The 57,671-nt window shown below is 69.3% G+C and carries 40 protein-coding genes, 1 tRNA gene and 12 pseudogenes (2 of these 53 running past the window's edge); 29 read left to right on the forward strand and 24 right to left on the reverse strand.

Features of this window, described 5'->3' with window-relative positions; translation table 11 throughout:
• A pseudogene (gene purL / locus HK415_RS07710) lies at positions 1 to 3,958 on the reverse strand (phosphoribosylformylglycinamidine synthase) (it extends 9 nt beyond the left edge of the window).
• A 144-nt stretch (positions 3,959 to 4,102) separates the two neighbouring features.
• On the opposite strand from purL, the gene map reads away from it, so the two are divergent.
• From map to HK415_RS07725, 3 genes are all read left to right on the forward strand, one after another.
• The gene (gene map, locus HK415_RS07715) at positions 4,103 to 4,864 is read left to right on the forward strand and encodes a type I methionyl aminopeptidase (protein ID WP_171557874.1); all 762 of its coding nucleotides are present in this window, start codon (positions 4,103 to 4,105) and stop codon (positions 4,862 to 4,864) included.
• 65 nt (positions 4,865 to 4,929) lie between these two features.
• Positions 4,930 to 7,539 carry a [protein-PII] uridylyltransferase gene (locus tag HK415_RS07720; RefSeq protein ID WP_253261806.1) on the forward strand — a complete coding sequence of 870 codons (2,610 nt, stop codon included), beginning with the start codon at positions 4,930 to 4,932 and terminating at the stop codon, positions 7,537 to 7,539.
• Positions 7,540 to 7,571: 32 nt separating this feature from the next.
• Positions 7,572 to 8,573: a Bug family tripartite tricarboxylate transporter substrate binding protein gene (locus tag HK415_RS07725; RefSeq protein WP_171557878.1), complete on the forward strand. Its 1,002-nt coding sequence runs from the start codon at positions 7,572 to 7,574 to the stop codon at positions 8,571 to 8,573.
• Positions 8,574 to 8,594: 21 nt separating this feature from the next.
• Here the strand turns inward: HK415_RS07725 and HK415_RS07730 are convergent, their stop codons facing one another.
• Together HK415_RS07730 and def are read right to left on the reverse strand one after the other, a co-directional pair.
• Positions 8,595 to 8,861 (reverse strand): GlsB/YeaQ/YmgE family stress response membrane protein, encoded by a 267-nt coding sequence (locus HK415_RS07730; RefSeq protein WP_216369751.1) that lies wholly within the window; start codon positions 8,859 to 8,861, stop codon positions 8,595 to 8,597.
• A 122-nt stretch (positions 8,862 to 8,983) separates the two neighbouring features.
• Positions 8,984 to 9,523, reverse strand: a complete 540-nt coding sequence (gene def / locus HK415_RS07735; RefSeq protein ID WP_171557880.1) for a peptide deformylase — start codon at positions 9,521 to 9,523, stop codon at positions 8,984 to 8,986.
• Between the two features lie 70 nt (positions 9,524 to 9,593).
• Between def and HK415_RS07740 the strand changes: the two genes are divergently transcribed.
• Positions 9,594 to 10,010, forward strand: coding sequence for a YbaN family protein (locus tag HK415_RS07740; protein ID WP_171557883.1), 417 nt, complete (start codon positions 9,594 to 9,596; stop codon positions 10,008 to 10,010).
• Here HK415_RS07740 and ligA read toward each other — a convergent pair whose 3' ends face one another.
• The 3 genes and pseudogenes from ligA to smc form a co-directional block, all read right to left on the reverse strand.
• The gene (gene ligA / locus HK415_RS07745; protein ID WP_171557886.1) at positions 10,011 to 12,059 is read right to left on the reverse strand and encodes an NAD-dependent DNA ligase LigA; all 2,049 of its coding nucleotides are present in this window, start codon (positions 12,057 to 12,059) and stop codon (positions 10,011 to 10,013) included.
• Positions 12,056 to 13,087: a cell division protein ZipA C-terminal FtsZ-binding domain-containing protein gene (locus HK415_RS07750; protein ID WP_171557888.1), complete on the reverse strand. Its 1,032-nt coding sequence runs from the start codon at positions 13,085 to 13,087 to the stop codon at positions 12,056 to 12,058. Before HK415_RS07750 ends, ligA begins: the two co-directional genes overlap by 4 nt.
• Positions 13,084 to 16,601, reverse strand: a pseudogene (smc, locus tag HK415_RS07755) (chromosome segregation protein SMC). Before smc ends, HK415_RS07750 begins: the two are co-directional and overlap by 4 nt.
• Positions 16,602 to 16,858: 257 nt before the next feature.
• Between smc and HK415_RS07760 the strand changes: the two are divergent.
• On the forward strand, positions 16,859 to 17,632 hold the full coding sequence (locus HK415_RS07760) for an MHYT domain-containing protein (protein WP_171557890.1): 774 nt from the start codon (positions 16,859 to 16,861) through the stop codon (positions 17,630 to 17,632).
• A gap of 27 nt (positions 17,633 to 17,659) precedes the next feature.
• Here the strand turns inward: HK415_RS07760 and HK415_RS07765 are convergent, their stop codons facing one another.
• Entirely contained in the window at positions 17,660 to 18,691 is a 1,032-nt protein-coding gene (locus tag HK415_RS07765; RefSeq protein WP_171557892.1) for an alkane 1-monooxygenase, read from the reverse strand.
• 58 nt (positions 18,692 to 18,749) lie between these two features.
• Here HK415_RS07765 and dapC point away from each other — a divergent pair, with 58 nt between their 5' ends.
• From dapC to HK415_RS07810, 10 genes and pseudogenes are all read left to right on the forward strand, one after another.
• The gene (gene dapC / locus HK415_RS07770) at positions 18,750 to 19,958 is read left to right on the forward strand and encodes a succinyldiaminopimelate transaminase (protein ID WP_171557894.1); all 1,209 of its coding nucleotides are present in this window, start codon (positions 18,750 to 18,752) and stop codon (positions 19,956 to 19,958) included.
• A complete protein-coding gene (gene dapD / locus HK415_RS07775) occupies positions 19,955 to 20,779 on the forward strand; it encodes a 2,3,4,5-tetrahydropyridine-2,6-dicarboxylate N-succinyltransferase (protein ID WP_171557897.1) in 825 nt (274 codons plus the stop codon). The genes dapC and dapD overlap by 4 nt, the downstream gene beginning before the upstream one ends.
• 31 nt (positions 20,780 to 20,810) lie before the next feature.
• Positions 20,811 to 21,968, forward strand: coding sequence for a PilT/PilU family type 4a pilus ATPase (locus HK415_RS07780; protein ID WP_171563239.1), 1,158 nt, complete (start codon positions 20,811 to 20,813; stop codon positions 21,966 to 21,968).
• Between the two features lie 197 nt (positions 21,969 to 22,165).
• Positions 22,166 to 23,312, forward strand: a pseudogene (gene dapE / locus HK415_RS24720) (succinyl-diaminopimelate desuccinylase).
• Positions 23,309 to 24,184: a 50S ribosomal protein L3 N(5)-glutamine methyltransferase gene (gene prmB, locus HK415_RS24725; protein ID WP_309246618.1), complete on the forward strand. Its 876-nt coding sequence runs from the start codon at positions 23,309 to 23,311 to the stop codon at positions 24,182 to 24,184. The pseudogene dapE and the gene prmB overlap by 4 nt, the downstream one beginning before the upstream one ends.
• Positions 24,181 to 26,162 (forward strand): annotated as a pseudogene (locus HK415_RS07795) (ABC-F family ATP-binding cassette domain-containing protein). Before prmB ends, HK415_RS07795 begins: the two are co-directional and overlap by 4 nt.
• A 4-nt stretch (positions 26,163 to 26,166) precedes the next feature.
• Positions 26,167 to 26,334, forward strand: a complete 168-nt coding sequence (locus tag HK415_RS26230; RefSeq protein WP_309246619.1) for a hypothetical protein — start codon at positions 26,167 to 26,169, stop codon at positions 26,332 to 26,334.
• 73 nt (positions 26,335 to 26,407) lie between these two features.
• On the forward strand, positions 26,408 to 26,689 hold the full coding sequence (locus tag HK415_RS26235; RefSeq protein WP_309246620.1) for a hypothetical protein: 282 nt from the start codon (positions 26,408 to 26,410) through the stop codon (positions 26,687 to 26,689).
• Between the two features lie 80 nt (positions 26,690 to 26,769).
• Positions 26,770 to 27,072, forward strand: a complete 303-nt coding sequence (locus HK415_RS07805; RefSeq protein WP_171557899.1) for a SemiSWEET transporter — start codon at positions 26,770 to 26,772, stop codon at positions 27,070 to 27,072.
• The gene (locus tag HK415_RS07810) at positions 27,050 to 27,349 is read left to right on the forward strand and encodes a sulfurtransferase TusA family protein (protein WP_171557901.1); all 300 of its coding nucleotides are present in this window, start codon (positions 27,050 to 27,052) and stop codon (positions 27,347 to 27,349) included. Before HK415_RS07805 ends, HK415_RS07810 begins: the two co-directional genes overlap by 23 nt.
• Before the next feature lie 52 nt (positions 27,350 to 27,401).
• Here the strand turns inward: HK415_RS07810 and HK415_RS07815 are convergent.
• The 5 genes and pseudogenes from HK415_RS07815 to tolB form a co-directional block, all read right to left on the reverse strand.
• Positions 27,402 to 27,477 (reverse strand) — tRNA-Lys (locus HK415_RS07815).
• 40 nt (positions 27,478 to 27,517) lie between these two features.
• Positions 27,518 to 28,306: a tRNA threonylcarbamoyladenosine dehydratase gene (locus HK415_RS07820; protein WP_171557903.1), complete on the reverse strand. Its 789-nt coding sequence runs from the start codon at positions 28,304 to 28,306 to the stop codon at positions 27,518 to 27,520.
• 22 nt (positions 28,307 to 28,328) lie between these two features.
• The gene (gene ybgF, locus HK415_RS07825; protein ID WP_171557905.1) at positions 28,329 to 29,102 is read right to left on the reverse strand and encodes a tol-pal system protein YbgF; all 774 of its coding nucleotides are present in this window, start codon (positions 29,100 to 29,102) and stop codon (positions 28,329 to 28,331) included.
• On the reverse strand, positions 29,099 to 29,632 hold the full coding sequence (pal, locus tag HK415_RS07830; protein ID WP_171557907.1) for a peptidoglycan-associated lipoprotein Pal: 534 nt from the start codon (positions 29,630 to 29,632) through the stop codon (positions 29,099 to 29,101). Before pal ends, ybgF begins: the two co-directional genes overlap by 4 nt.
• Positions 29,633 to 29,652: 20 nt before the next feature.
• A pseudogene (gene tolB, locus HK415_RS07835) lies at positions 29,653 to 30,934 on the reverse strand (Tol-Pal system beta propeller repeat protein TolB).
• Between the two features lie 42 nt (positions 30,935 to 30,976).
• Between tolB and HK415_RS24730 the strand changes: the two are divergent.
• Both HK415_RS24730 and HK415_RS24735 read left to right on the forward strand, forming a co-directional pair.
• Positions 30,977 to 31,477: a glycosyltransferase family 2 protein gene (locus HK415_RS24730; protein ID WP_253261807.1), complete on the forward strand. Its 501-nt coding sequence runs from the start codon at positions 30,977 to 30,979 to the stop codon at positions 31,475 to 31,477.
• Positions 31,474 to 31,833: a glycosyltransferase family protein gene (locus HK415_RS24735; protein WP_253261808.1), complete on the forward strand. Its 360-nt coding sequence runs from the start codon at positions 31,474 to 31,476 to the stop codon at positions 31,831 to 31,833. Before HK415_RS24730 ends, HK415_RS24735 begins: the two co-directional genes overlap by 4 nt.
• Here HK415_RS24735 and HK415_RS07845 read toward each other — a convergent pair.
• Positions 31,800 to 32,624 (reverse strand): glycosyltransferase family 2 protein, encoded by an 825-nt coding sequence (locus tag HK415_RS07845; protein ID WP_171557910.1) that lies wholly within the window; start codon positions 32,622 to 32,624, stop codon positions 31,800 to 31,802. The genes HK415_RS24735 and HK415_RS07845 overlap by 34 nt on opposite strands.
• A complete protein-coding gene (locus HK415_RS07850; RefSeq protein WP_171557912.1) occupies positions 32,611 to 33,918 on the reverse strand; it encodes an O-antigen ligase family protein in 1,308 nt (435 codons plus the stop codon). Before HK415_RS07850 ends, HK415_RS07845 begins: the two co-directional genes overlap by 14 nt.
• A gap of 87 nt (positions 33,919 to 34,005) precedes the next feature.
• On the opposite strand from HK415_RS07850, the pseudogene msbA reads away from it, so the two are divergent.
• Both msbA and HK415_RS07860 read left to right on the forward strand, forming a co-directional pair.
• Positions 34,006 to 35,812, forward strand: a pseudogene (msbA, locus tag HK415_RS07855) (lipid A export permease/ATP-binding protein MsbA).
• Between the two features lie 559 nt (positions 35,813 to 36,371).
• On the forward strand, positions 36,372 to 36,974 hold the full coding sequence (locus HK415_RS07860; protein ID WP_253262122.1) for a glycosyltransferase family 9 protein: 603 nt from the start codon (positions 36,372 to 36,374) through the stop codon (positions 36,972 to 36,974).
• On the opposite strand, the gene HK415_RS07865 is transcribed toward HK415_RS07860, so the two are convergent.
• Both HK415_RS07865 and rng read right to left on the reverse strand, forming a co-directional pair.
• Positions 36,885 to 37,481: a methyltransferase domain-containing protein gene (locus HK415_RS07865; RefSeq protein WP_171557917.1), complete on the reverse strand. Its 597-nt coding sequence runs from the start codon at positions 37,479 to 37,481 to the stop codon at positions 36,885 to 36,887. The genes HK415_RS07860 and HK415_RS07865 overlap by 90 nt on opposite strands.
• A 29-nt stretch (positions 37,482 to 37,510) precedes the next feature.
• Entirely contained in the window at positions 37,511 to 38,986 is a 1,476-nt protein-coding gene (gene rng / locus HK415_RS07870; RefSeq protein ID WP_171557919.1) for a ribonuclease G, read from the reverse strand.
• A 155-nt stretch (positions 38,987 to 39,141) separates the two neighbouring features.
• On the opposite strand from rng, the gene HK415_RS07875 reads away from it, so the two are divergent.
• The gene (locus tag HK415_RS07875) at positions 39,142 to 40,608 is read left to right on the forward strand and encodes a PAS domain-containing protein (RefSeq protein WP_171557922.1); all 1,467 of its coding nucleotides are present in this window, start codon (positions 39,142 to 39,144) and stop codon (positions 40,606 to 40,608) included.
• On the opposite strand, the gene HK415_RS07880 is transcribed toward HK415_RS07875, so the two are convergent.
• The 7 genes and pseudogenes from HK415_RS07880 to HK415_RS07910 form a co-directional block, all read right to left on the reverse strand.
• Positions 40,541 to 41,149, reverse strand: a complete 609-nt coding sequence (locus HK415_RS07880; protein WP_171557924.1) for a Maf family protein — start codon at positions 41,147 to 41,149, stop codon at positions 40,541 to 40,543. The genes HK415_RS07875 and HK415_RS07880 overlap by 68 nt on opposite strands.
• Positions 41,142 to 41,608: pseudogene (rlmH, locus tag HK415_RS07885) on the reverse strand (23S rRNA (pseudouridine(1915)-N(3))-methyltransferase RlmH). Before rlmH ends, HK415_RS07880 begins: the two are co-directional and overlap by 8 nt.
• 2 nt (positions 41,609 to 41,610) lie before the next feature.
• Positions 41,611 to 42,330, reverse strand: coding sequence for a ribosome silencing factor (gene rsfS / locus HK415_RS07890; RefSeq protein WP_171557926.1), 720 nt, complete (start codon positions 42,328 to 42,330; stop codon positions 41,611 to 41,613).
• Positions 42,330 to 42,929, reverse strand: coding sequence for a nicotinate (nicotinamide) nucleotide adenylyltransferase (nadD, locus tag HK415_RS07895; RefSeq protein ID WP_309246621.1), 600 nt, complete (start codon positions 42,927 to 42,929; stop codon positions 42,330 to 42,332). Before nadD ends, rsfS begins: the two co-directional genes overlap by 1 nt.
• Positions 42,926 to 43,841: pseudogene (gene hemF, locus HK415_RS07900) on the reverse strand (oxygen-dependent coproporphyrinogen oxidase). The gene nadD and the pseudogene hemF overlap by 4 nt, the downstream one beginning before the upstream one ends.
• 2 nt (positions 43,842 to 43,843) lie before the next feature.
• A pseudogene (gene purD / locus HK415_RS07905) lies at positions 43,844 to 45,121 on the reverse strand (phosphoribosylamine--glycine ligase).
• The gene (locus tag HK415_RS07910) at positions 45,118 to 45,843 is read right to left on the reverse strand and encodes a YebC/PmpR family DNA-binding transcriptional regulator (RefSeq protein WP_171557929.1); all 726 of its coding nucleotides are present in this window, start codon (positions 45,841 to 45,843) and stop codon (positions 45,118 to 45,120) included. Before HK415_RS07910 ends, purD begins: the two are co-directional and overlap by 4 nt.
• 61 nt (positions 45,844 to 45,904) lie before the next feature.
• On the opposite strand from HK415_RS07910, the pseudogene HK415_RS07915 reads away from it, so the two are divergent.
• From HK415_RS07915 to HK415_RS07950, 8 genes and pseudogenes are all read left to right on the forward strand, one after another.
• Positions 45,905 to 47,427, forward strand: a pseudogene (locus HK415_RS07915) (helicase HerA-like domain-containing protein).
• A 164-nt stretch (positions 47,428 to 47,591) separates the two neighbouring features.
• Positions 47,592 to 47,987: pseudogene (locus HK415_RS27440) on the forward strand (REP-associated tyrosine transposase); the annotation flags it as partial.
• A gap of 229 nt (positions 47,988 to 48,216) precedes the next feature.
• Positions 48,217 to 49,496 (forward strand): annotated as a pseudogene (locus HK415_RS07925) (GTP cyclohydrolase II).
• Positions 49,497 to 49,501: 5 nt separating this feature from the next.
• A complete protein-coding gene (locus HK415_RS07930; protein WP_309246818.1) occupies positions 49,502 to 50,761 on the forward strand; it encodes a URC4/urg3 family protein in 1,260 nt (419 codons plus the stop codon).
• Between the two features lie 13 nt (positions 50,762 to 50,774).
• Positions 50,775 to 51,410 (forward strand): uracil phosphoribosyltransferase, encoded by a 636-nt coding sequence (gene upp / locus HK415_RS07935; protein WP_171557933.1) that lies wholly within the window; start codon positions 50,775 to 50,777, stop codon positions 51,408 to 51,410.
• Positions 51,411 to 51,420: 10 nt separating this feature from the next.
• Positions 51,421 to 52,602 (forward strand): tetratricopeptide repeat protein, encoded by a 1,182-nt coding sequence (locus tag HK415_RS07940; protein ID WP_171557935.1) that lies wholly within the window; start codon positions 51,421 to 51,423, stop codon positions 52,600 to 52,602.
• Positions 52,599 to 53,822 carry a HupE/UreJ family protein gene (locus HK415_RS07945; RefSeq protein WP_171557938.1) on the forward strand — a complete coding sequence of 408 codons (1,224 nt, stop codon included), beginning with the start codon at positions 52,599 to 52,601 and terminating at the stop codon, positions 53,820 to 53,822. Before HK415_RS07940 ends, HK415_RS07945 begins: the two co-directional genes overlap by 4 nt.
• 25 nt (positions 53,823 to 53,847) lie before the next feature.
• On the forward strand, positions 53,848 to 55,122 hold the full coding sequence (locus tag HK415_RS07950; protein WP_171557940.1) for an amidohydrolase family protein: 1,275 nt from the start codon (positions 53,848 to 53,850) through the stop codon (positions 55,120 to 55,122).
• Between the two features lie 199 nt (positions 55,123 to 55,321).
• Here HK415_RS07950 and HK415_RS07955 read toward each other — a convergent pair whose 3' ends face one another.
• On the reverse strand, positions 55,322 to 56,860 hold the full coding sequence (locus tag HK415_RS07955; protein WP_171557943.1) for a hypothetical protein: 1,539 nt from the start codon (positions 56,858 to 56,860) through the stop codon (positions 55,322 to 55,324).
• Between the two features lie 326 nt (positions 56,861 to 57,186).
• Here HK415_RS07955 and HK415_RS07960 point away from each other — a divergent pair, with 326 nt between their 5' ends.
• A protein-coding gene (locus tag HK415_RS07960; RefSeq protein ID WP_171557945.1) for a C1 family peptidase crosses the window boundary here: on the forward strand, positions 57,187 to 57,671 show its 5' end (the start). 700 nt of this gene lie beyond the right edge of the window; the window shows 485 of its 1,185 coding nt (coding positions 1-485); the start codon lies at positions 57,187 to 57,189; its stop codon lies off the right edge, out of view.

The raw sequence follows: 57,671 nt of genomic DNA on the forward strand, positions 1-57,671 counted from the left end.
CCACTTGCGGGCGTTGTGCCAGATCTGCATCCAGGGGCTGGATGCGCCGCGATCGCCCGAAGTCCACGACATCTGGACGTTGCGGAACACGCGCTCCGGGTGCGGCATCAGCGCGGTGAAGCGGCCGTCCGCCGTGGTCACGCCGGTCAGGCCGCCGGCCCCGCCGTTCGGGTTGAAGGGATAGCGCTCGGTCGGCTGGCCGTGGTTGTCGACGAAGCGCAGCGCGCCGATCGCCTGGCCCGGGTCGCCGCGCTGCGCGAAGTTGGGGAAGCCCTCGCCGTGCGCCACCGCGATCGGCAGGCGCGCGCCGGCCATGCCCCGCAGGAACAGGCTGGGGGACTCGAGCACCTCCACCATGGACAGCCGCGCCTCGAAGCGCTCGCTGCGGTTGGTGGTGAAGCGCGGCCAGGCCTGCGCGCCGGGGATGATGTCCGCCAGCTCCGCGAACATCTGGCAGCCGTTGCACACGCCCAGGCCGAAGGTGTCCTGGCGGGCGAAGAAGTCCTGGAACTGGCGCGACAGCACCGGGTTGAAGGTGATGCTGCGGGCCCAGCCGATGCCGGCGCCCAGCGTGTCGCCGTAGCTGAAGCCGCCGCAGGCGACCACGCCGATGAAACCGGACAGCGCATGGCGGCCGGTCTGCAGGTCGGTCATGTGCACGTCCACCGCGTCGAAGCCCGCCTCGGTGAAGGCATAGGCCATCTCCACGTGGGAGTTGACGCCTTGCTCGCGGAGGATGGCGACCTTGGGGCGGGTCGTTGTGATGGCGGGAGCGCCCCCACCCCAGCCCTCCCCGGAGGGGGAGGGAGAAAGACGTGAAGGCCAGGATCCGCCGGATCCCCTGCCGCCGCATGCTCGCTGTCCGCGCAGGCCGGGTTGTCGCGCTGCTGGCAGATCTTCCAGCTCACGCTGTCCCAGACCTGGTGCAGGTCGGCCAGCTTCGCGCCGAACACCGCGCGGGTATCGCGCCAGACCTGCACTTCGCCCTTGCCGACCTCGATGGTGGAATCGGCCGGTCGTGTCTTGCCCACGAAATGCGCGTGCTTCGACAGGCCGTGCTTGCGCAGCACCTGCATCACCTCGTTGCGCTCGGCGGTGCGCACCTGCAGCACGACGCCCAGTTCCTCGTTGAACAGCGCCTTGAGCGTCAGTTCCTCGCGCCGCGCGCTGACCTGCGTCGCCCAGTTCTTGGCGTCGCCGTATTCGGCGCGGCTGTCGCTGATGCCGTCGCCTTCGGTGACCAGCATGTCGATGTTGAGCGCCACGCCGACATGGCCGGCGAAGGCCATCTCGCAGGCGGCGGCGAACAGGCCGCCGTCGCTGCGGTCGTGGTACGCGAGGATGCGGCCCTGCGCGCGCAGCGCATTCACCGCGGCGACCAGGTTCACCAGGTCCTGGGGGTCGTCGAGGTCCGGCACTTCGCCGCCGGGCTGTCCCAGCACCTGCGCGAGGATGCTGCCGCCCATGCGCTTGCGCCCCCGGCCGAGGTCGACGAGGACCAGCGTGGTGTCCTGGGTCGCCTCGAGCTGCGGCGTGAGCGTGCCGCGCACGTCCGCCACGCTGGCGAAGGCGCTCACGATCAGGCTGACCGGCGAGGTGACCTTCTTGGCCTGGCCGCCTTCGCTCCACTGGGTGCGCATCGACAGGCTGTCCTTGCCCACGGGAATGGACACGCCCAATTGCGGGCACAGTTCCATGCCGACCGCGCGCACCGTGTCGTACAGCGCGGCGTCCTCGCCCGGCTCGCCGCAGGCGGCCATCCAGTTGGCCGACAGCTTCACGCGCGGCAGCTCGATGGGGGCGGCCAGCAGGTTGGTGATGGCCTCGGCCACGGCCATGCGGCCGGAGGCGGGACCATCGACCGCGGCCAGCGGCGTGCGCTCGCCCATGCTCATCGCCTCGCCGGCGAAGCCCTTGAAGTCCGCCAGCGTGACGGCGCAGTCGGCCACCGGCACCTGCCAGGGCCCGACCATCTGGTCGCGGTGCGTGAGGCCGCCGACGGTGCGGTCGCCGATGGTGACGAGGAAGCGCTTGGAGGCGACCGTGGGATGCGCCAGCACCTTGATCGCCGCCTCCTGCAGGTCCACGCCCGTCACGTCCAGCGGCTGGAGCGCGCGCGCGACCCGCTTCACGTCGCGGTGCATCTTGGGCGGCTTGCCGAGGAGGACGTCCATGGGCATGTCGACGGGGGTGTCTGTTCCCTCGTCGGCCACCACCAGCTGGCGCTGTTCGGTCGCGACGCCGACCACCGAGAACGGGCAGCGCTCGCGCTCACAGAAACCCCGGAACAGCTCCAGGGACTCGGGCGCGATCGCCATCACGTAGCGTTCCTGGCTTTCGTTGCACCAGATTTCCTTGGCCGCCAGGCCGGATTCCTCCACCGGTACCTTGCGCAGGTCGAAGCGCGCGCCGCGCCCTGCGTCGTTGGTCAGCTCGGGGAAGGCGTTCGACAGGCCGCCGGCGCCCACGTCGTGGATCGCCAGCACCGGGTTCTTCTCACCCAGCGCCCAGCACTGGTTGATCACTTCCTGCGCGCGCCGCTCGATCTCGGGGTTGCCGCGCTGCACCGAGTCGAAGTCCAGTTCGGCGGTGTTGGTGCCGGTGGCCATCGACGAAGCGGCGCCGCCGCCCATGCCGATGCGCATGCCCGGCCCGCCCAGCTGCACCAGCAAGGTGCCGGCGGGGAACTGGATCTTGTGGGTGAGGCCGGCGTCGATCGAGCCCAGGCCGCCCGCGATCATGATCGGCTTGTGGTAGCCGCGGACCACGCCCGCCACTTCCTGCTCGTACTCGCGGAAGTAGCCCAGGAGGTTGGGCCGGCCGAATTCGTTGTTGAAGGCGGCGCCCCCAGCGGGCCCTCGGTCATGATCTGCAGCGGGCTGGCGATGTGCTCCGGCTTGCCGAACTTGCCGTCCCACAGCTTGGACACGGTGAATCCGGTCAGGCCCGCCTTGGGCTTCGCGCCCCGGCCGGTCGCGCCCTCGTCGCGGATCTCGCCGCCGGCGCCGGTGGAGGCGCCCGGGAAGGGGGAGATCGCGGTGGGATGGTTGTGCGTCTCCACCTTCATCAGCACGTGGTGGGTGGCGCTGCCCTTGCGGTACAGGCCGCCCTCCGCCGGCAGGAAGCGCTCCACCGCGTGGCCTTCCATCACCGACGCGTTGTCGGCGTAGGCGACGATCGTGTGCTCGGGATGCGCCTGGTGCGTGTTGCGGATCATGCCGAACATGCTCTTGTCCTGCGGCACGCCGTCGATGGAGAAGGAGGCGTTGAAGATCTTGTGCCGGCAGTGCTCGCTGTTCGCCTGCGCGAACATCATCAGCTCCACGTCGGTCGGATTGCGCCCGAGGCCGCCGAAGGCCTGCACCAGGTAGTCGATCTCGTCGTCGGCCAGCGCCAGGCCGAAGCGGCGGTTGGCCTCTTCCAGCGCGCCGCGGCCGCCGCCCAGCACGTCCACGTGCTCCATGGGCTGCGCCTGCAGCTCCGTGAACAGGCGCTCGGCTTCGGCCAGGCTGGGCACGACGCTCTCGGTCATGCGGTCGTGCAGCAGGGCGGCCACGGCCTGCAGCTGGGCGGGTTCGAGCCTGGACTTGCTCAGCCAGCCCGAGGCCATCTGCAGCCGGTATTCCACGGCCCGTTCGATGCGACGGATGGCGAGGCCGCAGTTGTGGGCGATGTCGGTGGCCTTGGAAGCCCAGGGAGAAACGGTGCCCAGGCGCGGCGTGACCACCAGCAGCGGCCCGTCGCCGGCACCAAGATAGGGCTCGCCATAGGTCAGCAACGCGGCCAGCCGCTCGCGCTCCTGCGGCGTGAAGGCATGGTCGCTGGCCACCAGGTGCACGTAGCGGGCGGCGATGCCCGCGATCTTGGGATGCACCGCTTGCAGGCGCGGCAGGAGTTGCTGGATCCGGAAGTCGCTGAGGGCCTGTCCGCCCTCGAACTCGGTGATGTGCAGGGACACTGTCTGTAGCCTGTCTGGGGAGTGAACCCACAGGCCGCTGACTGGGGCCTGCGAGAACCCGGCATTCTACCTGCGAGGGATTTCTCCCTCTGGAATAATCGGGTCCATGGGCATCACCGTAAAGACGAATCAGGCATCCAGGGGATGCGCACCGCCGGCCGGCTGGCGGCGGAGGTCCTGGACCACCTCACGCCCTTCATGAAGCCGGGGATCACCACCCGCGAGATCGACCGCCTCGCGGCCGAGCACATGAAGAAGCAGGGCAGCACCTCCGCCACGCTGGGTTACCAGCCGGCGGGCTACCCCTACCCGGCTTCGCTGTGCACCTCGGTGAACAACGTGGTGTGCCACGGCATCCCGAACGACAAGCCGCTGAAGAAGGGCGACATCGTCAACGTCGACGTCACCGTCATCAAGGATGGCTGGTACGGCGACACCAGCCGCATGTTCATCGTCGGCGAGGCGTCGATTGCCGCCAAGCGCCTGGTGCAGATCACCTACGACGCGATGTGGCACGGCATCGTGCAGGTCAAGCCCGGCGTGCGGCTGGGCGACATCGGCTGGTCGATCCAGAAGTTCGCCGAGAGCAACGGCTTTTCCGTGGTGCGCGAGTTCTGCGGCCACGGCATCGGCCGCAACTTCCACGAGGAGCCGCAGGTCCTGCACTACGGCAAGCCCGGCACGCTGGAGGAACTGGTGCCCGGCATGACCTTCACCATCGAGCCCATGATCAACGCCGGCCGGCGCGACGTGAAGGAGTTCGGCAACGACGGCTGGACCATCGTCACCAAGGACCATTCGCTGTCGGCGCAATGGGAACACACGGTGCTGGTCACGCAGAGCGGCTACGAGGTGCTGACCCTGTCCGAGGGCAGCCCGCCGCCGCCGGCCTTCGTGAAGGGATGAAGCCCTCCGTCATCCCCGCGGAGGCGGGGACCCAAGGCGTCCAGGCCGGCCCTGGAGCGCAAGCCTTGGGTTCCCGCCCGCGCGGGCATGACGGTGTTTCGGTCCGCGACGGCTACCGGGCCCGCAAGGCCCAGCTCCTCACCGCGCTGCAGTCCGACGGCGGCTCCACCCGCAGCATCAAGTCGCTGCTGCAGGCGCTGGCGCAGGCCGCCGACGACGCCCTCAAGGGCCTGTGGCAGAACGCGGGCATGCCGGCAGGGGTGGCGCTGGTGGGCGTGGGCGGCTTCGGCCGCGGCGAGCTCTTTCCGCATTCCGACGTCGACGTGCTGCTGCTGATGCCGGACGGCATCTCCTGCGACCACGACGCCACGCTCAAGCGCCGCGTGGAGCAGTTCATCGGCAGCTGCTGGGACTCCGGCCTGGAGGTCGGCTCCAGCGTGCGCACCGTGGAGGAATGCCTGGCGGTGGCGGCGGGCGACGTGACGGTGCAGACCTCGCTGCTGGAGTCGCGCCTGGTCACCGGCTCGCGCAAGCTGTTTTCCACCTTCCAGGAGCGCTTCCGCGCGCAGGTCGACCCGCGCGCCTTCTTCACGGCCAAGACCCTGGAGATGCGCCAGCGGCACACCAAGTTCGAGAACACGCCCTACGCGCTGGAGCCGAACTGCAAGGAGTCCCCGGGCGGCCTGCGCGACCTGCAGGTGATCCTGTGGGTGTCCAACGCGGCGGGCTTCGGCCGCAGCTGGGACGAGCTCGCGCGCACCGGGCTGGCCACCGCCTTCGAGGCGCGCCAGATCAAGCGCAACGAGGCGCTGCTGTCCACCATCCGCGCGCGCCTGCACGTGGTGGCCGGACGGCGCGAGGACCGGCTGGTGTTCGACCTGCAGAACGCGGTGGCCGAGTCCTTCGGCTACAAGGCGGTGGTCCGCCCCGACGGGCGTACGCTGCAGCGCCCGAGCGAGCGGCTGATGAAGCGCTACTACTGGGCGGCCAAGGCGGTCGCCCAGTTGAACCAGATCCTGCTGCTGAACATCGAGGAGCGCCTGAATCCGGCCGCTTCCGAAGCCCGCCCGATCAACGAGCGCTTCTCCGAGAAGGCCGGGATGATCGAGGTCGCCAGCGACGACCTCTACCTGAAGAACCCCCGCGCGATCCTGGAAACCTTCCTGCTGTACCAGGCCACGCCGGGCATCAAGGGCCTGTCGGCCCGCACGCTGCGCGCCCTGTACAACGCGCGCAAGGTGATGGACGCGAACTTCCGCAACGACCCGCAGAACCATGCCACCTTCCGCGCCATGCTGATGCAGCCGCGCGGCATCACGCACGCGATGCGGCTGATGAACCAGACCTCGGTGCTCGGGCGCTACCTGTGGGTGTTCCGGCGCATCGTCGGCCAGATGCAGCACGACCTGTTCCACGTCTACACCGTGGACCAGCACATCCTGATGGTGCTGCGCAACGTGCGGCGCTTCTTCCTGGCCGAACACGCGCACGAGTACCCCTTCTGCTCGCAGCTGGCCGCCGGCTGGGACAAGCCCTGGATCCTGTACACGGCCGCGCTGTTCCACGACATCGCCAAGGGCCGCGGCGGCGACCATTCCGACCTGGGTGCGCGCGAGGTGCGGCGCTTCTGCCGCCAGCACAAGATCGACGCCGAGGACTGCAAGCTGATCGAGTTCCTGGTACGAGAGCACCTGGCCATGAGCCGCGTGGCGCAGAAGGAGGACCTGGGCGACCCGGCGGTGATCCAGTCCTTCGCGCAGCGCGTGGGCAATGAGCGCTACCTCACCGCCTTGTACCTGCTGACGGTGGCCGACATCCGCGGCACCAGCCCGAAGGTGTGGAACGCCTGGAAGGGCAAGCTGCTGGAGGACCTGTACCGCTACACCCTGCGCGCGCTGGGCGGCGGCACGCCCGACCCCAAGGCCGAGATCGAGGCGCGCAAGCACGAGGCGCTGGTGCAACTGCAGCTGTTCGCCCTGCCCTTCGAGGCGCACAAGAAGCTGTGGGACACGCTGGACATCGGCTACTTCATGCGCCACGACGCCGGCGACATCGCCTGGCACACGCGCCACATCTCGCGCCACGTGGGCACCGCCAAGGTGCTGGTGCGGGCACGCATGTCCGCCGTGGGCGAAGGGCTGCAGATCCTCGTGTACACCAAGGACCAGCCCGACCTGTTCGCGCGCATCTGCGGCTATTTCGACCAGGCCGGCTTCAGCATCCTGGACGCCAAGATCCACACCGCCACCAACGGCTACGCGCTGGACACCTTCCAGGTGGTCACGGCCATGATGCCCGACCACTACCGAGAGCTGTGCAGCATGGTCGAATCGGAACTGGCCAACACCGTCGCCGCCGCGGGCCCGCTGCCGCCGCCCAGCCGCGGGCGCGTGTCGCGCCGGGTCAAGAGCTTCCCGGTCACGCCGCGCGTGGAACTGCACCCCGACGAGAAGGCGCAGAACTGGCTGCTGTCGATCTCCGCCAGCGACCGCGTCGGCCTGCTCTATTCGATCGCGCGGGTGCTGGCCCGCCACAAGCTGAACCTGCAGCTGGCCAAGGTGACGACGCTGGGCGAACGGGTCGAGGACACCTTCCTGATCGACGGTCCCGAGCTGCAGCAGAACCGGAAGCAGATCGAGATCGAGACCGAGCTGCTGGAAGCGGTCGGCTCCTGAGGCGGCCCAGCCGGATTCCTTATGATCCGGAGATGATCCATACGCTGAACACTTCGGCGCGCCGCGCTTTCGTGCTGCTTGCCCTCGCCGCCGCCACCGGCGCCGCATTCGCCCAGAAGGCCCCCGCTGCCGCCGCCAACTGGCCCACCAAGCCGGTCCGCATCCTGGTCGGCTTCCCCGCCGGCTCCACGCCCGACCTGGTGGCACGCACGATCTCCGAGCCGCTGTCGCGGGCGCTGGGCCAGCCGGTCATCGTCGACAACAAGCCGGGCGCCGGCGGCAACATCGCCGCCGACATGGTGGCCAAGGCGACCGACAACCACACGATCGGCGTGCTGATCAACGGCAACATGACGATCGCCAAGCTGCTCAACCCGGCGACGCCCTTCGATCCGCAGAAGGACCTGGCGCCCATCAGCCTGATCGGCACCGCGCCGCTGCTGCTGACGGCGCCGGCGGACGCGCCCGGCAAGGACGCCCAGGAGTTCTTCCTGGCGGCGCGCAACGCCGGCACCAAGTGGAGCTACGGCACGCCCGGCATCGGCACGGTCGGCCACATCGGCATGGAACTGCTCAAGAGCAAGACCAACATCGACCCGGTGCACGTGCCCTACCCGGGCAACCCGCAGGTGATCAACGCCATGCTGGGCGGCCAGGTGCACCTGTCGCTGCTGCCGCCGGGCCTGGCCGGCCCGCAGATCCGCGCCGGCAAGCTCAAGGCGATCGGCGTCACCTCCAGCGGCCGCAGCGCCCTGGTGCCCGAGTACCCCAGCCTCGACGAGCAGGGCGTGCGCGGCTTCCAGCTGGAGATCTGGACCGCCGCCGCCGCGCCGAAGTCGCTGCCGCGCCCGGTGGTGGACAAGCTGTCGCGGCTGATCGCGGAGATCGTGCGCACGCCGGAAGTTCGTCAGAAGCTGTTCCAGCAGGGCTGGCAGGTGGCGGGCACCTCGCCCGAAGGCCTGGCCAACCGCGTGCGGCAGGAGACCGCGCTGCTCGGCGGCGTGATCGCCATGCGCGGCATCAAGGCGCAGTAGGCAGCGCCGGACGGGAAGGGCTCAGCGGCGGACCGTGCGGCTCTTGCCGGAACGCAGGGGCCCGACGGCCCCGCGCATCATCTTCAGCAGGGTGAGCATCACCACCGCGCCGAGGATGCCCATGCCCAGGGCGGCGACGGAAAAGCCGGGGGCCGGCGCCGCGGAACGCAGCAGGTCGACGACGAACTCACCGCCGATGAAGGCGCCGAACACGCCCACCAGCACTTCCTCCAGGCGTTGCACCTTGCCCGTGGACCCCATGAGGGTGCCCGCCAGCCAGCCGAGCACGGCGCCGATGGCGCACCAGAGATAGAAGTTGATCGGGGATCCTCGCCATGGAAGCCATGGAGGCCCATGGTGACAGGGTTCGGACCGGCCGCCCGCCTTTATTTCGGCCCGAAACAGGCCGCTCAGTCGTCGTCGCCGGCGTCCAGGCCCGGGAACAGCACCTCGGTGAAGCCGAATTTCGTGAAGTCCCGCACCCGCATCGGGTAGAGCTTGCCCACCAGGTGGTCGCATTCGTGCTGCACCACCCGCGCGTGGAAGCCCTCGGCTTCCCGGTCGATCCGGTTGCCCTGTTCGTCGTAGCCGGTGTAGCGGATGCGCCGCCAGCGCGGGACCACCGCCCGCAGGCCGGGCACCGACAGGCAGCCTTCCCAGCCGTCCTCTTCCTCGTTGCCCAGGGGCGTGATGATCGGGTTCACCAGGACGGTGCGCGGCACCGGCGGCGCATCCGGGTAGCGCGGGTTGGCCGCGTCGCTGCCGAAGATCACCACCTGCAGGTCCACGCCGATCTGCGGCGCCGCCAGGCCGGCGCCGTTGGCGGCGGCCATGGTGTCCTGCATGTCCGACACCAAAGCGCGCAGCTCCGGGGTGCCGAAGGCCTGCACCGGCTGCGCCAGCCGCAGCAGGCGCGGATCCCCCATCCTGAGTATTTCCTTGACCGACATGGCGGAAGCATACCGAATGGGGCATGGCACCACGGGGACTTGCCGGTATGTTTGAATCATGGCTACGCCAATGACCGCCAATCCCCGCTCCCTCACCGCCCCCGCCCGGTGGCTGCTGCAGGCCCTGGCCGGCCTGTGCCTGCTGCTGGGCCTGGTCGGAGTGTTCGTGCCCGTGATGCCCACGGTGCCCTTCCTCATCGTGGCCGCCTGGGCGGCCTCGCGCAGCTCGCCGCGGCTGCACCAGTGGCTGATGGAGCACCCGCGCTTCGGGCGCCAGCTGCGGCAATGGAACGAGCACGGGATCGTGCCGCGCCGGGCCAAGTGGTTCACCACCGTGATGATGGCGATCAGCGCCGTGTCGATGCTGGTGGTGGCACCGCGCGCCTGGGTGCCTTTCGTGCTCGCGGGGGTCGCCGTGATGGCGCTGGTGCTCTGGTGGCTGTGGCGGCGGCCGGAGCGCGAGCCGCCCGAGGCCACCGGCGCCTGATCAGCCGGCCAGCAACTGGCGCAGGCCGTCTTCGTCCAGCACGGCCACCCCCAGCTCCCGCGCCTTGTCCAGCTTGCTGCCCGCTTCGGCGCCGGCCACGACGTAGTCGGTCTTCTTGCTCACCGAGCCGGCGACCTTGGCACCGGCGGCTTCCAGCAGTTCCTTGGCCTCGTCGCGGCTCAGCGTCGGCAGCGTTCCCGTGAGGACCACGGTCTTGCCCGAAAGCGGCTTGGGCGCCTGCACCGCCGGCTCGCCCTCCTCCTCCCAATGCACGCCGCAGGCGCGCAGCTGCTCGATCACTTCGCGGTTGTGCGGCTGCTGGAAGAAGGCATGGACGCTTTCGGCGACGATGGGCCCGACGTCGGGCACCTGCAGCAGCTGCTCCACGCCCGCGTCCATGACGCCATCGAGCTTGCCGAAATGCCGCGCCAGGTCGCGCGCCGTGGACTCGCCGACGTGGCGGATGCCCAGGCCGTAGAGGAAGCGCGGCAGGGTCGTGGCCTTGGACTTCTCCAGCGCGGCCAGCACGTTCTGGGCCGACTTGTCGCCCATGCGGTCCAGCGCGACCAGGTTGGCCAGGCCCAGGCGGTAGAGGTCGGGCAGCGTGCGGATCACGCCGGCATCCACCATCTGGTCCACCAGCTTCTCGCCCAGGCCTTCGATGTCCAGCGCCCGCCGTTGCGCGAAATGCAGGATCGCGTGCTTGCGCTGGGCGCTGCAGAACAGGCCGCCGGTGCAGCGGTGGTCCGCTTCGCCTTCCTCGCGCACCGCCGCCGAGCCGCACACCGGGCAGGTGGCGGGCATGACGAAGGCCTTGGCGCCCGGCGCGCGGCGGGCCGGCACCACGGCGACCACTTCGGGAATCACGTCGCCGGCGCGGCGCACGATCACCGTGTCGCCAACCCGCACGTCCTTGCGGTGGACCTCGTCCTCGTTGTGCAGCGTGGCGTTGGTCACGGTCACGCCGCCGACGAACACCGGCTGCAGGCGCGCCACCGGCGTCAGCTTGCCGGTGCGGCCCACGTAGACGTCGATGGACTCCACCGTCGTCATCTGCTCCTGCGCCGGGAACTTGTGCGCCACCGCCCAGCGCGGCTCGCGCGTGACGAAGCCCAGCTTCTTCTGCAGCGCCAGGCTGTTGACCTTGTAGACGACGCCGTCGATGTCGAAGGGCAGGCCGTCGCGCTCGCGGCCCACCGCCTGGTGGTAGGCCACCAGTTCCTCGGCGCCCTGCGCGAGCACGGTCCGCTCGGACACCGGGAAGCTCCAGCCTTTCAGGGCCTGGAGCACCTCATGGTGGGTCTCGAAGGCAGGGCCGCCCTCGATCTCGCCCCAGCCGTAGGCGTAGAAGCTCAGGGGACGCTGGCGCGCGATCGCCGGGTCGAGCTGGCGCACCGCGCCCGCCGCCGCATTGCGCGGGTTGACGAAGGTCTTCTCGTTCTTCGCGCCGCGCGCGATCTTCTCGCGCTGCTGTTCGTTCAGGCGCTCGAAGTCGTCGCGCCGCATGTAGACCTCGCCGCGCACCTCCAGCACCGGCGGCGCGCCGCGCAGCCGCAGCGGCACCTGGCCGACGGTGCGGATGTTCTGCGTCACGTCCTCGCCGATCTCGCCGTCGCCCCGCGTGGCCGCCTGCACCAGCACGCCCTGCTCGTAGCGCAGGCTGATCGCCAGGCCGTCGAACTTGAGTTCGGCGACGTATTCGATCGGCGGATCGCCTTCCTTCAGCCCGAGCTCACGGCGCACGCGGCCGTCGAAGTTGCGCGCACCGGTCGCCTCGATGTCGGTCTCGGTGCGGATCGACAGCATGGGCACCTTGTGGCGCACCTTGGCGAAGCCTTCCAGCGTCTTGCCGCCCACGCGCTGGGTGGGCGAGCCGGGCGTCAGCAGCGCGGGGTACTTCTCCTCCAGCGCCTGCAGCTCGCGGAACAGCTTGTCGTATTCGGCGTCCGGGATCTCCGGCGCATCGAGCACGTAGTACTGGTGGGCGTGGTGGTGCAGCAGCTCGCGCAAGGCGTCCGCGCGCTCCTGGTCCCGGGCCGGGATGCTCATGAAAAGAGGCGGCGCGCCTGGGGCGAGCCGGCGGACAGGTCCCGGGCGTCCAGCGTGTCGTACAGGCTTTCCAGGTCCGCGCCGATCGCGTCCAGCGCCTCGGCGGGAATGACGCGGCCGTCGTCGTCGGTGATCAGGCCGTCCATGGATGCGGCCAGCGCGATCGCTGCGTCACGCATGCGCACGAAGGGCTGCTCGCTGCGCGGCACGTGCGGCACGTCCAGGCTGAGCGTCACCTCGCGGATGGCCGAGTGCGAGGGGTCTTCCGAGAGCGCCGCCTGCGTGGAGAAGGCCAGTCCCAGGATCGGAGGCCCTCCCGGCATGTGCGCGGGGAGCACGAGACGGCCGGGGATCGCACCCGGCACGAAGCCCAGGCGGGCGGCGTTCTGCTGCACGTAGCCGGGACTCCAGGCAGCATTGCGGGCGCGCAGCGTGAAGCCCAGCTGCGCATCGTGCGTGCTGGCGAACTGGTCCAGCTCGCGCGCGCGCGCCACCTCGTCGCGCATCTCGGGGAACTCCGGCGAGCCGTTGATGGCGTCGGCGAAGGCCTGCGTCTTCATCACGAACTCGGAGTACTCGATCTCGTTGAGCGCGCCGCTGCGGTTGGCCAGCTGCACGCCGGCCTGGAAGCCGTTGTAGCGCTGGCCGACGCGCGGCGTCTCCCACTCCTGCGTGGCATCGTTGTGGCCTTCGATGGCGAAGGGCTTGCTGCCCGCGCGGCGCGTGGGCGGCAGGGCGGCGAGCGCCGCCTCGCCAGACACCGGGACGTCCACCGCGATGCGCGCCAGCACGTCGATCAGGCCGTCCAGGCCGGGCTTGCGCTCCGGCGGCGGCGGCATCGGCGACAGCGGCTCGGCGTCGAACACCGGCTCGGTGCGTTCCTGCACGAGATCCCCCGCGGGCGCCATCGCGACCGGCAGTTCGGCCTGCCGCGGGGTGTTGCGCCGGGTCGTCCATGCGTTCCAGGCCACCAGGGCCGCCAGCACCAGCCCGCCCAGGATCGCCAGGCCGACGGTGAATCCGCTCATTCCGTCTCCGCCATCGATACGGCCGACTCCATGTCCACCGCCACGATGCGCGAGACGCCCTGCTCCTGCATGGTCACGCCGATCAGCTGTTCCGCCATCTCCATCGCGATCTTGTTGTGCGAGATGAAGAGGAACTGCGTTTCCTTGCTCATGCTGCTCACCAGCTTGGCATAGCGTTCGGTGTTGGCGTCGTCCAGCGGCGCGTCCACCTCGTCCAGCAGGCAGAAAGGCGCGGGATTGAGCTGGAAGATCGCGAACACCAGGGCGATGGCGGTCAGGGCCTTCTCGCCGCCGGACAGCAGGTGGATGGTCTGGTTCTTCTTGCCGGGCGGCTGCGCCATCACCTGCACGCCGGAGTCGAGGATCTCTTCGCCCGTCATCACCAGCCTGGCGTTGCCGCCGCCGAACAGCTCGGGGAACATGCGGCCGAAGTGCTCGTTGACCGTCTGGAAGGTGCTGCCCAGGAGGTCGCGCGTCTCGGCATCGATCTTCTTGATCGCATCCTCCAGCGTCGTCATCGCCTCGACCAGGTCCTTGGACTGCGCGTCCAGGAACTGCTTGCGCTCGCGCGCCGTGCTCAGTTCCTCCAGCGCCGCCAGGTTGACCGCGCCCAGCGCCGCGATCTCGCGGTGCAGGCGGTCGATCTCCGACTGCATGCCGGTCAGGCGCACGTTGTGGTCGGCGATCGACTTCGCCACGGCTTCGAGGTCGGCCTGCGCGTCGGTCAGCAGCTGCGTGTACTGCTCCAGGCCCAGGCGGGCGGCCTGTTCCTTCAGCTGCAGGTCGGTGATGCGCTGGCGCAGCGGATCCAGCTCGCGTTCCAGCTGCAGGCGGCGTTCGTCGCTCGCGCGCAGCTTGGAAGTCAGGTCGTCGTATTCGCTGCGCTTGGCGCCCAGCACCTGCTCGCGCTCGGACTTCAGCTGCAGCGCGCTCTGCAGGCCGGCCTGGGCGGCGGCATCGGTCAGGCGGGTGAGCTCGCTGTGCGCGCGCTCCTCCTCCGTGCCGATCGATGCGGCCTGCTGCGTGGCCGTCTCGATCGCGCGCTGCAGTTCGCCGCGCCGCGCGTCCAGCGCCCGCTGCGCGAACTGCGCTTCCTGCGCCTGGCGTTCCAGGCTGCGGTGCTGCTCGCGCGCCTCGGCCAGCTTGCGTTCGGATTCGATCACGCGCTCGTCCAGCTGGGCATGCCGCTCCTGGCTGTCGGCCAGCTGCATGTCCAGCTCCTCGAAGCGTCCCTCGGCGGCCACGCGCTTTTCCTGCAGTTCCTCCAGCAGCGCGTCGACTTCGGCCAGGTCGCCGGCGATCTGCTCGCTGCGGGCCCGGGTCTGTTCGGCCAGCTGCGTCAGGCGCAGCGTCTCCACCTGGAGTTCGTGCGCGCGGCCCTGGGTTTCGGCGGCTTCGCGGCGGGCGGTGGTCAGGCGCTGCGAGGCGTCCGTGTACGCCGCTTCCGCGCGCACCAGGCCAGCGCGCGATTCCTCGCTGATCAGCGCCTGCGCGCGCGCAGCTGCTTCTCGAGGTTCTCGATCTCCTGCTGGCGCGCCAGCAGGCCGGCCTGCTCGGAGTCCTGCGCATAGAAGCTGACGCTGTGCGCCGTGACCGAATGGCCCGAGCGCACGTAGATCGCTTCGCCGGCCTGCAGCTTGTCGCGCGCGGCCAGTGCGTCTTCCAGCGAGGCCGCCGTGTAGCAGCCATGCAGCCAGTCGGACAGCAGCGCCTTCTGGCCCGCGTCGTTCAGGCGCAGCAGGTCGGCCAGGCGCGGCAGCGCGGCCTGCGCTTCGGGCGCGCCGGCGGTCGGTGCGTGATAGAAGGCCAGCTTCGCCGGCGGCGCGTCGCTGGCGAAGGCGCGCACCATGTCCAGGCGCGAGACCTCCAGCGAGTTCATGCGCTCGCGCAGCGCCGCTTCCAGCGCGTTCTCCCAGCCCTGCTCGACGTGGATCCGCGTCCACAGGCCCTGCAGCCCGCCCAGGCCGTGCTTGGCCAGCCAGGGCTGCAGCTTGCCGTCGGTGCGGACCTTTTCCTGCAGCGCCTTGAGCGCTTCCATGCGCGCCGACAGGTCGGCCTGCCGCGCGCCCTGCGTGTTCACGTCCTGCTGCTTGCCGCGCCGGTCCTCGTCCAGCTGCGGCACCTGCTCCTGCAGTTCGTGCAGGCGCGCGTCGGCCGTCTCGGCGGCTTCCTGCGCGGTCGCGAGCTGCTGCTTCAGGTTCGTGAGGCGCGCCTCGTCGGGCGCGGCCAGCGCGTTGCGGTCGGCCACCAGGCGCTCGCGCCGCTGGTTCAGCTGCCGCGACTGGTCCTCGATGTTGCGCTGGTCGGCGGCCAGCACCTGGATCTGCTGCTGCACCTGGGCGACCGCGCCGCGCTGCTCGGAGGAGCGCGATTGCGCCTGGCGCAGCGCTTCCTCCAGGTCGGGCAGTTGCAGGCCCTGCTCCTCGACCTGCGCGGCCAGCAGCGTCGCCTTCTCCTCGGCTTCCATCGTCTGGGCGGCCAGGTTCTCGGTCTCGGCCTGCGCTTCTTCCTTGCGCGTGGCCCACTGCGTGGCCTGTTCCTTCAGCTGCACCAGCCGCTGCTCGACGCGCTGGCGGCCTTCCACCACGAAGCGGATCTCGGCTTCCAGCCGGCCGACTTCGGCGCTGGCCTCGTACAGCTGGCCCTGCGACTGGTTCACCTGGTCGCCGGCGGCATAGTGCGCCTGGCGGATGGTCTCCAGCTCGCTTTCGATGCGGCGCAGGTCGGCCACGCGGCCTTCCAGGTCGTTCACCGCCTTGTCGGCATCGGCCTTGATGCGCCCCTGGTCCACCTCGGCCTCGGCGCGCTTGAGGAACCACAGCTGGTGCTGCTTGAGCGTGACGTCCGCCTGCAGACCGTTGTAGCGCGCGGCGACTTCCGCCTGCTTTTCCAGCTTCTCCAGGTTGTTGTTCAACTCGCGCAGGATGTCCTCGACGCGCGTGAGGTTCTCGCGCGTGTCGTGCAGCCGGTTCTCGGTCTCGCGCCGGCGCTCCTTGTACTTGGAGACGCCCGCGGCCTCTTCCAGGAACAGGCGCAGTTCCTCGGGCTTGGACTCGATGATCCGGCTGATCGTGCCCTGGCCGATGATGGCGTAGGCGCGCGGGCCCAGGCCCGTGCCCAGGAACACGTCCTGCACGTCGCGCCGTCGCACCGGCTGGTTGTTGATGTAGTAGCTGGAGGTGCCGTCGCGCGTCAGCACGCGCTTGACGGCGATCTCCGCGAACTGCGCCCACTGCCCGCCGGCCCGGTGGTCGGCGTTGTCGAAGATCAGTTCGACGGAGGACCGCGACGCCGGCTTGCGCGTGTTGGTGCCGTTGAAGATGACGTCCTGCATGGACTCGCCGCGCAGCTCGCTGGCCTTGGACTCGCCCAGCACCCAGCGCACCGCGTCCATGATGTTGGACTTGCCGCAGCCGTTGGGGCCGACCACCCCCACGAGTTGGCCGGGCAGCATGAAGTTCGTGGGTTCGGCGAACGACTTGAACCCGGAAAGCTTGATCGATGTGAGACGCACTGCCCCTCGCCCCTCTGGCTCGAATGATGACGCCGGCGGACCCTGCGCGACAGCCGTCGCCCAGCGCTCCCGTGCCGGCGTGGATTGCGGGAAATCATAACCGTTGGGCATGACGCGCCTTTCGGCCACCCTCTGGCGCCCTCTGTCGCTCGCCCTGTTACATACGCCCATCCCCTAGAGGCCTTTAAGTATTCTTACCTAAGGGACCCGATACGAGGCCCACGGGAGGAAGTCGTTGGCCATCCAGGAGGGGACTCATGGAATCACCTGTCGCATCCAGCTACCAGCTGGGCTATGTCGTCGTTTCGTATCTGATTGCCGTGCTCGGAAGCATGGTGGCGCTGAGCTCGGCCACCCGCATCCGCCAGCGTGACGGCAGCATCCACATCGGCAACACCATCGCGGGCGGCATCGCGCTCGGCGGAATCGGCGTCTGGTCGATGCACTTCATCGGCATGATGGCCTTGCGCCTGGACGTTGCCAGCAGTTACTCCATGGTGGAGACCGGCATCTCCCTGGTGGCCGCCATCGTCGCGGTGTCCCTGGCCCTCGGCTTCGTCGCCAAGGCCCCCGAGCGCCTCGGCCGCCTCGCCTTCGCCGGCTTCCTGCTCGGCATGGGCGTGGTCGTCATGCACTACCTGGGCATGTACGGCATGAAGATCAACGGCTACATCAAGTGGGACTACACGATCATCGGCATCTCCGCCGTGATCGCCGTCGTCGCCGCCACGGCCGCACTCTGGCTGGCCTTCAACACCGTCGGCATGGTCCTGCGCACGGCGGCCGCCGCCGTGATGGGCATCGCGGTCTGCGCGATGCACTACACCGGCATGCAGGCGGCGGAATTCATCTGCACCACCCCGGACCGGGGCGTCGCCCCGCGCGGCTTCGGCTACCTGCACCTGACCGACCTGCCCAACGTGGTGGCGTTCGGCGCCATGACCTTCGCCGCCCTGATCGTGGTCTACCTCGTGTACCAGGAGACCAGCGACGACGTCGAGGACATGCCGCGCGCCCTCAAGGCCCGCTGACGCGAACGGCCCCCGCGTGGCGAGCCGCTAGGCCCGGGCGGCCGCCATCCGGGGGTGCATCAGCGCGAACCACAGCGGCGGGACCGCGGCCAGCAGGATGCAGCCGGCATAGCCGGTGGGCAGTTGCGGCGCCTGGGGCATCGCCTGCAGTTGTGGGAAGGGCTTCCAGGCGTGCATGTGGTGGTCCGAATGCCGCTGCAGGTTGGCCAGCAGGCTGTTGGACAGCACGTGGTCGGCATTCCAGGCGTGCGCCGGGCCGAAGGGCTCGGGCCGGCCGTCCGCCCCGGTGCGCCGCTGCAGCCCGTAGTGCTCGATGTAGTTCACGGTCTCCAGCAGCCACACCGCGAAGGCCGACTGCAGCAGCCAGAAGGCCAGCAGCTTCCACTGCGCGAGCGCGCAGAGCGCGAGCACGAAGGCCAGGTTCAGCGCCGTGCACCACAGCAGGGGACTCGCCAGCCTGGACCGGCGTGAGCGCGCCAGCCGTGCCGCTTCCAGCTGCCACGCACCCCGCAGGCTGCCGGCGAGCGTGCGGGGCAGGAAGCGCCACAGGCTCTCCCCCGCCCGTGCCGAGGCCGGGTCGTCCCAGGTGGCCGCGCGCACGTGGTGCCCGCGGTAGTGCTCGACCATGAACTGCGGATAGTTGACGCAGGACATCAGGACCCAGGCCAGGGCGCGGTCGGCCCGGCTCCGGCCGTGGCCCAGCTCGTGCGCGAAGGTGATCCCCTGGGCGCCGGTGACGAAGCCGACGGCGAAGGCCACGCCCAGCACCACCGGCCAGTCCGCATCCACCACGGCGCGCATCCCGGCGGCGAGCAGCAGGAGTTCCACCAGGACGAAGGCGCGCAGCAGCCAGGGCAAGGGGGACGTCGCCTCCAGCGGTGCCGGCGAACGCCGCAGGGCGGGCCACAGCGCCTCGGCCAGCGCGATGCTCCACCAGATCGCCAGCGCGCCCACGGCCGCCGTGTGCGGGCGCAGCGCCACCGCCTCGAGCGTCAGCACGGGCAAGAGCAGCCCGAGCAGGAAGCGCAGGTCGCTCGCGCGCAGGGAACGCGGGTCCATGGGCCATTGAACTCCCGGCCGGCGCGGGGCGTCAATGCACCCCGGGGATAATCCGGGGATGAATCCCCTGCTGTCCCGGCTGCAGCCCTACCCCTTCGAGCGCCTGCGGCAACTGTTCGCGGACGTCACGCCCAACCCCTCCCACCGCGCCATCAGCCTGGGCATCGGCGAGCCCAAGCATCCCACGCCGGCCTTCATCAAGCAGGCGCTGGCGGCGGCGCTGGAGGTGCCCGGCAGCGACCTCTCCGGCTACCCGCCCACCGCGGGCACCGCGCAGCTGCGCGAGGCCTGCACCGCCTGGCTGCAGCGCCGCTACGGGCTGGCGCTCGATGCAGCCACGCAGGTGCTGCCGGTCAACGGCTCGCGCGAGGCGCTGTTCGCGTTCGCGCAGACCGTGGTCGACCCCGACCGGCCGGCCGTGGTGGTCTGTCCCAATCCCTTCTACCAGATCTACGAGGGCGCGGCCCTGCTCGCGGGCGCCGAGCCCTACTACGCGCCCAGCGACCCGGCGCGCAATTTCGCGGTGGACTGGGACAGCGTGCCGGAAGCGACCTGGGCGAAGACCCAGCTGCTGTACGTCTGCTCGCCGGGCAATCCCACGGGCGCGGTGATGCCGCTGGAAGAGTGGAAGAAGCTGTTCGCGCTGCAGGACAGGCACGGCTTCGTGATCGCCTCGGACGAGTGCTACAGCGAGATCTACTTCCGCGAGGAGCCGCCCCTGGGCGGCCTGGAAGCGGCCGCGAAGCTCGGTCGCGGCGACTTCCGCGGCCTGGTGGCCTTCACCAGCCTGTCCAAGCGCAGCAACGTGCCGGGCATGCGCAGCGGCTTCGTCGCGGGCGACGCCCGGCTGCTCAAGCAGTTTCTGCTCTATCGCACCTACCACGGCAGCGCGATGAGCCCGATCGTGCAGGCCGCCAGCGTGGCCGCCTGGAAGGACGAGGCGCACGTGGTCGACAACCGCGACCTGTATCGGCGCAAGTTCGCCGAGGTCACGCCGCTGCTGGAGAAGGTGCTGGACGTGCGGCTGCCGGACGCGGGTTTCTACCTCTGGGCCGGCGTGCGTGGAAGCGACACCGCATTCGCCCGCGACCTGCTGGCTCAATACAATGTGACGGTGCTGCCGGGCAGTTACCTGGCCCGCGAAGCCGCGGGCGGCAATCCCGGCGCCGGCCGCATCCGGATGGCGCTCGTGGCGGACACCGCCGAGTGCCTCGAAGCTGCCCGGCGCATCGTGCAGTTCGTACAAGACCAGCAAAGCAATCCATGACCCAGCAGCTCCAGAAGATCATCGACACCGCGTGGGAAGACCGCGCCAGCCTCTCGCCCTCCGCCGCACCGAAGGAAGTGCGCGACGCCGTGGAACACGTGCTGGCGGAACTCGACGCCGGCAAGCTGCGCGTGGCCACCCGCCAGGGCGTGGGCCAGTGGACCGTGCACCAGTGGATCAAGAAGGCGGTGCTGCTGTCCTTCCGCCTGAACGACAACGCGGTCATGCAGGCCGGCGCGCTGACCTTCTACGACAAGGTCCCCACCAAGTTCTCGCACCTGTCCTCGCAGGAACTGGCGGCCACCGGCGTGCGCGTGGTGCCGCCGGCCGTCGCGCGCCGCGGCAGCTTCGTCGCCAAGGGCGCCATCCTGATGCCCAGCTACGTGAACATCGGCGCCTACGTCGACCAGGGCACGATGGTGGACACCTGGGCGACCGTCGGCTCCTGCGCGCAGATCGGCAAGAACGTGCACCTGTCGGGCGGCGTGGGCATCGGCGGCGTGCTGGAGCCGCTGCAGGCCAACCCGACCATCATCGAGGACAACTGCTTCGTCGGCGCCCGCTCCGAAGTGGTGGAAGGCGTGATCGTCGAGGAGAACTCGGTGATCTCCATGGGCGTGTTCATCAGCCAGAGCACCAAGATCTACAACCGCATGACCGGCGAGATCAGCTACGGGCGCGTGCCCGCGGGCTCGGTGGTGGTCAGCGGTTCGCTGCCGGCCAAGGACGGCAGCCACAGCCTGTACTGCGCGGTGATCGTCAAGCAGGTCACGGCGGCCACCCGCGAGAAGACCAGCATCAACGAGCTGCTGCGGGATTGATTCGGGACTCGAGGGAGAAGTAGCTATGGCTATGGGGACGATGGAGCGGATCCTGCGCCTGATGGCGGACAAGAAGGCGTCGGACGTCTATCTGTCGGCCAACGCGCCGGCGATGATCAAGATCAACGGCCAGACGCTGCCGATCAACAACCAGCTGCTGCCCTCGGACGCCACGCGCGCCCTGCTGGCCGAGGTGCTGCCGGCCCACCGCATGGAGGAACTGGACGCCACCGGCGAGCTGAACATGGCCTACGCCGTGGAGGGCGCGGGCAACTTCCGCTTCTCCGCCATGCGCCAGCGCGGCAGCATCGCGGCGGTGATCCGCTACATCGCCAGCGACATCCCGGCGCTGTCCACGCTGCAGGTGCCCATGATCCTGGGCGACCTGATCATGGAAAAGCGCGGCCTGCTGCTGATGGTGGGCGCCACCGGCGCCGGCAAGAGCACGACGCTGGCCGCCATGATGGACCAGCGCAACGAGACGATGACCGGCCACATCCTCACCATCGAGGACCCGGTCGAATTCATCTTCCGCAACAAGAAGAGCGTGGTGAACCAGCGCGAGGTGGGCAGCGACACGCAGTCGCTGCAGACCGCGCTGAAGAACGCGCTGCGGCAGGCGCCCGACGTGATCCTGATCGGCGAAATCCGCGACCGCGAGACCATGTCCGCGGCCATCGCGTATGCCCAGTCGGGCCACCTGTGCCTGGCGACCATGCACGCGAACAACAGCTACCAGGCGCTCAACCGCGTGCTGTCATTCTACCCGGTGGAAGTGCGGCCGACGATGCTGGGCGACCTGGCCGCCGCGCTCAAGGCCGTGGTGTCGCAGCGCCTGCTGCGCACGGTTTCCGGCAGCCGCGCACCGGCGGTGGAGGTGATGCTCAACACCAAGCTGGTGTCCGAGCTGATCGAGAAGGGCGACTTCTCGGGCGTGAAGGAAGCCATGGAGAAATCCATGGCCGAGGGCTCGCAGACCTTCGAGCAGGACATCGCCCGCCTCATCATCGACGGCATCGTCGACAAGAAGGAAGGCCTGGCCTACGCCGACTCGCCGACCAACCTGCAGTGGCGCCTGCAGAACAGCCAGCACGACGCGCAGCGCGCCCTGGCCAACGAGGGCGATACCGACATCGACCTGGACGACGAGCCCTCCTTCACCGAAATCACGCTCGACGTGAAACACTAAATTGGTTCACTCTGAAAAGTCGCAAGCGACTTTTCAGAGTGGCCTGATCAGTGTGAAGAGGCCCGGCAAAGCCGGATCCTCTTCACAGGAGGGAGCGCGCTGCATGTTATTCCGCGCGCTCCACGTGCCGCTGCGCGGAGAACTGCACCCGTAGGCTGGTGGTGAGCGCAGCGAACCCCAGCGTAGACTATCGTCCAATGTCCAAGACGCTCCACCTGGCTGAGCAACTGATTGCCCAGCGTTCCGTCACGCCCGAGGACGGGCACTGCCAGACCTTCATCGCCCAGCGCCTGCAGGCCCAGGGCTTCAGCTGCGAGACCATCGCCAGCGGGCCGACGGACTTCCGCGTCACCAACCTGTGGGCCAAGCGGCCCGGCACCGGCCAGCGCACGCTGGTCTTCGCCGGCCACACCGACGTCGTGCCCACCGGGCCGCTGGAACAGTGGACCAGCGATCCCTTCGTGCCCAGCCACCGCGGCGGCAACCTGTATGGCCGCGGCGCGGCCGACATGAAGACCTCGATCGCGGCCTTCACGGTGGCGGTGGAGGAGTTCCTCGCCGCGCGGCCGCAGCCGAAGATCGGCATCGCCTTCCTCCTGACCAGCGACGAGGAAGGCCCCAGCGTGGACGGCACGGTGGTGGTCTGCGAGAAAGCTGCGCGAGCGCGGCGAGAAGCTGGACTTCTGCATCGTGGGCGAACCGACCTCGGTGGAACGCCTGGGCGACATGATCAAGAACGGCCGGCGCGGCAGCCTCACCGGCAAGCTGACGGTCAAGGGCATCCAGGCGCACATCGCCTACCCGCAGCTCGGCAAGAACCCGATCCACATGGTGCTGCCGGCGCTGCACGAGCTGGCCACCACCGAGTGGGACCGCGGCAACGACTTCTTCCCGCCCACCAGCTTCCAGGTGAGCAACATCCATGGCGGCACCGGCGCGGGCAACATCATCCCGAACCGGGTGGTGGTCGATTTCAACTTCCGCTTCGCCAGCGTCAGCACCGCCGAGGCGCTGCAGCAGCGCGTGCACGCCATCCTGGACAGTCACCAGCTCGATTACGAGATGGCCTGGACCGTGGGCGGCCAGCCCTTCCTCACCACTCCCGGCGAACTGGTGGGCGCGGTGCAGGCGGCGATCCGCGACGTCACCGGCCTGGAGACCGAACTCTCCACCACCGGCGGCACCAGCGACGGCCGCTTCATCTCCAGGATCTGCCCGCAGGTGATCGAGTTCGGCCCCATCAACGCCACGATCCACAAGATCGACGAGCACGTGCGCGTGGCCGACATCGACCCGCTCAAGGACATCTACCGGCGCGTGCTGGAGCACCTGGACGCGTCGTGAAGCTCCTTGCGCTGGTGGAACAGCTGGCCGGCGAGCTCGAGGCGGCCGGGGTCGGCTATGGCCACGGCACGACCAACGCCTTCGACGAAGCGGCCTGGCTGGTGCTGTGGAAGCTGGGCCTGCCGCTCGATGAACTCGACGACCATGCCGACCTCGAACTCGCCGCGCCGCAGCAGCAGGCCGTGCGCGAGCTGGTGCACGAGCGCATCACCTCGCGCAAGCCGGCGGCCTACCTGACGCGCGAAGCCTGGCTGCAGGGCGTGCCCTTCTACGTGGACGAGCGCGCCATCGTGCCGCGCAGCTTCATCGCCGAACTGCTCGCCGACGGCGGCATCGACCCCTGGCTCTCCGAGCGCACGCGCAATGTGCTGGACCTGTGCACCGGCAACGGCAGCCTCGCGGTGCTGGCGGCGATGGCGTATCCGGAGGTGGAAGTGGACGGGGCCGACATCTCGGCCGAGGCGCTGGACGTCGCGCGGATCAACGTGGAAAAGCACGGCCTGCAGGATCGCGTCCGCCTGCTGCAGTCGGACGGACTGTCCGCCCTGCCCGGCCCCTACGACCTCATCCTGTGCAACCCGCCGTACGTGAATGCCCGTTCGATGGCGCGGCTGCCGGCCGAATACCGGGCCGAACCCGAACTGGCGCTGGCCGGCGGCAGCGACGGCATGGACTTCATCCGCGCGCTGCTGCGCGACGCGCCCGCACGGATGGCGAATGAGGGCGTGCTGGTGCTGGAGATCGGCAACGAGCGCGAACACTTCGAGGCGGCCTTCCCGCGGCTGGAAGCGGTGTGGCTGGAGACCAGCGGGGGCGAGGACCAGGTGCTGCTGCTCACGCGCGACGCACTGCGGCGACAATCCCCCTCGTGATCCAGCTCCGCAACGTGACCCTGCGCCGAGGCGCCAAGGTCCTCCTCGACGGCGTTTCCGTCACCCTCAACCCCGGCGAAAAGGTCGGCCTCGTCGGCCGCAACGGCGCCGGCAAGTCGACGCTGTTCGCGCTCCTCAACGGCAGCCTGCACGAGGACGCCGGCGATTTCTTCCTGCCCGCGCAGTGGCGCCTGGCGCAGGTCGCGCAGGACATGCCCGACACCGACGAGCCCGCCACCGCCTTCGTGCTGGATGGCGACACGCGGCTGCTCGCCCTGCGCGGCGAACTGGCGCAGGCCGAAGCCAGCGGCGACGGCATCGCCATCGCCCACGCGCACTCCGACCTGGCCGATGCCGGTGCCCACGACGCCGTGCCGCGCGCGCAGTCGCTGATCCTCGGCCTGGGCTTCCGGCCCGAGGAACTGGACCGCCCCGTCAACAGCTTCTCCGGCGGCTGGCGCATGCGCCTGCAGCTGGCCCGCGCGCTGATGTGCCCGTCCGACCTGCTGCTGCTGGACGAGCCCACCAACCACCTGGACCTGGACGCCCTGGTCTGGCTGGAAGGCTGGCTGCAGCGCTACGCGGGCACGCTGGTGGTCATCAGCCACGACCGCGAATTCCTCGACGCCGTGACCAACGTGACGCTGCACATCGACGCCCAGAAGCTCACGCGCTACGGCGGCAACTACAGCGCCTTCGAGCTGCTGCGGGCGCAGCAGCTGGAGCAGCAGCAGTCCGCCTTCGCGCGCCAGCAGGACAAGATCGCCCACCTGCAGAAGTTCATCGACCGCTTCAAGGCCAAGGCCACCAAGGCCAAGCAGGCGCAGAGCCGGGTGAAGGCCCTGGAACGCATGGAGAAGATCGCGCCGGTGCTGGCCGATGCGGAATTCAGCTTCGAGTTCAAGGAGCCGCAGAACCTGCCGAACCCGATGCTGGCGATCAGCGATGCGGCCTTCGGCTACGCGCCCCCACCCCAACCCTCCCCGGAGGGGGAGGGAGCGAAGCCAAGGTCATCCTGCGCAACGTCAACCGCTCCGTGCTCGCCGGCCAGCGCATCGGCATCCTGGGCGCCAACGGCCAGGGCAAGTCGACGCTGGTCAAGACGATCGCCCGGACCATGCCGCCGCTGGCCGGGCGCATCACCGAAGGCAAGGGCCTCGCGATCGGCTACTTCGCGCAGCAGGAGCTGGACGTGCTGCGGCCGCAGGACACGCCCCTGGAGCACATGGTGCGGCTGGCGCGCGAGTTCGCCGCCGCCACCGGCCAGTCCGACCGCGAGCAGGACCTGCGCAACTACCTGGGCCAGTTCCTCTTTTCCGGCGACATGGTGCAGCAGGCCGTCGGCTCCATGAGCGGCGGCGAGAAGGCGCGCCTGGTGCTGGCGATGATCGTCTGGCAGCGCCCCAACCTGCTGCTGCTGGACGAGCCGACCAACCACCTGGACCTGGCCACCCGCGAAGCCCTCTCGGTCGCCCTCAACGAGTTCGAGGGCACGGTCATGCTGGTGAGCCACGACCGTGCGCTGCTGCGTTCGGTGTGCGACGAGTTCTGGCTGGTGGGCCGCGGCGGCATCGCCGATTTCGACGGCGACCTCGACGACTACCAGCGCTACCTGCTGGAGGAAGCGCGCCGGCTGCGCGAACAGCTCACGGCGGGGGCAGCGTCGGCAAACCCGTCCCCCGGCGAACCGCGGGTCACGCCACAGGAGCAGCGCAAGCAGCAGGCCCTGCAGCGCCAGCAGCTGGCCACCCGCCTGAAGCCCCTGAAGAAGGAGCTGGAACAGGCCGAGCGCCGCATCGCCGCGCTGGAGACGGAGAAGTCGCAGCTGGAACAGCGCCTGTCCAGCATGCTGCCGCCTGCGGAAATCGCCGAGGCGGGCCGGCGGCTGAAGGGTGTCACCGAGGAACTCGCGGCGCTGGAAGAGCGCTGGCTGGAGCTCTCCGGGCAGATCGAGGCCGCCGAGGCGGTCAGCGGCTGAGCGCATGGCCACCGCGCTGCAACTGGCCGATGGCGACCCCGCGCTGGTCGCCGCCATCCAGCGGGCGCGCAGGCTGCTGAACCGGCGCGCGCTGGCCGGTGCGGCCGCGGGGGCGTGGTGCCGGTGCCCGGCCTCGACTGGCTGGTGGATGCCGCGCTGCTGTCCAGGCTGATCCCCGCGATCAGTGCCGAATTCGGCCTGACCCCGAGCAGCTGGAGCGGCTGCCCAAGCGCAAGCGCGAGCAGGTGGAGAAGGCCACGGCCGTGGTGGGCTCGCTGGTGATCGGCAAGTTCATCACCCGCGAGCTGGTGATCAGGACCGCCGCCGCCGTCGGCAAGCGCCTCACCGTCAAGCGCGCCGCGAAGTTCGTGCCCTTCGCGGGCCAGGCGCTGTCCGCACTGATCGGCTACACCGCCATCCGCTACCTCGGCGAAGAGCACATCCGCGACTGCGTGCAGGTCTGCCGCGAAGCCCACCTGAAGCTGCCCTCGCCGGTGCGGCAGCTGCGCGCATCAGTGCGCGGCTGACAGGCAGATGCAGGCGGCGCCTATCGGCGCTGCCCGGCCGGGGCGCTCCAATGGGTGCTGGACGACAAACGAGCACCTCCATGCAAGCCTCCGACATCCTCGGCTACCTCGCCGGAACGCTGACCACCGCCGCCCTCGTGCCGCAGGTGTGGCGCACCTTCCGCACCAAGGACGTGAGCGGCATCTCCCTGCGCATGTACACCATCTTCACCATCGGCATCGCCGTGTGGCTGGCCTACGGCTTCCTGCTGAAGGAAATGCCCATGCTGGTGGCCAACAGCGTGAGCCTGGTGCTGGCCTGCACGGTCCTGGCCATGAAGCTCAGGTACGGCAGGCAGCGGCTCGGCTATCCTGTGGGCCATGGCCGGACCCAGCAGCGGTGAAAAGGACGTCCTGACCGACGCGTCAGGCCCGGCGGCGTTCACGGACGGCGAGCTGCAGGAGCTCGACGCCCGCGGCATCAGCTCGCCGCTGCAGGTGCTGCGCGCGCACCGCGCGCTGCGGGGCATGCGGGCCGGCCAGGTGCTCAGGGTGGTCACCAGCTCGGAGCAGACGCTGGCGGAGTTCCAGGCGCTCTCCAAGTACGTGGTCGGCTACGAACTGGTTTCGCAGGAGCAGTTCGGCGACGAGTTCATCCACGTCTTGCGCAAGAAGCGCTGAAGGCAAAGGAAAAGGGCCTGCCACCCTCGCGAGCGGCAGGCCCTTCAAGCCTTGGTAGGACGTACAAGATTCGAACTTGTGACCAACGGATTAAAAGTCCGCTGCTCTACCAACTGAGCTAACGTCCCAACCGGTTTGCCCCTGCTTTCGCAGCAGCAAAGCCCGCGATTATATCGTGGTTTGGACGGCTTTCCGGGACGCGATGCGATCGAGCACCCAGCCGGCCGCGCACTGGCCGAAGGTGGCCGTGACGCTGACCACCGATCCGTAGCCGTGGCAGTTCAGGGAGCCGTCGCCCTCGATGGCGCAGGAGGGGTCCGGCGGCGCGACCGCTTCCCGGCTGAAGATGCAGGCGATGCCGATGCGCTTGCCCTCCTTCGGCGCGCCGTGGAACTTGCGCAGCCGGTAGCGCAGTTGCGCCAGCAGCGGGTCGTGCGTGGTGTGCGCGAGGTCGTCGATGTCGACCTGGTGGGCCAGCCGCTTGCCGCCGGCGGCGCCGCAGGCAATGAACAGCGCCTTGCGCTCGCGCGCCCAGACCGCCATCGCCGTCTTGGCCTTGAGCTGGTCGCAGGCGTCGATCACGGCGTCCACGCCCGCCGGCAGCAGCATCGGCCAGTTGTCCGGCTCGACGAACTCCTCCACGGCGTGCACCGTGCAGCGGGGATGGATCTGCGCGATGCGCTCGCGCATCGCCAGCACCTTGGCCTGCCCGATCGTGCTTTCCAGCGCGTGGACCTGGCGGTTGATGTTGGATTCGGCGACGTGGTCCAGGTCGATCAGCGTGAGCGCGCCGACGCCGCTGCGCGCCAGCGCCTCCGCGGCCCAGGAGCCGACCCCGCCGATGCCGACGACGGCGACGTGCGCGCCGCGGATCGCCGCGGCGCCGGCCATGCCGTACAGGCGTTCCAGCCCGCCGAAGCGCCGCTGCAGGTCGGCGGCCTCGTCCAGGTGCGTCATGCGCGGCGCACGGCGGGGGCGATCAGCGCAGGCGCGCCAGCCGCTCGCGCGCGGCGCTGGCCGCTTCCGACTGCGGGTAGGCCTTCACCAGGTCGTCCAGCGTGCGGCGCGCGCTGGCGTTGTCCTTCAGCTCGATCTGGCAGTTGGCGATGGACAGCACGGCCTCGGGCGCGCGCGGATGGTCCGGCGCCTGCTGCAGCAGCGCGCGGAAGTTCGCGATGGCGCCGCGGTAGTCGCGGTTGGCGTACTGCGCATTGCCCAGCCAGAACAGCGCCGTCGGCCGGTAGCCGCTGGTGGGGTGCTTGCGCAGGAACTCGGCGAAGGCGCCTTGCGCCGCCACGAAATCGCCCTTGCGGAAGGCGGCCAGCGCCGCCTCGAAGTCGCGCTGCTCCGCCGGATCGACGCTGAACTCGCGGCCGTCCACGTTCACCTGCACCGGCTCGAACTTGCGCAGGCGTTCTTCCACGCCCTGGGCGATGTCGCGCTGGCGCTTCTGCACGTCGGCGACGTCGCGCGCGAGCTGTTCGTCGGTGCCGCGCAGGCGCGCGAGCTCCGCGCGCAGCGCTTCGATCTGGTTCTGCAGCTCCAGCAGGCTGCGCCGCAGGCCCGCGTTCTCCTCGTTGGAGCGGCGCAGTTCCTCGGTGAGGCCCTGGCGTTGCTGCTCCACGCGCTGTCGCAGCTCCAGGATGGCGCGGCGCGCCTCGTCGTCCTCGAACAGGGCCGCCTGCGCGGAGCCAGCGAAGAGCGAGGCGGCGGCCAGCGCCGCGGCGAGCGCGGAACGTTTGATGCTTTTCATCGGTAGGCGATCTCCGCGCGGCGGTTGCGCGACCAGGCGGATTCGTCGCCGCCGGCCGTGGCGGGCTTCTCCTCGCCGAAGCTCACCGCCTCGACCTGCGCATCGCGCACGCCCAGCAGTTCGAGCGCGCGGCGCACGGCTTCCGAGCGGCGCTGGCCGAGCGCGAGGTTGTACTCGCGGCCGCCGCGTTCGTCGGTGTGGCCCTCGACCACGATGTGCCGCGTGCCGTTGGCCTTCAGGAAGCGCGCGTGCGCCTCCAGCAGGGACTGGAACTCGGGCTTGATCACGTAGCTGTCGTAGTCGAAGTACACGACGCGGGCGACGTTGGTGGGGCCGGCCTGGGTGCCGGTGGCGCGGTCGGCCTGCACCTGCTGCACCTGGCTCTGTCCCCCGGGGCCGCCCGGGCCGCTGCCCGGCGTGCCGGACTGGCCGGTGCGGTCTTCCACCGGGACGTCGTCGAGCTTCACGCCGCTGGCGCAACCCGCCAGCGCGGCAGCGAATGCGACAGCCAGAAACAGACGATGCTTCATTCTTCGGATCTCCAGAAAATTCATCTTTGAAATGGGCCCCAGTCGGGCTCGCGGATGTCGCCGCCCCTGCCGGGCAGGCGTGCCTTGATCTTGCCGTCGAGGGTGGTGGTCATCAGTGCCTCTGCGCCCCCTGGCGGGTCGCGTAGATGATGAGGCGCCCGTTCGGCGCAAAGCTCGGGCTCTCGTCGGCCGTGGTGTCGGTGACCGACTGGACATTGCCCGTGGCGAACTCCATCACCTGCAGCTTGAAGGCACCGCTGATGCGGGAAATGTAGGCCAGCCACTTCCCATCGGGACTGAGCGCCGGCGAAATGTTGTAAGTCCCTGTAAAGGTGACGCGCTGCGGCTCGCCACCGGTGGAGGCCATGCGGTAGATCTGCGGCGCGCCGCCCCGGTCGCTGACGAAGTAGATGCTGCGGCCATCGGACGAGTACAGGGGCTCGGTGTCGATGCTGCCCGATTGCGTGAGGCGGCGCGGCTCGCCGCCGGTGGACGCGATCGTGTAGAGCTGCGAGCCGCCGTCGCGCGTGAGCGTGACGGCCAGCGTGCGGCCGTCCGGTGCCCACGCCGGCGCGCTGTTGGAGCCGCGGAAGTTGGCGATCAGCCGGCGGCCGCCCGTGGCCACGTCGTGCACGTACACGACCGGCTTGCGCGATTCGAAGGACACGTAGGCCAGTTGGCGGCCGTTGGCCGACCACGCCGGCGAGATGATCGGCTCGGCACTGGCCAGCGCGGACTGCGCGTTCTCGCCGTCCGAATCGGCCACCCACAGGTTGAAGCGGGTGCCGGCCTTGGTCACGTAGGCGATGCGCGTGGAGAACACGCCTTTCTCGCCGGTGAGCTTCTCGTAGATCATGTCGGCGATGCGGTGGGCGGCCAGCCGCAGGTCGGCCGCCACCACCACGAAGCCGTCGGCCGCCAGGCTCTGCCCGCGCACCACATCCCACAGCCGGAAGCGGACGTCGAAGCGGCCGTCGGCCAGGCGCGTGACGCTGCCCACCGCGAGCGAATCGGCGGTCTTCTGGCGCCAGGGGCTCAGGTCGGGCCGGCTGGTCTCGTCCAGCGCGCCGGCTCCCGCGGGATCGATGCCGCGGAACTGGCCGCTGCGTTCCAGGTCGGCCTGCACGATAGAGGCGATCTTCTGCGGCGCCTCCCTTCGCCGCGGAACGGCACCACGGCGATCGGCAGCTGCGTCAGGCCGACGCCGGTGACTTCGACGCGGAATTGCGCCAGCGCGGATGCGAAGGGCGCGAGGGCCAGTCCCGCGGCGCAGGCGCGGCGGGCAAGCGATATTTTGGTCATGGGCAGCAGCCTATCTCCTTTCGACGGTCGGGCGAACAGGGGATGGAACGGAGGGAGCGGAAGGGCGATGCACGGATCATGGAAAATCACCGGATGTCCCGGCCCACACTCTCCGTCGTCATCGCCGCCCGCAACGAAGCGCACCAGATTGCCGAATGCGTCCGCAGCGTCTCCTTCGCCGACGAAGTGATCGTACTTGATTCATCCAGCACGGACGCCACGGAGGCCGTCGCGCGCGAGGCCGGTGCGAAAGTGCATGTAACGGACTGGCCGGGCTATGGAAGGCAGCAGCAGCGCGGCATCGGCCTCGCCACTTCGGACTGGGTGATGTCCCTGGACGCCGACGAACGCGTGAGCGAGGAGCTGGCGCGCGAGGTCCGCGCGGCGATCGAGAACCCGGTGGCCGACGGCTACCGCCTCCCCGGTATTCGAGCTTCTGCGGCCAATTCATCGACCACTGCGGATGGCGCCCGGACTACACCTTGCGGCTGGTGCGGCGCGAGCGCGCCGGCTTCACCGACCACTTCCTGCATGCGCACATGACGGTGGACGGAACGCGGGCGGACCTGCGCTCCCCCATCATCCATTTCAGTTACAGGGACCTGGACGACGTGCTGGAAAAGTTGACGCGCTATTCACGCGGCGCGGCGATCGATGCCAACACCAACGGCCAGCGTTCCTCGCTGGCGCGCGCGCTGGCCAGCGGCTTCTGGTCCTTCGTGAAGACCTATTTCCTGCGCCAGGGCTTCCGCGACGGCCGCATGGGCCTGGTGCTGGCGATCTACAACGCCCAGACCAGCTACTACAAGTACCTGCGGCTGTGGCTGATGCAGCAGCCGGTGGTGCAGGCAGCGCCCTCGGGCGCTCAACCCCACTCGATGGCACCGCCGCGGCAGTAGCCGCGCATGGTCATGCCGTAGCGCGCCAGTTCCTCGGCCTTCCATTCCTTCTGCTGGCGCAAGAGCTTCGCCTTGTCCAGCTTGCGGCGCAGCCAGGACTTGTGCAGCAGGCGGTAGTTGTAGCGGTAGCCCAGGTTGTCCTTCTGGCGCAGGCCGCGCTCCTGCTTCATCGCCGTCTGCGTGATCGAGCCGTAGTGGTGCAGCCACGATGCGCCCGTCGTGCCGCCCGCCACGCCGGCCTTCGCCATCTCGTGGAAGAACATGGTGTCCTCGTACCCAAGCAGCTTGGGGATCGGCTGGAAATAGCCCACGTCCATCCACACCGAGTGGTGCACGGCGAGGCACACCGCATGGCACCAGCCGTGCCGCAGCGCGTCGCGCATGCGGGTGCCGGCGTCGGGCGCGAAGGCCTCGAAGTCGTAGCCCAGCTCGCCCTCCACCAGCGAGGGCGAGATCACCCGCAGGCCGCTGCGCTGGGCCGCGCCGATCAGGTTCTCCACCCAGCCGGGGCTGACCAGCACGTCGTTGTTCATCACGATCGTCCAGTCCGCCTGCAGCGCCAGCGCGCCCTGGTTCCAGGCGACGCCGCAGCCCATGTTGTCGCGGTTCCAGATGCGTCCGCCGAGAGGAACGGTGGCGAGGTAGTCGCGCGTGTCGTCGGGCGAGCCGTTGTCCACCACCACGACGCGATCGAGCGGCGTGCCGTGGCGCACCATGCTGGCTATGCACTGGCGGGTGTAGTCGACCTGGCCATAGCAGGCGAAGGTGATGGCGTAGCTACTCTTGTCCATGGCGGTTCAGGAGGGCGCCGCAGAAGACCGCGGCCATCACGGCGTAGAAGCTCGCCATGAACTTCAGGTCCACGACCTCGGTGCTGAGGCTGCTGACCAGGAGGCAGGTGAAGAAGGCGACGCCCATCGCCGCGTCGGTGCTCTCGCGGCTGCCCTGCTGCCGGATCCCGCGCACGCAGATCGCCAGCGGCACCAGCATCAGCAGCGCGGCCGACACGAGGCCGCCCACGCCGCTGCGCACGGCGCTGCTCACGACCTGATTGTGAAAGGCCGAGGTGAAGCCGCTTTCCACCGCGAACGGCGATGCATAGGGAAAGTCGGCCAGCGTCGCCGGCGCGACGTGCGCCGTGTCGCCGACGCCCGCCCAGGGGTGTTGCGCGAACAGGTCGGCGGCCATCCGCAGGTAGGTGATGCGCAGGCCGACCGAGGTCTCGGGCGCGACGCCCTGCCAGGGGTAGCTGAGGACTTCGCGGACGGTGATGTCCACGCGGTCCGCGATCACCGGCACCAGCAGGTAGGCCGACACGGGCGCGAGCACGGCCAGGCCGATCACGGTGGCGGTCTGCCACTTGCCTCGCCCACCCCAGTGGTGCAGGAGCCAGGCCGTGACCAGCAGCGGGACGGCCGCCCAGCCCGTGCGCGAAAAGGTCAGCAGCGACAGGTAGGCGCCCAGGAAGAAGGCCGCCACCCGCAGCACGATGCCCCAGCGGTCGCCTTCCCGCCAGTCGCGCGGCGTGATCGAGACCAGGCACATCAGGCCGAAGGCCAGCGTGAGGTAGCAGAACACCAGGGGATCGACCGCGTGCGTGGTGACCCGCCGCGCCGGCCAGCGCGGGTCCTGGCCGATGAAGTGCAGGTAGGCCAGCGCCAGCACCAAGGCCACGGGCAGCGCCCACCGCAGCACGCGGCCGACCGGCATGGGCCAGCGCAGCGCGAACAGGAACACCGGGACGGCCAGCAGGAAGCGGCCCGGCGCCTCGAACTGCGGCGGATAGAGGTCGCCGCGCAGCACGGCGGCCACCGTCGTCGCGACGATCGGGCTCACCAGCGTCACCAGCACCAGTGCGGCCCACCGGCGTTCCGCGCGGTCCAGGCGCAGCGGCGGCAACTTCCCGGACAGCAGCAGCGCCGCCGACCCCAGGACGCCGACGAAGAGGACGGCGTTGGTCCAGCGGGGAACGGTCAGCACCAGCAGCGGCGCCAGGCAAAGGAGCAAACCCAGCCAGGAGGCCAGGCGCGCGATCGATGGTGTCATGGCAGGGCCGCGCACTGCCGTCTCGGCGCCCACGCTCATCGCTGGCGGATCACGTTCGCCTGCGGCGGCCGGCCGCGCCAGTCATCGGAGGGTAAGGACATGGAATCTTGGATAATGCGGGCTCGCATGCAGTCCGCCCCGCCTATTGTGCCCGACGCGTCCGCGACCTCCGGCACGGCGCCCGCACCCGATGCAGCGCCGGCGAGCCTGACCGATCGCCTCCGGCGCTTCCTCCCCTACATCAGCCACGTCCGGCGCTACTGGATCGTGGTGGTGGTCGCGACCGTCATCGGCGCCAGCACGGAGCCGGCGGCGCCCGCGCTGCTGCGGCCGCTGCTCGATCGCGGCTTCGGCGCCAGCGCCTTCAATCCCTGGCTGGTGCCCGCGGCGCTGCTGCTGCTGTTCGCGATCCGCGGCGGCGCCGGCTTCATCGCCGACATCGCGCTGGCCAAGATCGCCAACGAGGGCATGTTCATGCTGCGGCGCGCGCTGTTCCAGCGGCTGCTGGACGCGCGGCTGGACATGTTCCGCTCCGAATCGGCGAGTTCGCTGTCCAACAGCATCGTGCACGAGGTGCAGAACGCGATCACCGTGCTGGTGAACGCCCTGACCGGGCTGGTCAAGGACAGCCTGGCCCTGGTCGGCCTGCTGGTGTACCTGCTGTGGATCAACTGGCAGCTCACCCTGATCGTCGGCTTCCTCGGGCCCGCCGTCGCCTGGATCATGCGCACCGCGTCGCGCCGGCTGCACCGGCTGGCCAAGAGCAGCCAGGCCGCCACCATCGAGATCGCCTATTCGGTGGAAGAGAACGTGCTGGCCAACCGCATGGTGCGTCTGCACGGCGCCGGGCCGTCCCAGGCGAAGCGCTTCGAGGCCCTGAGCCTGGGCGCTGCGCCGGCTGGCCATGAAATCCTCGGTGGCGCAGGCGGCCATCACGCCCGTGATGCACATGCTGGCGGCCGCGGCGCTGTCGGTCGTGATCGTGATCGCGCTGTGGCAAACCGAACGCGGCATGACGGTGGGCACCTTCGCCTCCTTCGTGGCGGCGCTGCTGATGCTGATCGCGCCGGTCAAGCGGCTGTCGGAAGCCACCGGCCCGATCACGCGCTCGCTCGCGGTGCTGGAACGCTCCTTCGACCTGGTGGAGCACACGCCCGCCGAACAGGGCGGCACGCACGACCCGGGGCGCGCCTCGGGCCGGATCGAGTTCCGGGACCTCAGCGTGCGCTACCCCGGCGCAAGCGCTGCGGCGCTGGAACACTTCACGCTGGACGTGGTCCCCGGCCAGACGATCGCCCTGGTCGGGCCTTCGGGCTCGGGCAAGACGACGCTGGCCAACGTGCTGCCCCGCTTCGTGGAGCCGACCTCGGGCCTGGTGCGCCTGGACGGCCACGAGCTGCGCGACTGGGACCTCGCGGCGCTGCGCCGCCAGTTCGCCATGGTGAGCCAGGAAGTCGTGATGTTCAACGACAGCCTGGCGGCCAACGTGGCGCTGGGCGCGGACATCGACCGCGCGCGCGTGCAGCGGGCCCTGGAGGCGGCCAACCTGGCCGACGTCGTCGCCGCCCTGCCCCAGGGCATGGACACCCGCGTGGGGCACAACGCCACGGCCCTGTCCGGCGGCCAGCGGCAGCGACTGGCCATCGCCCGCGCCCTGTACAAGGACGCGCCTGTGCTGATCCTCGACGAGGCGACCTCGGCGCTGGACAACGAGTCGGAGCGGCTGGTGCAGGAGGCGCTGCGCCGCCTGATGGCGGGCCGCACCAGCATCATCATCGCCCACCGGCTCTCCACGATCGAACACGCGGACCGCATCGCGGTCCTGGACCACGGCCGCCTGGCCGAATTCGGCTCGCCCGCCGAACTGCTGGCCCGCGGCGGCCTGTACGCGCGGCTGCATGCCCTGGGCGGAGGCGCGGGCCCGGAGCTGTGATGCCGCCGCCCGTGCGCTCCGTGCTGGTCATCGTCACGCGCCAGATCGGCGACGTCCTGCTGACCACGCCCCTGGTGCGGCAGGCGCGCCGCACCTGGCCGGACGCGGCCATCGACGTCCTGGGATTCGAAGGCACGCTGGGCATGCTGCGCGGCAACCCCGACGTGCGCGAGCTGATCGCCACGCCGGCGCGCCTGGGCGCCGGCGGCGCATGGCGGCTGGCACGGCGCCTGTGGCGGCGCTACGACCTGGCCCTCATCGCGGAAGCCAGCGACCGCGCGCACCTGATGGGCGCGCTGGCCGCCGGGCGCCGCGCCGGCATCCTGCCCGCGCAGGGTTCCAGCAACTGGTGGAAGCGCCGCCTGCTGGAGCACGCGGTGACGGCGACCGGCGACCTCGGCGAGGTGCACGTGGTGGAGGAGAAGCTGCGCCTGCTGTCGCCCTGGCAGGATGCGGCGACGGCCGCCCCCGCGCAGCTGGTCGCGCCGCCCTCCGAAGCCCTGCCCCCGAGCTGTCGGCGCGGCTCGCGCGCCGCTACGTGGTCGTGCACACGCCCTCCATGTGGCCGTACAAGGAATGGCCCGAGGAGCACTTCCGGTCCTTGCTCCGGCAGCTCGCCGGCGCGGGCCACCAGCTCGTGCTCACGCGCGGCCCGGGCGATGCCGACCGGCAACGCGTCGCGGCGATGGCGGACGCGGCGCCGGCGACGCAGCTGGTGGATGCGGGCGTGCTCGGCTTCGGCCAGCTGGCCGGCCTGCTGCGCGGGGCCGCGCTCTACATCGGGCCCGACACTTCGGTGTCGCACCTCGCGGCCGCCTGCGGCACGCGCGTGCTGGTGATCTTCGGGCCGACCAATCCGCAGCGCTGGGCGCCCTGGCCGGCCGGCACGCAGGAAGTGCGCTTCGTGCGCCGCGCGGAAATGCAGCAGGCCGGCAGCGTCACCTTGCTGCAGGCGAACCTGGACTGCGTGCCCTGCGGCAAGGCCGGCTGCGAGGACCATCGCCTGAGCCCGACGCTCTGCCTGCCCGCCATCCGCCCGGAACGGGTCGCGGCGGAAGCGCTGCGGCTGCTGTCACTTGACGGCCGTGAACTCCCACAGCAGGTGGGTGACGTCGCCGCGCCGCGCGCGGTTCCAGCGCCGCAGGTCGTGCCGCCAGCCTGAGTGCATCGGCTCGTAGACGCCGCGCGGCGAGTGGCGGATCACCCGCACCGTGGCGAAGCGGCCGACGAAGCCGTACATCCGGGCCGCCAGCGCCGGCTGCGTGAAGTACTCGTGCGAGCTGATGGTCAGGAAGTTGACGTGCGTCGGGTCCTGGAAGGCCTGCTCCGAGGGATAGCAGGGCATGGAGGCATAGAGCAGCCCGCCCGGCTTGAGCACGCGCCAGACCTCGTTCATGAGCTCGATGAAGGGAAAGCGGGTGGAGCGCCCGTCGGCCGTCAGCAGCACGCGCGGGACGTGCTCGAAGAAGTCGTAGGCGGACACCGAGTCGAAGCTGGCGTCCTCGTAGGGGATGGGCTCGATCGCCAGGTTGGCCCGCCGGATCTCGCAGGCGCCGGCCTGCGCGGGCACGACGATGTCGACGCCGCACAGCTGGTCGCGGCCGTACGGATTGCGCGGTGTTTCCCCGCACCCGAGGTCCAGGTGCCGGGTGGGTTCACTCTTGGCCATGCCGCCGGATCATACCGGCGGTCACTACCTCACAGCAAAACGATGTCGTACTGCTCTTGCCCCATCGCGCTTTCGCTCTGCAGGGAAATCGGCTTGCCGATGAAGTCCGACAGGCCGGCCAGGTGCTGGCTCTCCTCGTCCAGGAACAGCTCGATCACCTTGGGCGCGGCGATCACGCGGTACTCGCGCGGGTCGAACTGGCGCGCCTCGCGCAGGATCTCGCGCAGGATGTCGTAGGCCACCGTGCGCGGCGTGCGCACCGTGCCCTTGCCCTGGCAGATCGGGCAGGGCTCGCACAGCATGTGCGCCAGCGACTCGCGCGTGCGCTTGCGCGTCATCTCCACCAGGCCCAGCTGCGAGAAGCCGCCCGACATGGTCTTCACCCGGTCGCGCGCCAGCTGCTTGCGGAACTCCGCCAGCACCGCGTCGCGGTGGTCCTCGCGCTGCATGTCGATGAAGTCGACGATGATGATGCCACCCAGGTTGCGCAGCCGCAGCTGGCGCGCGATGGCCTGCGCGGCCTCCAGGTTGGTCTTGAAGATGGTGTCGTCGAAGTTGCGCGCGCCGACGAAGCCACCGGTGTTGACGTCGACGGTGGTCAGCGCCTCGGTCTGGTCGACGATCAGGTAGCCGCCGGACTTCAGGTCCACCCGCCGCCCGAGCGCCCGGGCGATCTCCTCGTCGACCGAATACAGGTCGAAGATGGGCCGCTCGCCCTTGTACAGCTGCAGCCGCCCGGCCGCGGCCGGCATGAACTCCTGCCCGAAGGCCTGCAAGAGGCCGAACTGCTCCTTCGAGTCGATGCGGATGGTCTGCGTTTCCTCGGTCACCAGGTCGCGCAGCACCCGCTGCAGCAGGTTCAGGTCCTGGTGCAGCAGGGACGGCGGCGGCAGGCGCGTGGCCGACTCGCGGATGCGCGTCCAGGTCTTGCGCAGGTACGCGATGTCCTCCGCCAGCTCCTCGTCGGTCGCTTCCTCGCCGTTGGTGCGCAGGATGAAGCCGCCGCCGGCGCTGCCCACCAGCTTGTTCAGGCGCCGCCGCAGGGCGTCGCGCTGGTCCTGCGGGATCTTCTGGGACACGCCCACGTGGTCGTCCTGCGGCAGGAACACCAGCAGCCGCCCGGCGATGCTGACCTGCGTGGACAGGCGCGCGCCCTTGGTGCCGATCGGGTCCTTGATCACCTGCACCATCAGCGCCTGGCCCTCGAACACCTGCTTTTCGATGGGCACCTGCGGCTGGCCGTTGCGCGCCACGGCCGGCGGCTCGCCTTCCGGCTGGCGCTGCCAGACGTCGGCCACGTGCAGGAAGGCGGCGCGCTCCAGGCCCATGTCGATGAAGGCCGACTGCATGCCGGGCAGCACCCGCGCCACCTTGCCCAGGTAGATGTTGCCCACCAGGCCGCGCTCCAGCGTGCGCTCCACGTGCAGCTCCTGCACGGCGCCGTTCTCGACGATCGCGACGCGGGTCTCCTGCGGTGACCAGTTGACCAGGATGTCCTGCTGCATGTGGGGGAAAGCATAACCCAGCGGCCCCGCGAACGCGGCCTCGCTGCTAGAGTGGGCGACAGCGGCCGTAACGGCGCGGCCGCCTTTACCCCGGTAGCACCACTCCCCATGAACGATACCCCCGGCTGCCCGATTTCCTCGAGGGCGGCGGCGCCATGGGCGAGCGGATCCGCGCTTTCGACTGGCACTCCCATCCGCTGGGCTTGCCGGCCCAGTGGCCGCCGGCGCTGCGCATGGCGATCAGCCTGTGCCTGCATTCCAGCTTCCCCACCGCGATCTACTGGGGGCCGGACTTCCACCTCCTCTACAACGACGCCTGGGCGCCGATCCCGGCGGAGAAGCACCCGCAGGTGCTCGGCAAGCCGGCGCGCGAGGCCTGGCCGGACATCTGGGACATCGTCGGGCCCCAGTTCCAGCAGGTGTTCGACACCGGCGACGGGATGGCGGTCTACGAGCAGATGCTGCCCATGGTGCGCGGCGGCCTGCCGCGCGAGACCTGGTGGAACTACAGCCTGACGGCGATCCGGCAGGCGGACCACAGCATCGGCGGCATCTTCAACCAGGGCAACGACATCACCGACGTGGTCCACGCACGGCGCGAGCGCCAGCTGGAGATCGACCGCTGGCGCGAGCTGTTCCGGCAGGCGCCGGCGCCGGTGGCCCTGCTGCGCGGCCCGAAGCACGTCTTCGAGTTCATCAACGATGCCTACCGCCAGCTGGTCGGCGGCCGCGACCTGGTGGGCAAGCCGGTGGCCGAGGCGCTGCCGGAAATCATCGCCCAGGGTTTCGTGGACCTGCTGGACGGCGTGTACCGCAGCGGCGAGGCCTACCTGGGCAGCTCGGCCGCGGTGAAGCTGCAGCGGCGGCCCGGCCAGCCGGCGGAAGACTGCGTCGTCGACTTCGTCTACCAGCCGGTGCGCAACGGCGGCGGCGAGGTGGACGGGATCTTCGTGCTGGTCACCGACGTGACCGACCGGGCGCGGGCCGAGGCGGCGCTGCGGCTGTCCAACTGGCAGCTGGGCGAGGAACGCGCGCGGCTCGCCTCGCTGATCGAGGCGGAGCAGCGGGCGCAGAAGGCCTTGCGCCTGTTCAACGAGACGCTGGAAGCGCACGTGAAGAAGCGGACCGAGCAGCTGAGCGAGGCGCTGCGCCGGCAGCAGGTCGCGGCCGACCGGCTGCGCGCCACCTTCGAGACGCAGATGATCTACCAGGGCTTCGTGGAATGCGACGGCACCCTGCGCGACACCAACGGTGCGTCGCTCGCGGCCATCGGCGCGCGGCTGGCGGACGTCGTGGGGCGGCCGTTCTGGGACACGCCCTGGTTCACCGGCACGCCGGGCGCGCCGCAGGCGATCCGCCAGGCCGTGGAGGCCGCCGCCGGCGGGCTGCCGGTGCAGATGCCCCTGACGCTGGAGCTGCCGGTCGGCCGCCGCCAGCTGCACGTCTCGCTGCGCCCCGCCGCCAACGAGCGCGGGGAGATCGTGGGCATCGTGCCGGAGGCGATCGACGTCACCGAATGGACGGCCGCCGCGCAGTCCATCCTGCTGGCCGACGTCAGGGCGCCGTCCGCACGCCTGCCGATCGCAGCAGCCGCGCCGTCTCGTGCAGCGGAAGTCCCATGATGCCGGTGTAGGAGCCGGCGATGCGGGCGATGTGCGCCGCCGCCCTGCCCTGCACCGCATAGGCGCCGGCCTTGCCCATGGGTTCGCCGCTGGCGACGTAGGCGCGGATCTGCGCCGGCGACATCGCTTCGAAGGTCACGCGTGAATCGCTGAGGGCGGCCAGGCGCTTGCGTCCCGCCTGCACCGCCACCGCCGTCAGCACGCGGTGCGTGTGGCCGGCGAGCTCGCGCAGCATGCGCGCCGCGTCGGCGGCATCGGCGGGCTTGCCGTAGATGGTGCGGCCCAGCGCCACCGTCGTATCGGAACAGAGCACCGGCGCCGCGGGCAGGCCGCGCCGCTGCAAACGCGCCAACGCCGCATCGAGCTTCAGGCCGGTGACGCGCCGCACGTAGGCCGCGGGCGCTTCGCCGGGCTGCTCGTGCTCCAGCGCTTCGCTGTCCTCGCCCTCGTCGGGCAGCAGCAGTTCGTAGCGCACGCCGAGTTGTTCCAGCAGCTGGCGCCGGCGCGGGCTCTGCGATGCGAGGTAGACGAACTCACTCACGGTGGTAAGGGTGGCCGGCGTTGATGGACCAGCCGCGATAGAGCTGCTCGGCCAGCAGCACGCGCACCATGGCGTGCGGCAGCGTCAGGTCGGACAGGCGGATGCGTTCGTGCGCCGCCTGGCGGAAGGCGGGATCGAGGCCGTCCGGCCCGCCGATCACCAGCGCCACGACGTCGTTCTCCAGCTGCCAGTCCTTCAGCTTCGCGGCCAGGGCGACGGTGGTGAGCTGCGTGCCGCGCTCGTCCAGCGCCACGACACGCGCCCCTTTCGGGATCGCCGCCTCGATGCGCTCGCGCTCCGCCGCCAGCAGCGCCGGCAGCGTCTTCGAGGCGCGGGGTTCGGTCTTGACCGCCTTGAGCTCCAGCCGCATCTCCGGGGGAAGCGCTTGGCGTAGTCCTCCCAGGCGGCCTGCGCCCAGTCAGGCACGCGCTGGCCGACGGCCACCACCAGCAGGCGCATGCTCAGCGCCGGCTGGGCGACTTCTTGCCGGGAGCCTTCTTGGCCGGGGCGCTCCGGGACGGCGCGCTCCGGGCGGGGGCACTTCTGGCCGGGGCGCTGCGGGCCGGTGCGCTCTTCGAGGCCGCCCCGCGTGCGGGCGCCTTCTTCGCCGGCGCCTTCAGCGCGGCCTGGCCGGCCGCCGAGCGCGCGGTGTTCCTGGCGCTGGTCTTCTTCGCCGCCGTCTTCTTGGCGGCCTTCTTCGCGGCGCTCGCCTCGCGCTCCATGGTCTTCACGGCGGTGCTGCGGCGCAGGGACGGGCTGGCCGCCTTCTTCGCCACGGGAGCGGGCGCGCGTTCGGGCATCGCGGGCTTGGGCGCGCCCAGGCGCAGCCGGATCGGCTTCTCGCCCCAGATCTCTTCCAGGTGGTAGTACTGGCGGATCGCGGGCTGCATGATGTGGGCCACCGCGGCGCCGCAGTCCACGATGATCCACTCACCGTTGTCCTCGCCCTCGATGCGCGGCTTGGGGAAGCCCGCTTCGCGCACCGCGTCCACCACGCTGGAGGCCAGCGCCTTGGTCTGCCGGTTCGAGGTGCCGGAGGCCACGATCACGCGCTCGAACAAGGGGGACAGGTGCTCGGTGTTGAAGACCTGGATGTCCTGGCCTTTCACGTCTTCGAGGCCATCGACGATGGCCCTCTGGAGTTTCTGCGTGTCCTTCTTCGCGGCGGTTTCTGTCGTCATCAGGTGGGTTGGTAGAGGTCGTGGGATTCAATATAACTGGCAACGGCTGGCTCAACCAGTTCGGTGATGTCCTGCCCCGCTGTCAGCCGGGCTCGGATCTCGGTGGCGCTTTCGGGCATCTGCGGCAGCTGCAGCGTCTCCAGGCGCACGCCGGGCAGCGCGCGCAGGGCGGCCACGCCCTCGCCCGTGCCGCGGCCGGCCACGCAGAGCACGGCCAGCCGCGCGATCTCCTGCCAGTCGCGCCAGCTGGTGAAGCTGGCCGCCTGGTCTTCGCCCATCAGCAGGTGCAGGCGGGCGCCGGGGTGCTGGGCCTGCAGCTCGCGCAGGGTGTCCACGCTGTAGGTGGCGCCGGCGCGCCTGAGCTCGCGGTCGTCCACTTGCACCTGCGGCAGGCCGGCGAAGGCCAGCTGCGTCATCGCCAGGCGCTGGGCGGCCGGCGTCAGCGTGCGCGCCTTGTGCCAGGCATTGCCGGTGGGAAAGACGTACAGCCGGTCCAGCGGCAGCTGGTCGATGGCCACCCGGGCGAGCGCGACATGGGCACGGTGCGGCGGATCGAAGGCGCCCCCGAACATGCCCACCCGTGCCGGGGCGTGGCTCAAACCCAGTCCTTGCGAACCAGGAAGCGCTGCAGCAGCTCCTCCTCGCGCGAGCCCGGCTTGGGCTGGTGCTGGTAGGCCCAGGCGGCGTGCGGCGGCATCGACATCAGGATCGACTCGGTGCGGCCGCCGGACTGCAGGCCGAAATGCGTGCCGCGGTCCCACACCAGGTTGAATTCGACGTAGCGGCCACGGCGCAGCAGCTGCCATTCGCGCTCCCACGGGGTGTAGGGACTGTCCTTGCGGCGCTTGAGCACCGGCAGGTAGGCGTCCAGGAAATGGTCGCCGACCGACTGCACCAAGGCAAAGCTGCGGTCGAAGCCGTCCTCGAAGTAGTCGTCGAAGAAGATGCCGCCGATGCCGCGCGGCTCGTTGCGGTGCTTCAGGAAGAAATACTCGTCGCACCACTGCTTGAAGCGCGGGTACTTGTCCGCGCCGAAGCGCTGCAGCGCTTCCCGGCACACGCCGTGGAAGTGGACGGCGTCTTCCTCATAGCCGTAGTAGGGCGTGAGGTCCATGCCGCCGCCGAACCAGTACACCGCCGGCGCGTTCGCGGGCAGCGCGGCCAGCATGCGCACGTTCATGTGCACCGTGGGCGCGAAGGGGTTGCGCGGGTGGAACACCAGCGACACGCCCATGGCCTCGAAGGAGGCGCCGACCAGCTCGGGCCGGTGCTGCGTCGCCGAGGGCGGCAACTTGGGCCCGCGCACGTGCGAGAAGCCGACGCCGGCGCGCTCGAACACGTTGCCCTCTTCCAGGATCATCGTGACGCCTTCGCCCTGCAGCGGCTCGCCCGGCTCCTTCTTCCATGCGTCGGCCCGGAAGGGCTTGCCGTCCAGCTCTGCTGGCGGCCTCGGCGATGCGCTGCTGCAGGCCCGTGAGCCAGCCGCGCACGGCGGTGATCCCGGACTCCATCGCTAGCCTTTCACGGCGCGGTGGCCGATGTCGCGCCGGTACTGCGCGCCTTCGAAGGAGATGCCGCGCAGCAGTTCGTAGGCGTGCATCTGGGCGGCCTTCACCGTGCTGGCGAGCGTCGTGACGCACAGCACGCGGCCGCCCGAGGTCACGGTGTGGCCGTCCTGGGCGGTGGTGCCGGCGTGGAACACCATGGACTCCTCGGTCTCCTTGGGCAGGCCGCTGATCACGTCCCCTTGCGCGGGTCCATGGGATAGCCGCCCGCGGCCACCACCACGCCGAGTGCGACGCGCCGGTCCCATTCGAGGTCCACCTGGTCCAGGCCACCGGAGGTCGCCGCCAGCATCACGTCGAACAGGTCGGACTTCAGCCGCATCATGATCGGCTGCGTCTCCGGGTCGCCCATGCGGCAGTTGAACTCCAGCGTCTTCACCTGCCCGTCCCTGGTGATCATGAGGCCGGCGTAGAGGAAGCCGGTGTACGGGATGCCGTCCTTCTCCATGCCGCGGATGGTGGGCAGGATGATCTCGCGCATGGCCCGCGCGTGCACCTCGGGGTCACCACCGGCGCCGGCGAATACGCCCCCATGCCTCCCGTGTTGGGCCCCTGGTCGCCATCGAGCAGGCGCTTGTGGTCCTGGCTGGTGGCCAGGGCGGTGACGTTCTTGCCGTCGCACAGGACGATGAAGCTCGCTTCCTCGCCCTGCAGGAACTCCTCGATCACCACCCGCGCGCCGCCCGCGTTGTGCGTCACGCCCAGCTTGTTGTCCAGGAGCATGAAGTCGATCGCCTCGTGCGCCTCGGCCGGCGTCATCGCCACCACGACGCCCTTGCCCGCGGCCAGGCCGTCGGCCTTCACCACGATGGGCGCGCCCTTGCGGTCCACGTAGGCATGCGCCTGCGCGGCGTCGGTGAAGGTCTCGTATTCCGCCGTCGGGATCTTGTGGCGCACCATGAAGGCCTTGGAGAAGGCCTTGGAGCTTTCCAGCTGCGCGGCCGCCTGCGTGGGCCCGAAGATGCGCAGCCCGTGGGCGCGGAAGTCGTCCACCACGCCGGCCGCCAGGGGGCTTCCGGGCCGACGACGGTCAGCGCGATCTTCTGCTTGAGCGCCCAGTCGCGCAGCTGCCGCAGGTCGGTGATCGGCACGTTCTCCAGCCGGGCGTCGAGCGCGGTGCCGCCGTTTCCGGGCGCGACGTAGACCGCCTGCACCTTGGGCGACTGCGCCAGCTTCCAGGCCAGCGCGTGCTCGCGGCCGCCGCCGCCGATGACGAGGACCTTCACTCGGTGATTTCCGCGTTGTGATACACGTTCTGGACGTCGTCCAGGTCTTCGAGCATGTCGATGATCTTCTGCATCCGCGCGGCGTCCTCGCCGGCCAGCGGAATGGTGTTTTCGGGCCGCATCGTCACTTCGGCCACTTCCGGCTTCAGGCCGGCGGCTTCCAATGCATTCTTCACCGCCTCGAAGTCGCCCTGGGCGGTGATCACCTCGATGGCGCCGTCCTCGTCGGCGATGACGTCTTCCGCGCCGGCTTCCAGCGCGACTTCCATCACCTTGTCCTCGCTGGTGCCCGGCGCCAGGATCAGCTGGCCGCAATGGCGGAACTGGAAGGCCACCGAGCCTTCGGTGCCCATGTTGCCGCCGTACTTGCTGAACACGTGGCGCACCTCGGCCACCGTGCGCACCCGGTTGTCGGTCATGGTGTCGACGATGATCGCCGCGCCGCCGATGCCGTAACCCTCGTACCGGATCTCCTCGTAGTTCACGCCCTCGAGGTTGCCGGTGGCCTTGTCGATGTTGCGCTTGATGGTGTCGGCGGGCATGTTGGCCGCCTTGGCCTTGTCCACCGCCAGGCGCAGCCGCGGGTTGGCGGACAGGTCGCCGCCGCCCTGGCGGGCCGCGACCATGATTTCACGGATGACCCGCGTCCAGACCTTGCCCCGCTTCTCGTCCTGGCGCCCCTTGCGGTGCTGGATGTTCGCCCATTTGCTGTGACCGGCCACGGATTCGTCCTTGTTGTCTTCTGAGTTACTCTACGAATACCCGCATTCTACTTTTCGCACCATGGCCGAACCGATGCTGATCGCCCAACATGGCAAAACCGAAGCGCACCTGCTGCCCGCGCTGGCCAACCGGCACGGGCTGATCACCGGCGCCACCGGGACCGGCAAGACCGTTTCCCTGCAGAAACTGGCCGAAAGCTTCAGCCGCATCGGCGTGCCGGTGTTCCTGGCCGACATCAAGGGCGACCTCACCGGCATCAGCCAGCCGGGCAAGCTGGAAGGCAAGATCGCCCAGGCCATCCAGGAGCGCGGCCTCACCATGCCCGAACCGATGGCCTGCCCGACCACCCTGTGGGACGTGTTCGGCGAACAGGGCCACCCGGTGCGCGCGACCATCACGGACATGGGGCCGCTGCTGATCGGGCGGATGCTCAACCTGAACGAGACGCAGGCGGGCGTGCTGCAGATCGTCTTCAAGATCGCCGACGCCAACGGCCTGCTGCTGCTGGACCTGAAGGACCTGCGGGCGATGCTGCAGCACGTGGGCGACAACGCCAAGCAGTTCACCACGGAATACGGGAACATCAGCCCGGCCAGCGTGGGTGCCATCCAGCGCGGCCTGCTGCAGATCGAGGCGCAGGGCGGCGACAAGTTCTTCGGCGAGCCCATGCTCAACATCGCCGACTTCATCCAGACCGACGCCAAGGGCCACGGGATGGTGAACATCCTGGCGGCCGACAAGCTGCTGAACTCGCCCCGGCTGTACGCGACCTTCCTGCTGTGGATGCTGTCGGAGCTGTTCGAGACGCTGCCCGAGGTGGGGGACCTGGACAAGCCCAAGCTGGTGTTCTTCTTCGACGAGGCGCACCTGCTGTTCGACGAGGCGCCCAAGGTACTGGTCGAGCGCATCGAGCTGGTGGTGCGGCTGGTGCGCTCCAAGGGTGTCGGCGTGTATTTCGTGACGCAGAACCCGCTGGACATTCCCGACTCCGTGCTGGCGCAGCTGGGCAACCGCGTGCAGCATGCGCTGCGCGCCTTCACGCCGCGCGACCAGAAGGCGGTGAAGGCGACCGCCGAGACCATGCGCCCGAAGCCGGGTCTCGACATCGAGGCGGCGATCACCGAGCTGGCCGTGGGCGAGGCGCTGGTGAGCTTCCTGGACACCAAGGGCCGGCCCACGATCACCGAGCGCCTGTACGTCATCCCGCCGGGCAGCCAGATCGGGATCATCACGCAGGAACAGCGCAAGGCGTTGATGGCCGACTCGATCGTGGCCGGCGTGTACGAGAAGACCGAGGACCGCGAATCGGCCTACGAACACCTGAAGGCGCGCGCGGCCGATGCCGCTGCTGCCGGCGCGGCCGGAAGCACCGGCGGCGCCGCGGGTGCGCAGGCGCCATCCGGTGGCACCTTCGGCGGCTTGTCGGACGTGCTGTTCGGCTCCACCGGCCCGCGCGGCGGCAAGCGCGAAGGCCTGGCGGAGAGCTTCGCCAAGTCGGCCATCCGCACCATCGGCAGTTCCGTGGGCCGCGAGATCGCGCGGGGGTGTTGGGGAGTATTTTGGGTGGGGCGCGGCGGCGATAGGGCCACGCCTGGTCTGTCCTGGACCGGGCTTTCGTAGGCTGGGGTGACGAAGGAACCCCAGCGGTTCCAGCTGACTTCCACGAAGCTGGGGTTCGCTGCGCTCACCGCCAGCCTACTCAGAATGAATGACATCCGGCGAAGGCCGGCGGCGTTGCATGGGAATCATGCGCCGCTACATCCGCGCCGAAGCCGCCGGGGCCACTTTCTTCTTCACCGTCGTCCTGCAAGACCGCAGCGCGCGCTACCTCGTGGACCACATCGCAGAGCTGCGCGAATGCATCCGCATCGTCAAGCAGCGGCATCCATTCGAGATAGAAGGCATGGTGGTCCTCCCCGAGCACCTGCACGCCATCTGGCGGCTGCCACCGGACGACCCGGACTTCTCCTCGCGGTGGATGCTGATCAAGCAGTCCTTCACCCGGAAGCTCGAGGAACAGGGCGCGCTGGCAGAGTCATCCTCCGGCGCCCGGGGCCGCAAAGGCGAACGCAACCTCTGGCAGCGCCGCTTCTGGGAACACCAGATCCGTGACGAGGACGACCTCGTCCGGCACATGGACTACATCCACTTCAATCCCGTCAAACACGGCTGGGTGTTGCGGGCGCGAGACTGGCCGTACTCCAGCTTGCATCGCTTCGTGCGGGACGGGCGCCTTCCGGCGGATTGGGGCATCAGCGCCGCGATCCAGGGGAGTTCGGCGAATAGAGCGTGCGCGCTGCTGGGGTTCGCCTGGAGGCTCACCACCAGCCTACAGGGACGAAAGCGAAACAGTGCTGCACTCCCCGGCAGCTTTGCTAGAGTGGCCTTTTGGCTTCGCGTGCCCCTATGCCCACAGACACTCCGGCCCCCGCCACATCCGGCTGACCTCCCACGCCGGCGGCCAGGGCGCCCTGCCCATCCAGTGGGGTGCGGCGACCCCCTTGGAGCGCGGTCCCATCGTCGGCACGACCACCAAGCGCGCGCACCGCAACGTGATCGGCACGCACAGCGGCTCGTACAGCGTGTACCGCGCCCTCGCCGTCGCCGCCGGCGCGCTCAGTCGCGAGCACAAGGCGGACCTGACCAACACCGCGCCGACCGACCACATCGGGCCCTACCCGCAGTGGACCGACCCCGGCAAGATCGTCAGCCTCGACCCTTGGGGTGCCACGGTGGCCGACGTGTTCTCCGGCGAACTCGCCGCCGGCTACGACATCCGACCCACCATCGCCGTGACCAAGGCGCACGTGATCCTGCCCGAGGTGATCGAGGCGATCCAGAAGGGCCGCCTGAAGCCGGACAACGACATCCTGCTGGCCGGCGGCGCCGCCTGCGTCACCAAGGCCGCGATCGAGCCGGTGTGGTGGCTGCCCGGCGTGGCGCAGCGCTTCGGCTGCAGCGAGTCCGACCTGCGCCGCGTGCTGTTCGAGGAAACCGGCGGCATGTACCCGGAACTCGTCACCCGCAGCGACCTGGAAGTCTTCCTGCCCCCATCGGCGGGCAGACCGTCTACATCTTCGGCAATCCGCGCGACCTGGCGAACCCCGAGGTCGAACTCACCGCCCGCGTGCACGACGAGTGCAACGGCTCCGACGTGTTCGGCTCCGACATCTGCACCTGCCGCCCCTACCTCACGCACGCCATCGAGGAATGCATCCAGGGCGCGCAGCGCGGGGGCGTGGGCCTCGTGTCCTATTCGCGCAAGGAAGGGCGGGCGCTCGGCGAGGTGACCAAGTTCCTGGTCTACAACGCGCGCAAGCGCCAGGTGGGCGGCGACACGGCCGACCAGTACTTCGCCCGCACCGAGTGCGTGGCCGGTGTGCAGGACATGCGCTTCCAGGAGCTCATGCCCGACGTGCTGCACTGGCTGGGCGTGAAGAAGATCCACCGCCTGGTGTCGATGTCGAACATGAAGTACGACGCGATCACCGGCCAGGGCATCGAGGTCGGCGAACGCGTGGACATCCCGGAGAGCCTGATCCCCGCCGACGCACGCGTGGAAATGGACGCCAAGAAGGCCGCCGGCTACTTCACGCCCGGCACGGTGCCCGACGCCGACGCGCTCAAGCAGACCAAGGGACGCGGCCTGTGACACCGGTGCAGCCACTCCCCGGTTCGGCCGGCGCCGAGGAGGCCGCCAGCGCGCTGCGCTCCACCCGCGCCATCCGCGAACGCTGCGGCCAGCTGCTGGCCCGCGCGCGCGCCGGCGAGTCGCGCTGGCTGACGGTCGAGGACGGCTTCATGGAAACCGCCGCGCGCGAGGTGGCTGACATCACCCGCAAGCGCTATCCCAAGGGCCACATCCCGCTGCACAGCCGCTGGCGCCACCTGGAAGCCGGCGGCGTCGACCGCAAGGCGGAACTGGAGCGGCTGCTCGGCCCGGTGCCGAACGCCGTGCTGGGCGAGGCGATGGTGGACCTCACCTTCGTGAGCGTGCTGCTCGATGCGGGCGCGGGCCACGAATGGAAGTACGTCGAGCCGGCGACCGGCCAGACCTTCACCCGCTCCGAAGGCCTGGGCGTGGCGAGCTTCCACGCCTTCACCGCCGGCCTGTTCTCCAGCGACCGGAAGCGGCCGCTGCAGGTGGACGCGGCCGGCCTGCGCGGCCTGTCGACGGACCACCTGGCGTCCGCCTTCCAGGTGCGCGACAACAACCCGCTGGTGGGCATCGAAGGCCGCGCCGTGTTGCTGCGGCGCCTGGGCGAGGAGATGCAGGAGCGCCCCGAGGTGTTCGGCGGCGAAGTGCCGCGGCCCTCCGGCATCTACGCGCAGATCCTGTCGCCCGCGCCGGACGTCCCGCGCACGGCCGACGTGACGGCGCACGACATCCTGTCGCAGATCCTCCTGAGCTGCTCGGGCATCTGGCCGTCCAGCAATGCCATCGGTTCCGTTCCCATGGGCGACTGCTGGCGCCACGAAGCGGTGCGCGGCGAGGGTCTCAGCGACGGCTGGGTGCCTTTCCACAAGCTGTCGCAGTGGCTCACCTATTCGCTGCTCGAGCCCTTCGCCTGGTCCGGCGTGAAGGTGCGCGGACTCGAAGCCCTGACCGCCCTGCCCGAGTACCGCAACGGCGGCCTGCTGCTGGACACCGGCGTGCTGCGCCTGCGCGACCAGGCGGCCGCGCGCGAGACCTGGAAGCCGGGCGACGAGCTCATCGTCGAATGGCGCGCCCTCACGGTCGCCCTGATGGACGAACTGGCGGTGGAGGTCCGCAAACTGCTCCACCTGGACGAACACCGCATGCCGCTGGCCTGCGTGCTCGAAGGCGGCACCTGGGCCGCCGGCCGCGAGCTGGCGCAGCGCCACCGCGGCGGCCTGCCGCCCCTCAAGGTCGCCAGCGACGGCACCGTCTTCTGAGAAACTCGCAACCATGCAGAACAACAACGTCCACGTGATCGACCACCCGCTGGTGCAGCACAAGCTGTCGCTGATGCGGAACAAGGAAGCCAGCACCAACAGCTTCCGGCGCCTGCTCAACGAGCTGGCGATGCTCATGACCTACGAAGTCACGCGCGACGTGGCGACGCAGGAGGTGGATGTCGAAACGCCGCTGGAGAAGACCCGCACGCGCGTGATCGACGGCAAGAAGCTGGTGTTCGTGTCCATCCTGCGCGCCGGCACCGGCATCCTGGACGGCATGCTCAGCGTCGTGCCCGGCGCGCGCGTGGGCCACATCGGCCTGTACCGCGACCCCAAGACGCTGATGGCCGTGGAGTACTACTTCAAGATGCCGCACAACATGGAGGAGCGCGACGTGATCGTGGTCGATCCCATGCTGGCCACCGGCAACTCCGCCATCGCCGCGGTGGAGCGGCTGAAGGAACTCAATCCCAAGTCGATCAAGTTCGTCTGCCTGCTCACCTGCCCCGAAGGCGTGGCCGCCATGCAGAAGGCGCACCCGGACGTGCCGATCTACACCGCCGCGATCGACCGCGAGCTGAACGAGCACGGCTACATCCTGCCCGGCCTCGGCGATGCCGGCGACCGGATGTTCGGCACCAAGTAGGCTCGGCCGCATGAGGACGAGGGGCCTCGCAGGCGCCGCGGCCGCGGCGTTCTGCCTGTTCGCTTCCTGCGCGCAGGCCGCGCCGTTCACGCCGGCCAGCGACAGCGAGGTGGTGGAACGCCTGCCGGTGGCCAGCGATCCCGCGCTGCGCGCCGTCGAATCCCTGCGCCGCCAGCTCGCCTCCCGCCCCGCCGACGCGAAACTGCGGCTGGACATCGCCGAACGCTACTTCGCGCTGGCCATGGCGCAGGGTGACCCGCGCTACGTGGGCTACGCGCGCTCCACCATCGCGCCGCTGGAGAAGGACGCCGCCGGCGACAGCCGCTACTGGCTGGTGCGCGGCCAGCTGCAGCAATACGGCCACGACTTCGCCGGCGCGCTCGCCAGCCTGAAGCGCGCCAGCGACGTCGACCCGCAGGCGGTCGAGCCCGTGGCCTGGCGCGCCGCGATCCACATGGTCGAAGCGAAATATGCGCTCGCGGCCGCGGAATGCGACCAGCTCGCGAAGATCGCGCCGGGCCTGCTGGCGCAGGGCTGCACGGCCTATGTGCGCGCCACCACCGGCCAGCTGATCCCCGCGTACGACCTGCTGTCCGACGCGGTCGCCGCGGAGAAGGAAGTGGCGCCCGAGCTGATGCTGTGGGCGCAGACGCGGCTGGCCGAAATGGCGGTGCGCCTGCAGCGCTGGGGCGATGCCGAGCGCCACTACCGCAGCGCGCTGGCGCAGGGCGTCACCGACCAGTTCCTGCTGGCCTCGTTCGCGGACTTCCTGCTGCTGCGCGAGCGGCCGGCGGAAGTGCTGCAGTTGCTGGCCGGCTGGGAACGCTCCGACATCCTGCTGCTGCGCCTGGCCCTTGCCGGTCGCACCGCCAAGGATGCGCGCACGGCCGACTGGGAACGCCAGCTGCGCGAACGCTTCCAGGGGGCTGCCCAGCGCGGTGACAAGCTGCATGAACAGGAAGCCGCGCGCTGGGCGCTCGAAGTGCAGAACGATCCGACCCGCGCGCTAGCCTACGCGAAGAGCAACTACGCCAGCCAGAAGGAGCCGCGCGACGCCGAGGTGCTGCTGCGCGCCGCACTGGCGGCGCAGCGGCCCGCGGAGGCGCAGCCGGCGCTGGCGTGGTGGAGGGAGAGCGGGTACGAGGATCCGGTGATGCAGCAGCTGGCGGCGCGCTTGGGTGCCTCCCGATGATTCTTCGCCTGCTGTCCTTCCTTCGTAGGCTGGCGGTGAGCGCGAAGCGCGAACCCCAGCACCGCGCGCAACGCTGGGGTTCGCCTTGCGGCTCACCGCCAGCCTACGTCCTCCTTCTGGCCCTCTTCCTCTCGCTTCCCGCCCACGCCCACAAACCCAGCGACTCCTACCTCACCCTCCGCGCCGACGGCGAGGCCATCACCGCCCGCTGGGACATCGCCCTGCGCGATCTCGACTACGTCCTGCAGCTCGATCGCGACGGCAACGGCGAGCTCACCTGGGGCGAGGTCCGCCAGCGCAGTGCCGACATCGAGCAGCTCGCCGTCTCCCGCCTCGCGCTGTCCTCGCAAGGCCAGCCCTGCCCCCTGCAGCCCGCCGGCCCGCTGATGCTGGACCGGCACAGCGACGGCACCTACGCGGTGCTCACGCTGCAGGCCCGCTGCGCGCGCCTGGCCGGATCGCTGCAAGCGGACTACTCGCTGTTCTTGGACGTGGACCCGACCCACCGCGGCCTGGTGCAATGGACCCCGCCCGGCGCCACGCAGCCGCAGGCCTTGATCTTCGCCACCGATTCCGCCCGCCAGCAGCTGCGCCTGTCGGCACCCAGCGCCTGGGAGACGCTGCGCCAGTACGTGCTGGAGGGCATCTGGCACATCTGGATCGGCTTCGACCACATCCTCTTCCTGGTGGCCCTGCTGCTGCCCGCCGTGCTGGTGCGCGGCGCGCACGGCTGGCTGCCGGCGGGCAGCCTGCGCGCCGCGAGCATCGAAGTGCTGAAGGTCGTGACGGCCTTCACCGTGGCGCACTCGATCACGCTCAGCCTCGCGGTGCTGGGCTTCGTCAGCCTGCCTTCGCGGCTGGTGGAGTCGGTGATCGCGGCCTCGGTGGTGGTCGCCGCCCTGAACAACCTGCGCGGCACGGTGGACAAGCGCCGCTGGGTGATGGCCTTCGTGTTCGGCCTGGTGCACGGCTTCGGCTTCGCCTCGGTGCTGGCCGACCTGGGACTGCCGCAAGGCGCGCTGGCCCTGGCGCTGGTGGGCTTCAATGTCGGCGTGGAGCTGGGGCAGCTGGCGATCGTCGCGGCCTTCCTGCCGGTCGCCTTCGCACTGCGGGCGACGAACTTCTACCGCGTCGGCGTCCTGCGCTTCGGCTCGCTGATGGTGGCGGCCCTGGCCGGATGGTGGTTCATCCAGCGCGCGTTCGACCTGGCGCCCGCCTAACATTCGTCATTGGAGCGGAGACCCCATGCTCGACCTCCTCATCACCAACGCCACCCTCCCCGACGGCCGCACCGACATGTCGGTCGCCGTCGAGGGCGGCCGCATCCGCGAAGTGACGCCCGGCCTGCTGGCTCCGGCCAACGAAACCGTCGACGCCGCCGGCCGCCTCCTCACCCCGCACTTCTGCGACCCGCATTTCCACATGGACGCGACCCTCAGCTACGGGCTGCCGCGCGTCAACGAAAGCGGCACGCTGCTGGAAGGCATCGCGCTGTGGGGCGAGCTCAAGCCGCTGCTGAAGGCCGAGGACATGATCGAGCGCGCCCTGGCCTACTGCGACTGGGCGGTCGCCCGCGGCCTGCTCGCCATCCGCAGCCACGTGGACACCAGCGACCCGTCCATGCTGCCGGTGGAGGCGATGCTGGAAGTGAAGAAGCGCGTGGCGCCCTACCTGGACCTGCAGCTGGTCGCCTTCCCGCAGGACGGCGTGCTGCGCACCCGCGGCGGCGTGGACAACCTGAAGCGAGCGCTCGACCTCGGCGTCGACATCGTCGGCGGCATCCCCCACTTCGAACGCACCATGAGCGAAGGCGCCGCCAGCGTGAAGCTGCTGTGCGAGCTCGCCGCCGAGCGCGGCAAGCTGGTGGACATGCACTGCGACGAAACCGACGACCCGCTCTCGCGCCACATTGAGACGCTGGCCTTCGAGGCGCAGCGCCTGGGCCTGCAGGGCCGCGTGAACGGCTCGCACTGCACCTCCATGCACAGCATGGACAACTACTACGCGAGCAAACTGATCCCGCTGATCGCCGAAAGCGGCGTGAGCGTGGTCGCCAACCCGCTGATCAACATCACGCTGCAGGGCCGGCACGACACCTACCCCAAGCGGCGCGGCATGACCCGCGTGCCGGAGCTGATGGCCGCCGGCGTCAACGTCGCCTTCGGGCACGACTGCGTGATGGACCCGTGGTACGGCATGGGCTCGGGCGACATGCTGGAGGTGGCGCACATGGGGCTGCATGTGGCGCAGATGACGAGCCAGCAAGGCATCCGCGCCTGCTTCGATGCGGTGACGGCCAATGCCGCGAAGGTGATGCACCTGCCAGGCTACGGACTGAAAGCGGGATGCGACGCCAGCTTCGTGCTGCTGCAGGCAGGGGATGTGGTGGCGGCGATCCGGCTGCGGGCGAACCGGTTGAAGGTGTGGAGGAAGGGAGTGCTGCTGGCGCAGACGCCGGAGGTGGTCGCGCAGGTGAACGTGGCGGGCCGGACTGCGCAGGTGACCTTCTCCCGGTCTTGACTCCCTCTCCCTCTGGGAGAGGGGGGTGAGGGCACGCAGCGCCAGCACCCCCAGCAGCGTCGATGTGCGCATCGCGTCCGAGCCGGGCCGCGGAACAAACATGCACCTGATGCTACCGCGGCACGACGGCGCCGCCGAGTTCTCGACGAACGCGGCATTGGCCATTACACGACTTGCCCTATGCCCTCCAATTTTTCGATCAAGGGCAACACGCATCGATTCCTGACCGCATTGACGGTATCTTGTGTGATGACCCCCGTGCGTTGGACCTCCCCCATAGGTCACGAACATCAATGCGACCGATTGTCTTGGGGATACCTACAGCTCCCTCTGCCCCGGCGTCGTCAACGATCACCGGAATGATGTGATCCTTCCTCCCGGGGCGGGTCATGACATCCTTCTCGTACTTGGTCCAAACCTTTTCACGATAGTGTTTGTCCAGGAAGACCAAGTAGTACCTGCACGACTCGCTGTATATCCGTTCAAGTACCTTCTCCAGATCCAATGCAAGAAGAACTGCTTGCTGGTCAAAGTCATAGAACGTGACAACATCTTCTTTCTTAAGTTCCGCATTCGCAACCTCGACCAAGCGACGGACCTCTCCAGCGAAGGAAAACCCTATGTCATAGGAGTAGAGATTCGCTTGCTCGACCAAGGCATCCTCAACCCCTAGCTCCTGATATATCCGCTTCGGATCAAGGTTGTTCAGAAAGTACCGGAAAAGCGGGTCCTCAATTGAAAATCCCGCATCCGGGTCAAAGGCGATGTGCTTTCGCAAGTCCACGTGCTTGAGTGGGTCCAGAATCACTTCCGAGATCCGCGGTCGCACTGCTTTGATCCCCGGTTTCCGCTTCTCCGGTAAGACATACAGAAGTTTGTCGAACGTCACAACGGACTCCGGAATTTTGCAGAGTGCAAGTAGTATTTCGAGGTACGGCTTGTTCCCGCCGGGGCGCCATTTCTTCCCCTTCGCAAAAATCTTAGCTACGGGCATGTACCGCTGAGAAAGTTCTGTCATCAGGCGATTTCGAATGCCCAAAATGTCAAACGTAAGAATTCGAGGCTCCTCCTGCGTCTCGAACACTCCCTGCGAGGCACAAACCTTATTGCAGATGTACTGCGCAAGCCAAAAATTTCCTGCGCTCTCCGAAAGGAGGATATCCCTATCCTCAAAGAGCACCTCGAGCGCGGTCTCCCCTTCGCTAAGCAGTTTGTCAATCTCTACATCGGACACCCGCTTGAGAACGTACGTTCCCAGACGAGGACCGAGGTCGTAGGAATCAGAAAGAAGTGACACACCCGTAGTCGGGATGCCGATGAGGATAGCCTTGGGTGGCAATTCAAACTCGAATGCGCGATCGCTCAGCCTCTTGAGTTGAGACCCGATCTCGGCTCTGCGGGTGGTCGGAAGGAGGTGAAAATCGTCGACTACCAGTATGGGCACTCCCGTCGGGGCACCGTGGCTTGCGGCCGCTAAGAACCCATCAATGACTTGCGCCGCACCCTGATCTCGGCAGCTTAAATAAACGAAATCCCGATTCGCTTGATAAGCTAGCTCTTCAAACGCCTTGAAGACCACACAGGTCTTGCCGATTCCTGACGGACCCTCGATCAGAAGATGTTTGCCGGGCTGGGAAATGTCCGCCCTAACCTCACCGTAGTAGGGAGGTTTCACATATGTGTATGGAGGCAACCCGACCGTCTTAAAAACATCTTCGAGTTTCTTCTTCTGGATCAAAGTGAGCTCCGAGTTCTTTGACTGCCTAAGACTAAGAACCCCTGATGTTCCTTCAAGGGTGCTCCGTCATCAGATGATGCGCGACCACACCATCTAAGACAAGTCACTCCGATGAGGGGTAGCTGCTTCGTCGCTGTTCCTAGACGCAAATCAATAAGCCATTTTCCATCGCGTTCCCACGCTAGTCCTCACGAGGTCGCCCCAACCCGCGACCCCATTAGCACCCACGCGTTAAATGCAGCGCTCGCGTTCTTCCCTACAACCGTTCCCGTCGGCCACCGCGAAATGTCTTCGCCGCCGACATCCCCGGAACAGGAGAGGAAGCCATGTCGGACCTGAACATCAAGTCGCTGCGCGAACTGCTGGCGAACAAGCGTGCCACCTGGACGATCGCCAAGGAGGCCCTGGACACCACCACGCTCGGCGAGCTGGGCAAGAAGTACAAGCTGGGTTCCCTGCCGGTGCCGCCCACCATGCCGGTCACGCGCATGCCGCGCATCCGCAAGCCGGCGGATGCGCCCGTGGTGCCCGCGCAGCCGGAGGTGAGCCGGCTGCTGCGCCGCGGCGGCATCGGCGGCGGCGCCCTGCCCAAGGCGTGGGACTGGCGGAACGTCAACGGAAAGAACTACGTCAGCGCGGTGCGCGACCAGGGCGGCTGCGGCTCCTGCGTGTCCTTCGGGGTCACCGCGGCCGTGGAGTCGCACTACCGCATCGAAACCAACCAGCCGGCCTCCGTGTCCAACCTGTCCGAGGCCAGCCTGTTCTTCGTGGCGGACCGGCAATGCAACTTCGGCGATCCCAACTACGGCTG

It is taken from the genome of Ramlibacter montanisoli, from assembly GCF_013087525.1.
Lineage (GTDB): Bacteria > Pseudomonadota > Gammaproteobacteria > Burkholderiales > Burkholderiaceae_C > Ramlibacter > Ramlibacter montanisoli.

Excerpts from the sequence above, each read along its gene's own strand:
- HK415_RS07740 (WP_171557883.1), top strand. The coding sequence starts at position 9,594 with ATGACCGCCAATCCCCGCTCCCTCACCGCCCCCGCCCGGTGGCTGCTG.
- HK415_RS07805 (WP_171557899.1), top strand. The coding sequence starts at position 26,770 with ATGCAAGCCTCCGACATCCTCGGCTACCTCGCCGGAACGCTGACCACC.
- HK415_RS07820 (WP_171557903.1), bottom strand. The coding sequence starts at position 28,306 with ATGACGCACCTGGACGAGGCCGCCGACCTGCAGCGGCGCTTCGGCGGG.
- HK415_RS07850 (WP_171557912.1), bottom strand. The coding sequence starts at position 33,918 with ATGAGCGTGGGCGCCGAGACGGCAGTGCGCGGCCCTGCCATGACACCA.
- rsfS (WP_171557926.1), bottom strand. The coding sequence starts at position 42,330 with ATGACGACAGAAACCGCCGCGAAGAAGGACACGCAGAAACTCCAGAGG.
- HK415_RS07945 (WP_171557938.1), top strand. The coding sequence starts at position 52,599 with ATGATTCTTCGCCTGCTGTCCTTCCTTCGTAGGCTGGCGGTGAGCGCG.
- HK415_RS07725 (WP_171557878.1), top strand. The coding sequence starts at position 7,572 with ATGATCCATACGCTGAACACTTCGGCGCGCCGCGCTTTCGTGCTGCTT.
- dapD (WP_171557897.1), top strand. The coding sequence starts at position 19,955 with ATGACCCAGCAGCTCCAGAAGATCATCGACACCGCGTGGGAAGACCGC.
- HK415_RS07750 (WP_171557888.1), bottom strand. The coding sequence starts at position 13,087 with ATGAGCGGATTCACCGTCGGCCTGGCGATCCTGGGCGGGCTGGTGCTG.
- HK415_RS07865 (WP_171557917.1), bottom strand. The coding sequence starts at position 37,481 with ATGGCCAAGAGTGAACCCACCCGGCACCTGGACCTCGGGTGCGGGGAA.
- HK415_RS07950 (WP_171557940.1), top strand. The coding sequence starts at position 53,848 with ATGCTCGACCTCCTCATCACCAACGCCACCCTCCCCGACGGCCGCACC.
- HK415_RS24730 (WP_253261807.1), top strand. The coding sequence starts at position 30,977 with ATGGAACGGAGGGAGCGGAAGGGCGATGCACGGATCATGGAAAATCAC.
- HK415_RS24735 (WP_253261808.1), top strand. The coding sequence starts at position 31,474 with ATGACGGTGGACGGAACGCGGGCGGACCTGCGCTCCCCCATCATCCAT.
- map (WP_171557874.1), top strand. The coding sequence starts at position 4,103 with ATGCGCACCGCCGGCCGGCTGGCGGCGGAGGTCCTGGACCACCTCACG.
- HK415_RS07940 (WP_171557935.1), top strand. The coding sequence starts at position 51,421 with ATGAGGACGAGGGGCCTCGCAGGCGCCGCGGCCGCGGCGTTCTGCCTG.
- def (WP_171557880.1), bottom strand. The coding sequence starts at position 9,523 with ATGTCGGTCAAGGAAATACTCAGGATGGGGGATCCGCGCCTGCTGCGG.
- HK415_RS07845 (WP_171557910.1), bottom strand. The coding sequence starts at position 32,624 with ATGGACAAGAGTAGCTACGCCATCACCTTCGCCTGCTATGGCCAGGTC.
- HK415_RS07765 (WP_171557892.1), bottom strand. The coding sequence starts at position 18,691 with ATGGACCCGCGTTCCCTGCGCGCGAGCGACCTGCGCTTCCTGCTCGGG.
- dapC (WP_171557894.1), top strand. The coding sequence starts at position 18,750 with ATGAATCCCCTGCTGTCCCGGCTGCAGCCCTACCCCTTCGAGCGCCTG.
- HK415_RS07760 (WP_171557890.1), top strand. The coding sequence starts at position 16,859 with ATGGAATCACCTGTCGCATCCAGCTACCAGCTGGGCTATGTCGTCGTT.
- HK415_RS07780 (WP_171563239.1), top strand. The coding sequence starts at position 20,811 with ATGGGGACGATGGAGCGGATCCTGCGCCTGATGGCGGACAAGAAGGCG.
- HK415_RS26230 (WP_309246619.1), top strand. The coding sequence starts at position 26,167 with ATGGCCACCGCGCTGCAACTGGCCGATGGCGACCCCGCGCTGGTCGCC.
- HK415_RS07810 (WP_171557901.1), top strand. The coding sequence starts at position 27,050 with ATGGCCGGACCCAGCAGCGGTGAAAAGGACGTCCTGACCGACGCGTCA.
- rng (WP_171557919.1), bottom strand. The coding sequence starts at position 38,986 with ATGCAGCAGGACATCCTGGTCAACTGGTCACCGCAGGAGACCCGCGTC.
- HK415_RS07860 (WP_253262122.1), top strand. The coding sequence starts at position 36,372 with ATGTGGCCGTACAAGGAATGGCCCGAGGAGCACTTCCGGTCCTTGCTC.
- pal (WP_171557907.1), bottom strand. The coding sequence starts at position 29,632 with ATGAAGCATCGTCTGTTTCTGGCTGTCGCATTCGCTGCCGCGCTGGCG.
- ybgF (WP_171557905.1), bottom strand. The coding sequence starts at position 29,102 with ATGAAAAGCATCAAACGTTCCGCGCTCGCCGCGGCGCTGGCCGCCGCC.
- upp (WP_171557933.1), top strand. The coding sequence starts at position 50,775 with ATGCAGAACAACAACGTCCACGTGATCGACCACCCGCTGGTGCAGCAC.
- HK415_RS07875 (WP_171557922.1), top strand. The coding sequence starts at position 39,142 with ATGGGCGAGCGGATCCGCGCTTTCGACTGGCACTCCCATCCGCTGGGC.
- ligA (WP_171557886.1), bottom strand. The coding sequence starts at position 12,059 with ATGAGCATCCCGGCCCGGGACCAGGAGCGCGCGGACGCCTTGCGCGAG.